The sequence below is a fragment of the Glycomyces algeriensis genome, assembly GCF_027622855.1.
GTDB classification, from domain to species: domain Bacteria; phylum Actinomycetota; class Actinomycetes; order Mycobacteriales; family Micromonosporaceae; genus Glycomyces; species Glycomyces algeriensis.
Window position 1 is genome coordinate 1 of record NZ_JAPZVR010000002.1, and the last position, 57,376, is coordinate 57,376.

The following is a 57,376-nucleotide window of genomic DNA, read 5'->3' on the forward strand; positions in this document are numbered from 1 at the left end:
CCCCCCCCCCCGCCCCGGCCCTTGCGCCGCTTACGAAGTCGTCACGGACTCCCGGTCGGCGTGCGGGTGGCGGCGTTCCAGCGCCGCGCCCTCCACGTCCACATCGGGCAGCAGGCGGTCGAGCCACTTCGGCAGCCACCAGACCTTGTCGCCGAAGAGGTGCATGAGCGCCGGGATGATGAGCATCCGCACCAGGAACGCGTCCACGAGCACGCCGAAGGCCAGCGCGAACCCGATGGGCCGGATCATCGCCGAGTGCGAGAACACGAACCCGCCGAAGACGGCGATCATGATGATCGCGGCGGCGGTCACGACCGAGCGCCCGGCGCGCAGGCCGTGCACGACGGCCAGGCGCGCGGGGACGCCGTGGGCGTAGGCCTCGCGCATCCCCGAACCCAGGAACAGCATGTAGTCCATGGCGAGCCCGAACAGGATGCCGACCAGGAGCGTGGGCAGGAAGTTCAGGATCGGCCCGGGGCTGTCGACGCCGAAGACGTCGGCGAGCCAGCCCCACTGGTAGATCGCGACCACGCCACCCAGGGCCGCGAAGTAGCTCAGGACGAACCCGAGGGTGGCGGCCACGGGCACGAAGATCGAGCGGAACACCAGGATGAGGATGAGCAGCGAGAGGCCGACGACGACACCGAGGTAGACCGGGAGCGCGTCCGAGAGCTTCTCGGAGATGTCGATGTTGCCGCTCGCGTTGCCCGCCACGCCGATGGAGTCGACGCCGTCGATCTCGAGGCCGCGCAGGGTGTGCACGAGCGCCTCGGTCGCCTCGCTGGTCGGGCCCGACTCGGGCAGGACCTGGAAGGCGGCGACGGTGCGGTCCTCGGAGGTGCCGATCGGCGCGACGGCGACGACGCCGTCCTGGTCGGCGACGGCCTGCGCGATCTGCAGCTGGGCGGCCTGCGCGGCGGCCTCGTCGGGGCTGCCGGGCAGGGTCGCGACGACGAGCAGCGGCCCGTTCTGGCCTTCGCCGAAGCGTTCGGCGACCGTGGCGTACGCCTGGTACTGGGTGGTGTCGTGCGCTTCGGAGGAGCCGTCGGGCAGGTTGAGGCGCATGTCCATCGCGGGGATCGCGACGACCAGGAGCGCGCCGATGCCCACGAGCACGCGCAGGAGCGCGCTCGGCGTGCGCATGGCCTTCACCTCGGGGCCGCCGGCGGTCCCGGGCGCCGGGTGCTCGGCGTCGAGGGCGGCGCGTTCGGAGCGGCGCAGGATCCTCATGCCCGCCAAGGAGAGCAGGGCCGGTATGAAGGTGACGGCGACGAGGACCGCGACGGCGACGCACAGCGCGCCGACCGAGCCCATGAGGCCGAGGAACGGGATGCCGGTGACGTTCAGGGCCGCCAGCGCGATGAGGACGGTGGCCCCGGCGAAGACGACGGCGTTGCCGGAGGTGCCGGTGGCGAGGGCGATCGACTCGTCGAGGTCGTAGCCCTCCTTGAGCTGGCGGCGGTGGCGGTTGACGATGAACAGCGCGTAGTCGATGCCGACGGCGAGGCCGAGCATGAGGCCGAGGACCGGGGTCACCGAGGCCATGTCGATCACGCCGGAGAGCGACATCGTGGTCATGGCGCCTACGCCGACGCCGACGAGAGCGGTGAGCAGCGGCAGCGCCGCGCCGATGAGCGTGCCCAGCATGACGATCAGGGCCACGGCCGCGACGACGAGGCCGACGACCTCGCCGGCGCCGAAGACGCTCGGCACTGATTCGAGCATGTCGGAGGAGTAGTCGGCCTCGACGCCGTCGATCGGGTCGTCGTCGAAGAGGTCGGTGACCGAGGCCTTGGTCTCGGGGGTGACCTCCATCTGCGGTTCGGTGAAGGCGATGGAGACGACGGCGGCGCTCCCGTCTGCGGAGACCAGGGTGATGCCCGAGGCGAGGTCGAGCAGGGTCGCGCCCTGCTCGAGCGCGGCGGACTGGGCGTCGAGTTCGGCGAGCCCGGCGTCGACCTGGGCCTGCTGGGCGTCGAGTTCCGCGGAGTCCCCGGCCTGCTCGCGGGCGAGGTCGAGCTGGTCCTGCGCGGCGTCGAGTTCGGCTCGGGCCGTCTCGATCTGGGTGCGCCCGTCCGCGATCGCCTGCGCCTGGGCGGCGCGTTCGGCCTCGGTCGCGAACGGGTCGACGGCGGTCTCGACGCCGTCGAGGTCGCCGGCGCGGGCGACGAGGTCGCTGATCTGCGCCTGCTGCTCCGCGCTGAACGGCTCACCGCTTGCGGTGCTGAGGACGATGGTGCCGGTGCCGCCCGCGGCGGCGGGGATGGCGTCCTTGAGCTGCTCCGTCACGGCCTCGGTGGGCGTGTCCGGGATGGAGAACGCGGTGGTGAGCGTGCCGCCGAAGAGGGCGAACGCGGCCGCGGCGGCGGCCAGGAGCAGTGCCCAGGCGGCGATGACCGTCTTGGCGCGGCGGGCGCACCAGCGGCCCACGCGGTACAGGAATTCAGCCATGTCGGCCTTTCGGGTTGCTGAGGATCGGTCAGGCTTCGGGTTCGCGCAGGACGGCGACGAGGTGATCGAGCAGGTCGTTCCAGACCCGGCGGGAGGCGGCGGTGTCGGTGCCGCCGGTGGCGGCGGTCCAGCGCTCGACGAGGCCGAGGAGGCCGCCGCAGAAGGCGGAGACGAGGAGGGCGACCTGGAGCGCGTCGGCGCGCGGGTGCCGCTTGGCGATCGAGGCCGACATCCGCTCGGTGAAGAGCGCGACGGCCCGCTGCATGAGCACGGCCCCGCGTTCGGACTGCTCCTCAACGGTGCCGCCGAGGACTTCGATGAGGTAGGCGACGGTGGGCACGAGGTGCTCGGCCGAGCCCGCCGCGGCGAGGTCGCCGAGGACCGTCGCGTCATCGCCGGAGGCGCTGGCGGCTTCGGCCTCCATGGCGTCGACGATGTCGACGAGCATGCGCCCGGCCGCGGCGGTGACCGCGGCTTCGAGAGAGTCGAAGTGGTTGAACACGGTGCGGCGCGAGACGTCGGCGGCGGCGGCCAGCTCGTCCACGGAGAAGTGGGTGGAGCGGCGCTCGCGCATCAGGGCCGCGGCGGCGTCGAGGATCGCCTTGCGGCTCCTGGCCTTCAAGGCGGCGCGGCGGTCGACGGGCGCGGGTGTCGCGGACATGGTGATTACACTAAGTGCAACGACGCACGCAGTGCAAATACTTGACGCGTGGTTCCGGCCACAGCGGCGAGTGGTGCCGGAGTGCGGCTGCCAGAACCGACGTCGAGGAGCCGGCGGGCGACATGCTCACACGACCTCGTCACCGAGCCGCCGCGCACGCGCACCCTCGTGCCCCCCGACCTGCTCGCACTCGAAGGCCCCTGAACCCGGATCGGACCTGACCGGCGACATGCCTGCACCGCGTCGTGGAGAATGCTGGCATGCTCATCGCCGTCCAGATCCTCGCCGGCCTCGCCGGCCTCCTGCACGCCTACATCTGGGTCATGGAGTCCCTGCGGTTCTCCGATCCGAAGGTGCACCGCGGCGTATTCCGGGTAGCCGCCGAAGACGTGGAGGCCGTCCGGCCCTGGGCGTTCAACCAGGGCTGGTACAACCTGTTCCTCGCGATCGGGGCCCTCGTCGGCGTCGCGGTCGTGAGGTCCGAAGCGGCCGTGGGCATGACGCTCATCGTGTCCGCGTGCGGCTCGATGCTCGCCGCGGCGCTCGTCCTGGTCCTGACGGACCGGTCGATGGCCCCGGCAGCGCTGAAGCAGGGCCTGCTCCCGGCGCTGGCCCTGCTGTTTTCCTTGGCGCTGCTGTAGGGCGGCGCGATAATCTGGCGTTCCCCTCGGCGAGAATGGAGAGCGAAGTGGACGATCGGCGATTGGTGAAGGTCTCGAAGTACCTCTCGCGGCACCTGCGCCACGAGCCCGAGCGGATCGGGATCGAGCTGGACGAGCACGGCTGGGTCGAGGTCGACGTGCTGCTCAAGGCCCTCGCCGACCGGAACTTCCAGGTCACCCGCCAGGAGCTGGAAGAGGTCGTGGCCCGCAACGACAAGCAGCGGTTCGCCATGCGGGACGGCAGGATCCGGGCCAACCAGGGCCACACCGTGGACGTGGACCTCGATCTCACCCCGGCCGTGCCGCCGCCCGTGCTCTACCACGGGACCGCCGGCGGCTTCGTCGCGACGATCCGCGAAGAGGGCATCAAGGCCATGGACCGGCACCACGTGCACCTCTCCCCCGACCGCGAGACGGCGGTCAAGGTGGGCTCGCGGCGCGGCAAGCCCGTGATCCTCGTGATCGACGCCAAGCGGATGGCCGGAGCGGGCCACACGTTCTACAAGTCCGAGAACGGCGTCTGGCTCACCGACCACGTCCCCGCCTGGGCCGTCATGTTCCCCGGCTGAACGGTGAGGCGCCCGGGGCCGCCTCCACGCGTGGAGGCGGCCCCGGGCGTTCGCGTTCCTAGCCGATGGCGACCGGGACCGGTTCGGCCGCGCCGGCCGTCTTGCGGGTCTTGATGACCGTGATGGCGATGACCAGGGCCGCCGCCGCGAGGCCGGCGGCGATGCCGTACCCGAGGCGGAAGCCGCCCGTGAGGGCCTCGGCCTGCGCCGAGCCGCCGTCGAGGAGCGTCCCGGTGCGGGCCGAGACCGCGGTGCTGATGACCGCGAGGCCGACCGCGCCGCCGACCTGCTGGGCGGTGTTGAACAGGCCGGAGGTGACCCCGGCGTCCTCGGGCTTCGAGTCGGCCATGCCGAGGGTCATCAGTGCGGGCATCGCCAGGCCGAAGCCGAGCGGCGCGGTGATCATGCCGGGCAGGACGTCGACGAGGTAGTTGCCGTCGGCCCGCATCTGGGCGAAGAGGATGAAGCCGACGACCATGAGCGAGAGGCCGGCGAGCACCATCGGGCGGGCCCCGAAGCGGGTCAGGAGCCGCGGGGCGAGCGCCATCGAGACCACCGCGATCACGATCGGGGCGGGCAGGAACGCCAGGCCCGCCGCCAGCGGCGCGAACTCGAGGACCTGCTGGAGGTAGAGGACTGTGAAGAACATGAACCCGAAGGCCGCGCCGACCATGAGCGACTGCGAGAGGTTCGCCCCGGCCACGTTGCGGGAGAACAGGATGCGCAGCGGGATCAGCGGCGAGGCGGCCTTCGCCTGGCGGACGAAGAACCCGGCGAGCAGCGCGATCGCGAGGGCGCCCATGCCCAGGGTGCGGGCCGAGGTGAGGCCGTACCGCTCGGTCTCGATCAGGGTGTAGACGGCCAGCATCAGGCCGGAGGTCACCAGGGCCGCGCCGATCACGTCCGCCCCGGCCTTCAGGCCGATGCCGCGGTCGGCGGGCAGGAGCTTCCAGGCCATCGCGGCCACGATGAGGCCGAGCGGGAGGTTCACGTAGAAGACCGATTCCCAGCCGAGGGTCTCGGTGAGCACGCCGCCCACCACGCTGCCAGCGGCGCCGCCGCCGGCGGAGGCGAAGCCGTAGACGCCGATGGCCTTCACCTGGTGCTGCGGTTCGGGGAAGATCGTGACGATCATGCCCAGGAGACCGGCGGCCGTGATGGCGCCGCCGACGCCCTGCACGAAGCGGGCGGCCAGCAGGAAGCCCTGCGAATCGGCCAGCGCCGCCGCGACGGAGGCGAGGGTGAAGAGGGCCAGTCCGGCGAGGAACACCTGCTTGCGGCTGACGAGGTCGCCGAGCCGGCCGGCGAGGAGCAGCAGGCCGCCGAAGGGGATCACGTAGGCGTTGACGGTCCACACGAGGTTCGCCTGGCTGAACGCGAGGTCCTCGCGGATGGCCGGGAGGGCGATGCTGACGATGTTCTGGTCCAGGACGATCATGACCTGGGCGGCCGCGAGTGCGATCACCGCGAGCCAACGGGTGCGAAGGCTCTGCGCTGCAATGGGTGACATCGGGTTCTCCTGTTGGGACGGCTCGGAAGCTCAGCTAGGGGAACGTTTTGTTCCTGGGGTAATCATGTGTTCCAATGGAGCGATCCGTAAGAAGGCACTTTCATGTGCCAGGGGGTACAGGGATGTTCCTGTCCAGGTCGACCGGCCTTTTCCCTGCATGTGACGTGCGACATAGGCGCCCCTGGTCTCGGCCCGAGGCGCCGCACCGCTGCTGAGGAGTGGACCGATGAACGACGACGACTGCGTCCTGCCGAAGTCCGACGTGCAGGCCGAGGCCTGCCCGATCGTCCAGATCATCGACCGGGTGGCGGGCAAGTGGTCGGTCTCGATCCTGGTCGCGGCCATCCGGAAGCCGGTGCGCTACACCGAGCTCGAGCGCTCGGTCCCCGGCATCAGCCGCCGGATGCTCACCCTGACCTTGCGGAACCTCGAACGGGACGGCCTGCTCGAGCGCACCGTCTACCCGACCGTGCCGCCGAAGGTCGAGTACAGCGCGACCCCGAGCGCGCGGGAGCTGTACGGGCACCTGACGGGCCTGCTCGATTGGGCCGAGCGCCACCAGCCCGAGATCATCGAGGCCCGGAAGGCGTACGACGAGCAGGCGCTCGCCGCGTGAAGCACAGGCGAGCAGGCGCTCGCGACTTGAGGCACAGGCGAGCGGGCGCTCGCCGCGTGAGCGCATGAAGCGAAGGAAGCACCGCCGCACTCGCACCCTTAAGCGCTTCATCGTCGTCGGGCGCACACCGCCCGGCGCGTGGCCCGTGGAAGTGGGGATCCACCCCGCCGGCCGCGACTCCGTCCTCTCGTTCTCGGAGGGGCCGCATCAGATCAACGCGGGGGGCCTGGTCCACGTCGCGAACGTCCTCGACGAATCGCGGACCGGCGTGCATCCGCTGTTCGCGAGGCAGTTCGACGCGACGGGACTGCACTGGCTCGTGCCGCTGCTCGTCCGCCTCCACGGCGGCGAGGACGTGGAGGGCGAGATCACGGCGGCCTACCGGGAACGGCACGGCGGGCCGCCCGAGCGGAGGGACTGACCCCGGTCAGGGCGTGCTCTCCTTGCGGCTCACGCGAGTTCGGCGAGGAGCGCCCGGTGGAGGTGCGGGGCGGCGGCGAGGACCGAGAGGGCCCCGTCGCCGTAGTCGACGCCGTCGAGGTCGGTGACGAGCAGGCCGGCCTCGCGGCAGATCACGGTCCCGGCCGCGACGTCCCACAGGTTGACGCGTTCGTGGAAGACCGCGTCGACCCGGCCGGCCGCGAGCCAGCACATGTCCAGGGCGGCGGTGCCGAGCATGCGGATGCGCTGCACCTTCGGCACGATCCGCTGGAGGGTGGCGAGGCGGCGGAGGTTGCGCTTGTCGGCGTCCGGGCCGACCGAGAAGTCCCCCATGGCGACCACGGCCTCGGCGAGCTCGGCCGGGCCGGTGGAGTGCAGCGCCTGCTTGTTCAGGGCCGCGCCGTGGCCGAGCGCGGCGCTGAAGCGCTCTTCGGACATCGGGGCGTGGACGACGCCGACCACCGGCATCCCGTTGCGCACCAAGGCGAGTGAGACGCCGAACATGGGCGAGCCGTGCGCGAAGTTGATGGTTCCGTCGATCGGGTCGAGCACCCATTCGTAGTGCGACTCCGTGTCGCCGGTGCGGCCCCGCTCCTCCCCCAGCAGCGGGATCGCCGGGGTCTCCCGCTCGAGGAAGGCGCGGACCGCGTCCTCGGCGGCGTAGTCGAGGTCCGTGGCGAAGTCCCGGTCGCCCTTGCCGCTGATGGAGCGCTCGCGCCCGATCCCCTCCCGGATCACCGCGACGGCCGTCTCGGCCGCCCGCTCCGCCGTGCCCAGGAATTCCAGCAGCTCGCTCATTATGCAGTTCCCGCCTTTGCTCGACCCACCCCGAAGGATTTCATCCTAAAGGTGCAAGACCATGCGGCACTTGGACTCCCAGTGCGACGTTCTGCCTGATTTCTCCGGCCCGCCCGGCACGAGGGGCCGGTGCGGCCCGGAGTGCGGGTCGCACCGGCCCGTTCCCGTCAGCCGGTCGGCAGCCACACGCGCATGGACGCCGGACCCCTGGTCGCCCTGCGGTGGAACGGGATCAGCGCGACCTCGGCGGCCTTCCCCTCTTCGTCCGGTGTGGCCGGTCCGTAGGGCCAGGCGCCGTCGCGGTCGTGCACCTGTGCGGCGACGTAGACGCGGCCGTCCCGTTCGACCGGCGCGACCGAGGCGTCGACCGTGAGTTCCGCCACGTCCGCGCCGCCGGGCAGGTCCCACGACTCCGCGCACAGCACGACCGGGCCGCGTTCGACCGCGGCGCAGCCGCGCACGGCGTCGATGCGCGGGTCCGGCACGGTCCATCGCGCGGCCACCGGTAGGTGCAGGCGGATCTCGTCGCCGGGCGCGAAGGCCGCGGTGACCGTGGCCGCGGCGCCGGCCTCGACCCCGCGGACCGCGCCGTCGGGACCCGTGACGCTCGCGCCCTCGGCCCACATCGGCACCCTGAGCGAGACGGTGCGTTCACTGCCCTGGTTGGCTTCCACCCGGACCACCACAGTGCCGTCGTCCGGGTAGGCGGTCGCCACGGTGAGCGCGAACCGCGAGCCGGCCACGACCGTGTCGATCGATGCCGGAGCGTACTGGTGGATCTGCACCCCGGACTCGTCGGCCGTCGCCAGGTACACCGCGAACTGCGCGAACGTGCGGGCCAGGTTGGTGGGGCAGCACGACACGTCGTACCACGGCGCGCGCTGCCCGCCCGCCGCCTGGTGCGGGAGGGCACCGTCCGAGGGCGGCGCTTGGTCGACGGTGCGCACGTGGAGCGGGTTGGCGTAGAAGAACGACCGCCCGTCCGGGGCGGCGGCCCCGGAGAGGACGTTCCACGCGACCCGCTCGATCAGGTCGCCGTAGCCCGTGTCGCCGGTGGCGAGCATGAGCCGCCACGCGGTCATGACGGCCGCGACCCCAGCGCAGGACTCCGAGTAGGCCCGGTCCGGCGGCAGCGCGAAGTCCGGCCCGAAGGCCTCGTCGATGTAGCGCGAGCCCATGCCGCCGGTGAGGTGGGTGCGGCGCCGCACGGTGGCGTCCCATTGGCGCCGAACGGCTTCCAGCAGCTCCTCGTCGCCGGTGTCGACGGCGACGTCCACCGCCCCGGCCGCGAGGTACAGCGCCCTGACGGCGTGGCCGCGCAGCACCTCGGCCTCGCGCACCGGCACGTCGTCCTGGTAGTAGGCGCGGCCGAAGCCGCCGTCGCCGAGCGTGTGCGTGCCGCGCCGCTCGATGAAGCGCCGTGCCTGCTCCAAGTATCGGGGTTCGCCGGTGGCGCGGGCGAACTCGGCCAGCGCCGCCTCGATCCCGGCGTGCCCGCAGACCTTCTCGACGCCGCCGCGGCCGAACACCTCGCACACGTGGTCGGCGGCGCGGCGGCACAGCCGGGTGAAGTCGTCCTCGCCGTGGCAGCGCAGGCGCGCGACCCCGGCCTGGAGGAGGTGGCCGTAGCAGTAGAGCTCGTGCCCCCATTCCAGTTCGGAGTAGCGCGGCGCCTGGCCGGGGTGGCCGAACATGGTGTTGAGGTAGCCGTCCTCCTCCTGGGCGGCGGCGACGGCGGCGGTGAGGCGGGTGAAGTCGGCTTCGAGCCCGGGGTCGCCGGTGCGGCCGATCTCCCAGGCCATGGCCTCGGCGAGCTTGTAGACCTCGGAGTCGGAGAACTCGCGTCCGGCCCGGTCGAAGGGCGCACCGGTGGCGGCCCGGGTGAAGTTGTCGATCCAGCCCAGTCGCTCCAGCCAGTTCAGGCAGTGCCCGATGGTGTTGGCGGCGTTGACGGCCTGGCGTTCACCCCAGTGCCCGCCGGTCAGGCGGACCTCGTGGAGGCCGAGCGGGCGCAGGGTTCCGCGCCCGGGTACGACGGGTGTCGTCATCCTTTGATCGCTCCTGACATGAATCCGCGGACGTAGTGGCGCTGGAGGAGTGCGAAGAGCACCAGGCAGGGCAGGGCCATGACGACCACGCCGGCCTGCGTGGCGCCGAAGTCGACGGCGCCCATCGACTGCTGGCGCAGGTTGGCGATGGCCACCGGCAGCACGGCCTTGTCGGCCTCGCTGACGAGGATGAGCGGGGCGATGAAGTCGTTCCAGGCGGCGAGGAACGAGAACAGCCCCACGGTGACGAGCCCGGGCCACACGGCGAACAGCATGATCCGGGTGAGGACGCCGAAGGTGCCGGCGCCGTCGCACATCGCGGACTCCTCGATCTCCTTGGGCACGGCCTCGAACGAGATGCGCATCATGAACACCGCGAACGGCAGCTGGTAGAGGGTGAGGACGAGCGCGAGCCCGGTGAGGCTGTTGCGCAGGCCGAGGTCGCCCAGCATGGAGTACAGCGGGATGAGCAGGGTCGAGTACGGGACCATGAGGATCGCGAGGGTCACGATGAACAGGGTGTCCTTGCCGCGGAACGTGAACCGCGCGAACGCGTACCCGCCGAGGACGGCGAGCGCGAGGGTGAACGCGACGGTGAGGACCGAGACGTACGTGCTGTTCCACAGGTAGCGGCCGAGTCCGGCGTCGTATTCGAGGAGGCCGGCGTAGTTGCCGAGGCCGTAGCCGTCCTGCTGCCTGGTGGCCCCGGCGGGGGCGACCGAGGCGTAGCCGGTCCAGACGAGCGGGAACAGGAACAGGACGGCGAAACCCCCGGCGAGCACGTAGTACGAGGTGCTCCAGAGCTTGGGACGCATCAGGTGTCCTTTCTGAGGGCGCGGAGCTGGCCGATGTTGACCACGACGAGCGCGGCGAGCACGACGACGGAGATCGCGGCGGCGGCCCCGAGGTCGAAGCGCTGGAAGGCCTCCCGGTAGATGAGCTGGACGACGGTGACCGTGGAGTTGTCGGGGCCGCCCTTGGTGAGGATGAAGAACTGGTCGAAGGCCAGGAGCGAGCCGGTGACGGACAGGATGAGGACGAGTCCGAGCGCGGGCCGCAGGAGCGGGACGGTGACGTGCCGGAAGGACTGCCAGCGGTTGGCGCCGTCGAGGCGGGCGGCCTCGTAGACGTCCGGCGGGATCGACTGGAGGCCCACGAGCAGGATGATCATGAAGAACCCGGCGAACTTCCACACGATGAGCACCACTGTGGACCAGAGGGCGGCCGTGGGGGTGCCGAGCCATGAGACCGGGCCGAGGCCGAGCGCCTCCAGGAGCGGGTCGAGCGGGCCGATGGCGGGGCTGTAGAACCCGAAGAACAGCAGCGACGCGGAGGCGAGCCCGAGCGTGGTGGGCAGGAAGTAGGCGGTGCGGAAGAAGCCGGTGCCCTTGCGGCGGTCGGCGACGATGAGCGCCAGGAGCAGCGAGAGTCCGATGAGGAGGACGACGACGATCCCGGTGTACTTGAGCGTGAAGCCCACGGCGGGCCAGAACAGCGGGTTGTCGGCGATCCCGGTGTAGTTGTCGGGCATGTTGAGGCCGAGGTCGCCGGCCAGCAGCGGCCAGTCGGACGCGGACATGCGTCCGACCAGCAGCAGCGGCGCGATGAAGAAGACCAGCACGAAGACCGCCACGGGGGCGGCGTAGAGGGCGCCGGCCAGCTTGCGCGAGTGTCGCATATGGAGTTGGTCCTGTCTTAGTTCGCCAGTGAGGCCGTGACGTCGCCGTTGAGGTCGGCGAGGTCGGCGCCCGCCTCGCCGTAGACCGCTTCGCGGACGAGCGGGAGCCAGGGGCCCTGCGGGTCGTTGAAGGTCTGGCCGAAGTTGAGCGAGTAGGGGGTGCGCCCGACCTGGACGAGGTCGTTCATGATGACGGCGTTCGGGTTGTCCGCGTAGTACTCGTTGTCGCCGAGGTCGGTGCGGGCCATGACGTCGCCGTTGGCGGCGAGGAGCTCGACCTGCTGCTCCTCCTCGAGGCTCCAGCGCAGGAAGTCCCACGCCTGGTTCGCGTGCTCGGAGTTGGCGCTGATGCCGATCGAGTCGCCGCCCACGAACGTGGACTGCCCGCCGGTGAGGCCCGGGATGGGGGCGACGCCGATGTCCAGGTCCTCGGGCATGAGGCCGAGCATCGTGGAGGGCATCGGCATGACGCCGATGTTCCCTTCGGGGAAGAGCGAGACCCAGGTCGCGCCGGTCTCCTCGTTGTGGCCGGGGGCGACCGCCCCGTCTTCGACGAGGCCGCGGTAGGTCGCGTACAGCTCCTGCGCCTCAGGGGAGTCCAGGAGTGAGGCGGTGCCCTCCTCGTTCATGACCTCGACGCCTTCGGCCCAGAGCGTGGGCCACCAGGTGAAGACGAAGCAGCCGCCGCAGTTGCCGCCGAAGAACGTGCCGTTCACGTCCCCGCCGAGCGCGTCCACGGCGCGGGCGTGCTCGGCGAACTCCGCCAGGGTGGTCGGCGGCTGCTCGGGGTCGAGCCCGGCCTGCGCGTAGAGGGCCTTGTTGTAGAACAGGACCGAGAGGTCGAGCGTGTGCGGCACCAGGTACTGGCGGTCGTCCACAGTGCCGACGTCGAGGTGCGAGGGCGCGAGGGCGTCCTTGAACTCGAGCGAGTCGATCCGGTCGGTGATGTCGAGGTAGGCGCCGGCGGTGGTGAAGTTCGGAGCGAACACGACGTCGAGCGCGAACAGGTCGGGGAGCTCCTGGTTGCCCGCGGCGGTGCCGACGCGGGTCTGGTAGTCGTCCGTGGGGATGACGGTGAGCTCGATCTGGTTCTCGTGGCTCGCGTTGTAGGCGTCCACCAGGGCCTGGGACTGGGCCTCGGTGGCGGCGCGCGTCCACATGGTCAGGGTGGTGCCGTCGTCGACGCCTTCGAGGACGACCTCGCCGCCGCCCTCGCCGTTCGGGCCTCCGTCGCCGCACCCGGCGGCCAGCAGGGCCGCGGCGGCCACCGCCGCCCCCGCGCGCACGGCCCGTGAGGGGCGCTTGTCCATTCGCATATCCGGTCTCCTCTGTGTAAGGGATCAAAGGGGTTCGGGCGAGGGCTGTCGCCGCCGCCGGTAGAGGTGGTACGGGTCGCGGTTCCCGAGGTGGAACGGCACGGAGCTCGACGTTCTCAGCAACGGTCTCCGGCTTGCGGGCCGCTGCTGTCCGGACCCGGAGGCCGCGGGGCGGCCCCCGCCGGGCTCGCGATGAGCCCGGCGGGAGCCGCGGACGCCGAGGCGCCCGCGCGGAGTGCATTGCGGCGGTTGCGATGCATCAAGCTCCCCTGGTCTGTACGACCTGCTGCATCGTCCCGTCGGCGTTGAAGTAGAGCGGGTCGATCGCGACCGAGCGGCGGAAGTTCCCGCCGCCCGGCGCGTCCGCGGTGTGGTAGACCATCCACCACTGGCCGTTGAACTGCTCGATCGCCGGGTGGTTGGTGGTCGCGGTGACCTGGCCGAGGACCACGCCCTGGTGCGTCCACGGCCCGGCCGGGCTCGCGGCGGTCGCGTAGCGGATGCAGGCGTAGGCCGAGCTGGTCACGCAGCCCGAGCCGCCGTTGGAGGCGTAGGCCATGTAGTAGGTGCCGTCGCGCTCGAACATCCAAGGGGCCTCCCAGAACTCGGTCAGGCCCTGGGGGGTCGTGACCGGGCCCGCGAGCGAGGTCATGTTCTGGTTGAGCCTCGCCATGCGCGGCTGCCAGTACGAGCCCCAGTACATGTAGATCTGGCCGTCGTCGTCGATGAACACCGTCGGGTCGATGTTGAGCGCCGAGGAGTTCGGCGTCGAGTCCGAGATCAGCGGGGCGCCGATCGCGTCGACGAACGGGCCGAGCGGGCTGTTCGACACCGCGACGCCGATGTTCATCCAGCCGTTGTCGGTCGCCCCGTCCACGGAGACGAACCAGTAGTAGCGCCCGTCCGGGCCCTGGACCACTTCGGACGCCCACGCGTTCGCCCCGGCCCACGCGAAGGTGGACAGGGAGAGCCGCGCGCCGTGCGAGGTCCACGCCGCCGGGTCGTTGTCGGGGGCCTTGGAGGAGAACACGTGCCACTCGTCCATCACGAAGGCCTGCTGGTTCGCGGCGGCCTCGTCGCGGCCCGAGTAGACGTACATGGTGTCGCCCACGACCAGGGTCGCCGGGTCGGCGGTGAAGACGTTCCTGACGATCGGGTTGCCCGCCTGCGCCGCCGAGCCCTGGCCCCAGACCTTCCATTCGAGGACGCCCACGGAAGCGGTGCCGCTCTGGAGGACCGCGCGGAGCGCGGTGGTGGTGACGGCGTTGAAGTTCGTGTGGTTGTACGCGTTCGCGGCCGTGCCGTAGGCGCTGGCGCCGCTCACGCCGGTCCAGGCCCCGTTGCTGAGGTACTCGATGCGCCAGCTCGCCGGGACGCGGACGCCGCCGGGGCCGGCGTTGAAGGAGTCGTCGAAGAAGTAGAGGTCCGAGGCGGACACGGTGACCGGGGACGCCCAGGTCAGCTGCACCCATTGCGAACCGGTCTGGGGCCAGGTGCCCCAGCGCGGGTTCTGGGCGTCGTTGGAGCCGGGCGGCTCGACCCCGTCGTTGACCACGGCGACGGACTCCCACGAGGAGGTGTAGGAGGCCGAGGCGGTCGCCGAGCGGGCGACGTTCACGGTCTGCTGGGCCTGCGCCGGGGTCGCGGTCTGGACGAGGGTCCAGGCCAGGGCCGCGGCGAGCGCGGCGGCGAACATGCGTCTGACTGCGTTGGGATGCATGGGAGGTCTCCTAGGTGCCGGTGGGAGATCAGCTGACGACGATGACGGTGGCTTCGGCGGCTATGGAAGTGCCGGCGATGGTGCCTTGGACGGTGAAGGTGCCGGGTTGGGCGTAGTCGGCCGGATCGACCGCCTCCCAGGTCACGGCGGTGCTGACGTTGTCCTTCGAGCCGTCGTTGTAGACGGCGGTGACGGTGGGCGGCAGCTGGGGCGCGGAACCGGCGACGGTGGTGACCGCCTCCGCTTCGAGCGCGGTGATCGCCACTTGGTCGTGGAGTCGCACATGGACGGTGGCCTGGGCGGGGAGGGCGAGGCCGGTGACGAGGCCGCCGACTTCGACATGGGTGGCGGGTTCGTCGACGTCGCCCGGGGTGAGCTGCTGCCAGACCACGGGCTGCTCGAGCCGGGTGCCGTCGGCGTACACGCAGGTCACCGTGGGCGGGAGGTCGGGCACGCTGCCGACGGTCGTGGGCTGGTGCACCGCGCGGACCTGTTGCGGCGCTTCGGCGAAGGCCTTCCATTCGAGGACGCCGACGCTGGCGCCGCCGCTCTGGAGGACCGCCCGGAGCGCGGTGGTGGTCACGGGCTCGAAAGCCACCTGGTTGTACTGGTCGGCGGCGGTGCCGTAGGCGTCGGTGGTGGTGACGTCCTTCCAGGTCTCGCCGTCGCGGTACTGGAGCCTCCAGGAGGCCGGGGTGCGGACGCCGCCGCCGTCGTCGAGGAAGTACATGTCGCTTGAGTCGACGCGGACGGGTGTGTCCCAGTCCAACTGGACCCACTGCTCGCCTTCCTCGGGCCAGGTGCCCCAGCGCGGGTTGCCGCCGTCGTTGGAGCGCGGCGGGTCGAGCCCGTCGTTGACCGCGGTGACGTTCTCCCACGGCGAGGTGTAGGAGGCGGTGGGCGCGGCGAAGAGGGCCGCGTTGGTGCGGTCGTCGGGTTCGGCGACCACGACATCCACTGTGGAGGTCGCTTCGGCGGTGCCGTCGCTCGCGGTCAGCTCAAGCGTGTAGGTGCCCGGCTCGGTGAAGGTGGCGATGGTGGCCGAGGCGGCGGGGTCCTCGAAGACGACCGCGCCGGGGCCCGCGGCCATGGACCACTCGGAGGTCAGGGCGCCGCTGAGCGGGAGGCCGTCGTCCTTCACGGTGCCGGTGAGGCGGGCCTGCATCGGCTGGCGGAACTGGAGGTCCTGCCTGGCGAGCGCGTACGGCGCGGTGTTCGCGGGCGGTTCGGCGCCGTGGCCGCTGTGCACCACTTGGACTTCCTTGAGCCCGGTGGCGTGGCCGTCCTGGTGGTCCATGAGGACGCGGATGCGGTCGGTGCTCACTTCGGGGAACTGCACGAGGTTGTAGTTGGCCTGCGGGACCGCGGGGGTCTTGGCCTGGTCCTCGATGGTCGCCCAGTCGGTGCCGTCGTGGTACTGGACCTGGTAGACGGCGGGTTCGGCGAGGCCGTCCACGGTTCTGTCGCGGTAGAAGTAGAGCCGGGCCTCATCGACTCGCACGGTGCCGCCGAGGTCCACTTCGTACCAGTCGGTGTCGTTGCCGGAACCGGCGCTGGACCAGTAGGGCGCGTTGACGGTGGTGCCGTCCACGGCGCCGGCGACGCTGCTGCCGTTCGCGGTGTGCGAGGCGGTGGCGGTGCGGCCTTCGGCGAGGTTCTCGGCGTCGCCTTCGAGGTCGGCGCCGGCCTTGTTGAACACATCGACCACGCGGCCGTCGAGCTCGACCTCCTCGGGGGCCGAGAGGTCCTTCATCTTCTTGCTCTTGAGGGTCTTGCCGCCTTCGGGGAGCGCCACCCTGCCGGTGTCGGGGTCCCAGACGGCGGGGACGAGGCTGTCGAGGGTGAAGGCGCGCTTGCCGTCGATGTAGACGGAGTACCCCTCGGGGATGCCCTGGTAGTGGACCTTGCCGTCACCGGGCCGGTCCCAGATGATGCTCAGGTCCGAGTCGCGGTAGCGGAGGTTGTTGACGGTGAAGTGGTCCCAGCCGATGTCGATCGGGGAGAGCTCCACTTTGTCGTCGGTGCGGGGGCGCAAGCCGGCCACGTCCTCCACATAGGTCCAGATGCTGGAGCCGAGGGTGGTGTGGTGGATCCAGGAGCGGTAGTCGATCGACTCGTTCGCGGGGTTCCAGTCGGCCCAGAACTCGTTCGCGTCCGGCCAGGCGGTGTCGCCGCCGATGTAGGTGGACCAGGCGTTCCAGTAGAGGAGCTGCTTGTAGTCCTCGGGCGTGATGGAGTCCTGGTCGTAGTCGCGGATCGCGGAGGAGAAGAGCCGGAACTGGACGGTCGAGTTGATCTGCGAGAAGTTGTTGGAGCCCGGATCGCCCTGCTCGGCGGCCTCGGCCTTGTCGGCCTGGTTGGCGGTGTAGAACGGGAAGACCGGGTACTGGTCCGGGTCCTCGAAGAGGCGGAGCGCGTCGGTGTACGGGGCCTCGTTCGGGATGGCGCCCACGGAGAACGGGTAGTAATTGTTGATCTCCTTCCACGGCACGTGGTCGCCGGATTCGACGTGGACGTGCTCGAAGAGCTGCGTGTCGGGGTTCCAGAGGACCTCGGTGAGGGCGGTCTGGATGCTCTCGGCGAGGGCGCGCATCTCGGCGGCCTTCGCGGTGTCGCCGACGAGCTCGTAGGCCTCGGCGGCGGCCATGGCGCCGGAGTACTGGTAGGCGGACTCGGCCCGGTCGAGGTCGCCGTCCCGCCAGTGGAAGGAGACGGCGTCGGCGTCGTTGCCGGTCATCGCGCCCCAGTCGTACTCGATGAGGTGGTTGCCGTTGGAGTCGAAGGCCTCGAGCTGGCCCTTCACGTCGCCTTCGGCGTAGCGGGCGAGGTGCCCCGCGACCTCCTCGGGGCCGCCGTGGACCTGGTAGGAGCGCCAGGCGGCCTCGGCGATGTACTGCGTGTAGGAGTTCGACCAGTTCTCGGGGTCGCCGGGGTTGTCCATGAAGCGGCCGCCCTCGGAGGACTCGCCGGTGGAGACCCAGGGGCCGTAGGAGTACGCGGGGTCGCGCAGGTACTTCAGGTCGTCGATGAACATCGGCACGGTGAGGGCGATGGCGTTGTTGTAGCCGGTGACGCCCTCGATCGAGGTGGGGAACTGGAAGTCGTTGCCCGGGATGTCCGCGTCGAGGTAGTTGTAGCGCATCAGCCACCAGCGGTAGTAGATGAACTTCTTGTGGGCCTCGTCGGGGACGTCGAAGTAGGGGAGGTTGTCGGCCCACCACTGGTTGTAGGTCTGCACGTGGGTGGCGAAGGCGTCGTCCGGGGCGGCCGCCTTGTAGGCCTCGTACTCGGTGGTCGAACCGGGCAGTTCGGTGGCGACCATGCCGAGCTGGACTTTGAAGGTGGCCGATTCGCCTTGGGCGAGTTCGAGTTCGCCCGTGAGCGCGCCTGCTTCGGGGGCGAGGCCGGTGCCGGAGAGGCGCGGGAAGACGGTGGTGAGGCGCTCGCCGCGGGAGTTCTGCACGTCGAGGACGCCGGTGAGCTCGTCTCCCGACGCCTGCCAGGCGAAGTCGGAGTCGACGCGGACCGGCACGGTGGCGGCGGCGCCGTCGTTGCGCACGGTCACGTTGGCGACGGCGACGTTCTCGTCCGTGATGAACTTCTGCACTTCGGCGGTGAGGTCGCCGCCCTCGTGGACGCTGGTCCAGTGACTGGGGGTCTGGCGGCGCTGGGCGGGGACCTCGGTGAAGTCGGCGTCCCCGATGTCGATCGTGAAGCCGTCGGTGTTCGAGGCGCGGTCGAAGAACGGGTCGTAGTAGGCGAGCTGGCCGCCGAAGCCGATCACGTCGGGGTCGTGGACGCGCATGAGGAGGGCCCGGCCGCGGGTCATGAGCCACTGGTCGCCGGCGGGGTCGGCGCCTTCGCGGGCGAGCAGGCGGTCCATCCAGAAGTCGGTGCCGTCGGCCTCGGCCTCGAACATGGCGGGCATCATGCCGTTCACGTCGTAGGGCACCGGCTCGGGCGGAACGGCGTCGCCGCCGGTGAACTCGGGGTAGCCGATGGTCTGCTGCGCCGAGGCGGGCCCGGCGGCGGCGACCGCGAGGCCGGAAGCGAGGACCAGGGATGCGGCGGTGGCGAGGAGTCGGGTGGACGTGGGGCGATGCACCATTGCGTGCCTCCGGGGAAGGATGCGGGGCGTGCCGAGGGGCCGAAAGGGTCCGAAAAGCTTTTCGGTCATTGCGTCGCCACCGATGCTATGGGTCACGCCGCAGCGATGTCAATGCATTGATCGCCATGAATTCACTCCGAGGAGCGGACCGAAAGCCGGTTCGGCAACGTTTCGGCCGGTCGGCTACAGTCGAGCCCAGCCCGGAGGAAATCCGGCCGCCGCCGCGGGCGGCGCCGGCCCGGGCTCCGGCAGAAGGAGGACGAGTGGCCCGAACCCCCGCGCCGCGCGGCACGCGCGCCGCCACACTGTCCGATGTGGCCCGACTGGCGGGCGTCTCGGTGGCGACGGCCTCCAAGGCGCTCAACGGACGCAACCACGTGCACCCCCAGACCCGCGAGCGGGTCATGCAGGCCGCCGCGCAGCTCTCCTTCTCCCCCAACTCCCTCGCCCGGGGGCTCCTCGCCGGCCGGACGGGCACCGTCGGGCTCCTCACCTCGGACCTCGTGGGCCGCTTCAGCCTCCCGATCCTCATGGGCGCTGAGGACGCGTTCGGCGCGGGCCAGGTGTCGGTGTTCCTGTGCGACGCGCGCGGCGACGCGATCCGCGAGCGCCACCATGTGCAGGCGCTCCTGAGCCGCCGCGTGGACGGCCTCATCGTGGTGGGCTCCTCCACGAACCCGCGGCCGCCCCTGGCCGATGCCGTTGACGTGCCGGTCGTGTACGCCTACGCCCCTTCCGAAGCGCCCGAGGACCTCTCGATCGTGCCCGACAACGTGAACGCCGGCCGCATGGCCGTCGAGCACCTCATCGCCTGCGGCCGCACCAGGATCGCGCACATCAGCGGCGACCGCGAGTACAGCGCCGCCCGCGACCGCGCGGCGGGAGCCCAGGCCGCCCTCGACGCCGCCGGCCTGGAGCTCGTGGGCGAAGTCGCCTACGGCGCCTGGGAAGAGGGCTGGGGCCGCGCGGCCGCCGGAATGCTCCTCGACCGCGAACCTGACGTCGACGCCGTGCTGTGCGGCTCCGACCAGGTCGCCCGCGGCGTGCTCGACACGCTGCGCGAGCGCGGCCGCCGGGTCCCCGAGGACGTGGCGGTCATGGGCTTCGACAACTGGGACGTGCTCGCCACCGGCGCCCGCCCGCAGCTCACCAGTGTGGACATGAACCTCGAGGAGCTCGGCCGCGCCGCCGCCCGGGCCCTGTTCGAGGCGATCGACGCCGAGCACGGCCGCGCCGTCCACACCGTCCAGTGCCGCGTCGTCGTCAGGGGCTCCACCGCGTCCGCAGGCTGACACGCCATCCGGGCCGGCGCTCACCGGTCCGGCTCTAGCGCGCGGGCACGTGGCAGTCGGCGAGGTGGTCGTCGACCATGCCGATCGCCTGCATCATCGCATAGGCGGTGGTGGGGCCGACGAACTTGAAGCCGCGCTTCTTGAGCGCCTTCGCGAGCGCGGTCGACTCGGGGGTCACGGCGGGCACGTCGGTGATCCGCGCCGGGCGCGCCCGCGGTTCGGGGGCGAAGGACCACACGAAGTCGCTCAGTCCGCCGTCCAGCTCGGCGGCGGCCTTGGCGTTCGCGATGGTCGCGTCGATCTTCATGCGGTTGCGCACGATGCCCGCGTCGCCGAGGAGCCTCGCCGCGTCGGCCTCGGTGAACGCGGCGACCTTCGCGATCGAGAAGTCCGCGAACGCCTTCCTGAACGCCTCGCGCTTGCGCAGGATCACCAGCCAGGACAGGCCGGACTGGAAGGCCTCGAGGCTGACCCGCTCGAACAAGGCGTCGTCGCCGCGGATCGGGCGGCCCCACTCCTGGTCGTGGTAGTCCCGGTAGACCTCGGGGGTCTCACCCCAGGGGCACCGTGTGAGGCCGTCGCCTGCATTGCTCACCTTGACTCCCGTCCCTCGTGCGAACCGCCCCGAGCGTACGCGCCGCCACCGACGATTCCCTCCGCCACACTCCTGGACCGTCGGACCCTTGTTGCAAGATACTTGCAATAGAGTCGTGCCAGTCCCCGACGCGAAGGAGCCCCCAATGACCACCACGCCCACCGGCCACGCCCTCCCCGACCTCGTCATGGCCTGGGGCCGCGGCCGCGCCCACTCGCGGACCACCGCCCGTCCCGAGCCGATCGACGGCGGGTTCCGGGTCGCGGTCGGGCCGCCCAGCACCGAGGTCCGCGAGGTCCTCCACACGTACACCCCGGAGTCGCTGGCCGCCACCGCGGCCCGGCTCGACGAGCCCGGTCATCAGGTGATGATCGCGGGGCCCTCCGCGCTGCTCGCGTCGGCGGTGCCCTCGACCTGGACTATGGACGAGGGCGGCCACCTCATGACCGTCGAGTTCGCCCAGGACCCATACGCGGTGCCCGAGGAGTACCGGCTCCTGCTGGAGACCGAGGGCCCGCTCACCGTCGCGCGCGTGTTCCACCGCAACGGCGACCTGGCCGGCTCCGCGCGCCTGGGCCGCGACGAAACGTTCGGCGTCTTCGACAAGGTCGTCACCGCCCCCGCCCACCAGCGCCGCGGCCTCGGCTCGCTCATGATGCGGGCGCTGTCGGGAAACGCTTACGCGCAGGGCATGCGGTTCGGGCTGCTCGTGGGCAGCGACGACGGCCGGGCGCTGTACGAGCACCTCGGCTGGTCCTTCGTCTCGGACTTCCCCGGGGCGCGCAGCAAGCGCGTTTAGCGATTCGCTTGCCGCCCGTCCGCGGCGCTGCGAAAGTGTGGCCATGACGAGCGGAAACGAGCACGCCGCGGCATGGATCGCGGCCAACCGCGCGATGTGGGACGAGCGCGTCCCGCTGCACGCCGCCAGCGCCCTTTACGACCAGGAGGGTTTCCGCGCGGGGCGCGACGAGATCCGCGACTTCGAGGCGGCCGAGGTCGGCGACGTCACGGGCAAGCGCCTCCTGCACCTGCAGTGCCACATGGGGCAGGACACGCTCTCGTGGGCGCGCCGGGGTGCGGCGAGCGTGGTGGGGCTGGACTTCTCCGCGCCCGCGATCGTGGTCGCGCGGGGCCTGGCGGCGGACATCGGGTTCGCCGACCGCGCGGTGTTCGTGGTCTCGGACGTGTACGAGGCACCCGCGGCCGTACCGGACGAGGACTACGACATCGTCTATACGGGCATCGGGGCGCTGTACTGGCTGCCGGACATCGAGCGGTGGGCGGCGACGGCCGCGTCGCTGGTCGCGCCGGGCGGCTTCCTGTACCTGGCCGAGTTCCACCCGTTCCTGAACGTGTTCGGCTGGGAGAGCGTGACCGAGGCCAAGGAGGACTACTTCCGCTCCGATGCGCTGGTCACGGACGAGCCGGGCTCGTACGTCGAGATCGAGGCGGAGACCATCGACAACCTGAGCTATGCGCGGATCCACACGCTCGGCGACATCGTCTCGGCGATCTGCGCCGCCGGACTGCGGCTCGAGTTCCTGCACGAGCACGAGGTGACGGTGTTCCAGCAGTTCCCCGAGCTCGTGCGGGGCGAGGACGGGTACTTCAGGCTGCCGGAGGGGCGGCCGCGGCTGCCGCTGATGTACTCGCTGAAGGCGTCCCGGCCCGCGTAGGCCCCGTTTCTCCGAGGTTCCTTTGACACGGCTCCGAGTGCGGGCGATGGTTTCGCCCGCATCATTCGGTGGACGAACTGCCGGAAGGGGCACACGGTGAGGAAGAAGCAGCTGGAGACGCCGACGTACGAGGGCCGTCAGTACGCGAAGCGGGACGAGGAGCTGGTCGACCAGGGCCTGCAATTCGACATCGGGACGCTCCTGAGCCGCCGCGGGGTGCTCTTCGCCGGGGCGGGCGCCGCGGTGGCGGGGCTCGCGGCCTGCGGTGCCGCGGACACGGAGTCCGGATCGGAGGCGTCGGCCTCCACCGGGGGCCTGGCCGAGATCCCGGAGGAGACCGCGGGGCCGTACCCGGGTGACGGCTCGAACGGGCCGGACGTGCTCGAGGAGAGCGGCATCGTGCGCAGCGACATCCGGTCGAGCTTCGGCACGGGCAGCGCGACCGCCGAGGGGGTGCGGTTGACCCTGCAGTTCACGGTGTACGACATGGCGAACGGGAACGTGCCGTTCGAGGGCGTCGCCGTCTACGCCTGGCACTGCACCCGCGAAGGCGAGTACTCGATGTACGGCGAAGGGCTGGAGAGCGAGAACTTCCTGCGGGGCGTGCAGATCGCCGACGCGGACGGCGTCGTGTCCTTCACCTCGGTCTACCCGGGCTGCTATTCGGGCCGCTGGCCGCACGTCCACTTCGAGGTGTACCCGGACGAGGCGTCGATCACCGACAGCGCCAATGCGATCGCGACGTCGCAGCTGGCGTTCCCCGAGGACGTCTGCGAGACCGTGTACGCGGAGGAGGGGTACGAGAGCTCCGTCGAGAACCTGGCGCAGATCACGCTGGAGTCGGACAACATCTTCAGCGACGACGGCGGCGAGTCCCAGATGGGGACCGTGTCCGGCGACGTCGCGAACGGCTACACCGTCACCTTGGCGGTGGGCGTGGACACCTCGACCGAGGCGGGCGGCGGCGGTGCCGCGCCTTCAGGCGGCGGGGGCGAGCCGCCTTCGGGCGAGATGCCCTCCGGTGAGCCGCCTTCGGGCGAAGCGCCCGCGAACAACGGCTAGGACGACAGGCCGCTCCCGCGACGGGAGCGGCCTTCGGCCCGCGTCAGTGCAGGACCACGAGTCCGGTCTCGCCGAAGACCGTAGCCACCAGTGAGGGCCGGTTCCCGGCCTTGACGGGGAGCTTCGCGCCGACGGCCGTGAGGTGCGGTTCGACCCGCTCGGGGTGCGGGTGCACGGCTTCGAGGCTCACCAGCGGCACGACCGGCAGGTTCGCCGCCGGGTGCGCGGCCCGGCCCCAGTCGATGAGGAAGGGGACGAGCCCGGTCTGGCCGCGTTCGACGTCGAGCGTGAGCTTCCAGGAGAGCTGCTCGCCCCCCGGGGTCTGCCGCGACATCGCGTGCGGTTCGCCCGGGTCGAATCCGGCCTCGCGGGAGGCCGCGACGGCCGCGTCGATGTCGTCCACGCGCACGGCCCACGTCGCCAGGCGGGCCTCGCTGAGGTTGTCGATCCCGAAAGGCCGCGGCGCCTCCGGCGTCCCCTGCTCGGGGTCGGGGCCGATGATCTCGAGGTAGCCGCCCTCGCCGAGGCCGAGCAGGAAGTTCCTGGTACCGAGGCCGGTATGGGCGCCGCCGGGGACCGGCCGGGTCCCGGTCAGGCGCGCGACTTCGGCGACCGTGGCCGCGAGGTCGGGCGTGGCGAGCACGAGGTGGTCGAGTGAGGACATAGGCCGCAGTTTAGTCACCGTACGGCACTGGCGTAACGGGAGTCGCATACGTGCCGCCTCAGCGGCGCCCCGGGTCGGTGAGGGTCTGCAGCATGTCGTCCACGGGCTCGGCGAGGACCTGCTCCGCGGCCGCACCGACCTCGGACTCGACATGGTGCAGGTAGTCGACGCGGCAGCCGTCCGGGCCGTAGGAGGCGTCGGGCGGAGGCGGCGGCGTCTCGCGGCGCATGAGGTCGCCGATGCCGTGCTCGAGCAGCCCGAAGGCGTGCTCCGCGGCCTCGACGGCCGCCGCGTGGATCTCCTCGACCGGGTCGCCGGCCAGGATCCGCCTGACGTTGCCCTCGACGAGGATGTGCTGGGTGTGCAGCAGCTGCGAGGCGACCAGCCGGGAGGTGAGCGGGGTGTGCCCCTCCTCCATGAGCGCCTCGGCCAGGAGCACCGCCGACTGGCGGCGGTAGTCCATGGCCTTGATGAGCAGGGACGGGGTGGCGATGAGCAGGCGCTGCACCCGCAGGAACACCGGGCTGTCCGACAGTCCCACCTGGGGCGCGCGGCGCTCCAGCAGGTGGAGGTAGTGGCCGCACAGGACCTCGTGCGGGGTCTGCCCGGTGGGGCGCTCGCGCACGATCCGGGCGGCGTCGCCGGTGTGGTGCTTCATGCCGCCGATGACGAGGTCTTCCTTCGACGGGAAGTAGTTGAACACCGTGGCCTTCGAGACCTCGGCCGCCGCGGCGATCTCGGCCACGGACACGTCTTCGAAGCCGCTCTCCTCGAACAGTTCGAGCGCGGTCTTCCTCAACAGCTCCCAGGTCGCGTTCTTCTTGCGCTCACGCAGTCCCGCCTTGTGCTCCACTCTTCAACTGTACCAGACCAATATTTACTGAGCCAAAAAATACACTGGGAAAAAACTTGTACCCGGTCAAATTCTACTGCTATCCTCGACCACATGACAGGAAAACCACCCGCACCCCCCGCCCCGAAGGCGGCGGACTCCGACGAGGAGGCCTCGCCCGAAGGCTCGATCGTCCGGCTCCTCGCCGAATACCTGCGGCCCCACCGGCGCACCCTCGCCCTCACCGTCGTGCTCCAGATCATCGGCACCATCGCGTCCCTCTACGTGCCGACCCTCAACGCCGACCTCGTCAACCACGGCGTCGCCACCGGCGACACCGCATACGTCCTGCGCCACGGCGCGTTCATGCTCGCCGTCACCGTCGTCCAGATCGCCGCGTCCGGCTTCGCCGTCTACTTCGGCGCCCGCACCGCCATGGGCCTCGGCCGCGACCTCCGCGCCGACCTCTTCACCCAGGTCCAGCGCTTCTCCGCGACCGAGATGGACCGCTTCGGCGCGCCCTCCCTCATCACCCGCGCCACCAACGACATCACGCAGATCGTCACCATGCTCGTCATGGCCCTCACCATGCTCCTGACCGCGCCCATCGCCGCCATCGGCGGCCTCGCGCTGGCCCTGAGCCTCGACGTCCCCATGACCGGCGTGCTCCTCGCCGCCATCCCCGTGGTCGCCGTCGCCATCGCCTTCATCGTCATCGCGATGGTCCCGGCCAGCCGCGTCATGCAGCGGTGCATCGACGGCATCAACCGCGTCATGCGCGAGCACATCACCGGCATCCGCGTCATCCGCGCCTTCGTGCGCGACGGCCACGAGCAGCAGCGCTTCAGCGAGGCCAACGCCGAACTCACCGCGGCCTCCCTCCGGGTCGGCCGCGTCCAGGCCTTCTTCGGCGCCACCGCGATGATGTTCGGCAACCTCACCTCGATCGCCATCGTCTGGATCGGCGCCGGCCGCATCGCTGACGGCACCATGCAGATCGGCGACCTCATCGCCTTCCTCACCTACGCCGGCATGATCCTCGGCGCCGTCATGATGTCCATGGGCGTCTTCATGATGGCCCCGCGCGCCAAGGTCGCCGCCGGGCGCATCCGCGAAGTCCTCGACACCGACCCGAGCATCGCGAACCCCGCCGAACCGGTCACCGAGCTCGCCGGCCTCGGCGAACTCGAAGTCGAGGGCGTCACCTTCCGGTACGCCGGCGCCGAAGAGGCCGTCCTCCGCGGCGTCGACCTCGTCGCCCGGCCCGGCCAGACCACCGCCGTCATCGGCTCCACCGGCGCGGGCAAGACCACCCTGCTCCACCTCATCCCCCGTCTCTTCGACGTCGACGCCGGGCACATCCGGGTCGACGGCGTCGACGTCCGCGAGATGGACCGGGCCCTCATCGCCCGCACCATCGGGCTCGTCCCCCAGCGCGCCTACCTGTTCTCCGGCACCGTCGGCTCCAACCTGCGCTACGGCGACCCGGACGCGAGCGACGACGACCTCTGGCGCGCCCTCGAGACCGCCCAGGCGGCCGGCTTCGTGCGCGCCATGCCCGACGGGCTCGACACGGTCATCGGCCAGGGCGGCACCACCGTCTCCGGCGGCCAGCGCCAGCGCCTCGCCATCGCCCGGACCCTGGTGGCCCGCCCCAAGGTCTACCTCTTCGACGACTCGTTCTCCGCGCTCGACACCGCCACCGACGCCGCCCTGCGGGCCGCACTCGCCCGCGACATCGCCGACGCCGCGCAGGTGATCGTGGCCCAGCGGGTCTCGACCATCCGCGACGCCGACCGCATCGTCGTGCTCGACGCCGGCCGCGTGGCCGGCACCGGCACCCACGAGGAACTGCTCGCGGGCAACGCGGTGTACGCCGAGATCGTCAACTCCCAACTCACCCTTCAGGAGGCGCTGTGACCATGATGGGAGTCAGGCCGGGCGCACCCAGCTCGACCAGAGCGCAGGACTTCCGCGGCACCGTCCGCCGGATCCTCGACCTGCTGCGGCGCAACCCGCTGCGCCTCGCCTCGGTCGTCGGTTTCGGCGTCCTCATGGTGGCCGGCATGCTGTCGATCCCCACCGTGCTCGGGCGCGCCACCGACCTCGTGATCCAAGACGCGACAACGGAGAGCGGCCTCGACTTCGGGGGCCTGGCCCGGCTGCTCGGGCTCGCGGTGGCGCTGGCCCTGGCGACCTTCGCCATCACCGTGCTCAACGGCCGCACCATCGCGAAGCTCGCCCAGGAGATGGCGTTCGAGCTGCGCGCGGATGCGGACCGGAAGATCTCGGCGCTCCCGCTGCGGTACTTCGACTCCCGCTCGCGCGGCGAGGTGCTCTCGCGGGTCACCAACGACATCGACAACCTGACGCAGACCGTGGGGCAGGTGACCCAGCGGATCGTGCAGGGCCTGCTGTTCCTCGTCGGCGTGCCGATCATGATGCTCACGATCTCGCCGCTGCTCACCCTCGTGGTGCTCCTGACGATGCCGCTCACCGTGATCGCGGCGCGGCTCATCGGCAAGCGCAGCCAGCCGCGGTTCGCCAAGCAGTGGGCGACGACCGGGAAGCTCAACGGCCACGTGGAGGAGATGATCACCGGGCACCAGCTCGTGACCCTCTTCGGCCGCCAGGCCCAGGGCGCGGCGCGGTTCAAGGAGCACAACGAGGAGCTGTACGACAACACCGTTCGCGCCCAGTGGGTCGCGGGCCTGCTCGGCCCGGCGATGGCCTTCCTCGGCTCGGTCACGTACGTGCTCGTGGCCGTGGTCGGCGGGCTCCAGGTGGCCGCGGCGGTGCTCACCTTCGGGCAGATCCAGGCGTTCATCCAGTACACCGGGCAGTTCTCGAACCCGCTCAACATGCTCGCGGGCATGTTCGGGCAGATCCAGTCCGCGGTCGCCTCGGGCGAGCGGGTCTTCGAGTTCCTCGACGCCGAGGAGCAGCAGCCCGACCCGGTGTCCGCGGGCACCGAGCTCGACACGGTGCACGGACGGGTCGCATTCGAGGACGTCTCGTTCCGCTACCTGGAGGACGAGCCGCTGATCGAGCACCTGTGGCTCTCGGCCGAACCGGGCCAGACCGTGGCGATCGTCGGCCCCACGGGCGCGGGGAAGACCACGCTCGTCAACCTCCTCATGCGCTTCTACGACCTCGACGCGGGCCGGATCACCGTCGACGGCGTCGACGTCTCCACGGTCGAGCGCGAGCGGATGCGGCGGCGGATCGGCATGGTCCTGCAGGACACCTGGCTGTTCGACGGCACCATCGCCGAGAACATCGCCTACGGCAAGCCTGAGGCCACGCGCGAGGAAGTGGTGGCGGCCGCCTCGGCGGCGCACGCTGACCACTTCATCCGGACCCTCCCTGACGGCTACGACACGGTGGTCGGCGCCGAGGAGGGCAGCCTGAGCGCGGGCGAGCGCCAGCTGGTGACGATCGCGCGGGCGTTCCTGATCGACCCGTCGATCCTGATCCTCGACGAGGCCACGAGCTCGGTGGACACCCGCACCGAGATGCTCGTCCAGCAGGGCATGGTCGCGCTGCGGCAGGGACGCACGAGTTTCGTGATCGCCCACCGGCTCTCGACCATCCGCGACGCCGACGTGATCGTGGTGATGGAGCACGGCCACGTCGTCGAGCAGGGCGACCACGACGAGCTCCTCGCATCGGGCGGCGCCTACGCCCGCCTCTACGAGGCGCAGTTCGCGCAGCCCGCGATCGAGGAAGAGGACCCGGCCGGCAAGTAGCCGCTGCGGCAAACGGCGAGGAAACCAGGCCGCGGGGGCGGGGGGGGGGGGGGGGGGCCGGCCCCCCCCCCCCCCCGCCCACGGCTCACTGTTCGTCGGTCAGGACACTCGGCTGACGTGGCACGGCACTACAGATCTTCGCATCGCGCGGCCGTGCCCCTGCTGCGTTCTCCGATAGGCCCGGTCCTTCGCCCCGCGGCGTTTTTCGGAGAGGCCCGGTCCTTCGCCCTGCGGCATTTTTCGGTGAGGGCCGGTCCGCCGCTCTGCGGCGTTTTACGGTGAAGGCATGCGACTCACCAAGTTCGGCCATTCCTGCGTCCGGTTCGACACCGACGGCGGCGCCTTCGTGATCGATCCGGGCGTCTTCTCCGACCCCGCGGCCCTCCACGGCGTTGAGGCCGTGTTCATCACCCACCAGCACGCGGACCACTGCAACGACCCGGAACTGCGGCGGCTCCTCGAAGACCAGCCGGAGACCCGGATCTACGGCCCCGAATCACTCACCGAGACACTCGGGAGCCTCCCCTTCACGACGGTCAGCGACGGCGACGCGATCCCCGTGGCGGGCACCGAGGTCAAGGTCATCGGAAGGCACCACGCGGTGATCCACCCGGACCTCCCGGTGGTCCCGAACGTCGGCTACCTCGCCGACGGGGTCTTCCATCCGGGCGACGCCCTCACCGTCCCCGACGAGCCCGTCCGGGTCCTGCTCGCACCGGTCGCGGCACCCTGGATGAAGCTCTCCGAGGCAGTCGACTTCATCCGGGCGGTCGGCGCACCGGTCGTGCACCCCATCCACGACGCGATCCTCAGCGAGGACGGCATCGTCATCGTCGACCGCATGCTCACCGAGCTCATCGGCGACCCGTTCCAGCGCATCGCGAACGGCGACACCGTCACCGCCTGATCAATCCATAATGGATGCAATGTTCGGGACGTAACCCGTCCGGAGCGGTTCGCGATGTCGTACCCCCGGCCCACCCTTGATATCGGGGGCGCGAAACACCGCCTCAGGTCGACTTCCGGCGTGCCCTGCGCCGCAGTCGAACCCCTGAGCCGTGACCGGTTCACGCCGAGGCGGCGGCTCAGTTGAAGGCCGTGAACACGCCGTAGGCGGCGCTGATCCCGATCGCCGCGCCGCACACCAGCAGCGCCGCTGCGAGCACGATCCAGTCCGCAAGGCGCATCCGCTGCTCGCGCGCATGGGTTCGGGGGATCGCCGAGTCGAAGCCGCGCGCGTCCATCGCGGCCGCGAGGCGGCCGGCGCGGCGGATCGCGCCGACCAGCAGTGCGAACATCGTCGAGGCGAACAGCCGCGCGCGCCGCACCAGGTTCCAGCCGCCTTCGAGGCCGCGGGCGCGGCGGGCATTGGTGATCTGCTGCCACTCCGCGCCGAGGAGCGGCAGGAGCCGCAGGGCGGCGAGTGCGCCGAGCGTGAACCGGGCGGGGGTGCGCAGCTGCTGCGTCAGGGCGTCCGCGAGATCGGTCGGGTCGGTGGTCGCGAAGCCGAGGACTCCTGCGGTGGCGGCGACGAGGACACGCAGGCCGATGGCCGTGCCGTCGAGGAGCGCGCCGGTGCCGATCTCCAAGGGGCCGAGGGCGATCAAGATGCGGCCGGTCTGCTCGGCGGCGAAGACCGCGTTCACGACGACCACGGTGGCGGCGGCGAACCAGAGCCAGCGCAGCCGACGGGCGAGCGCGCCGATGCTGATACCGCTGAACGGCACTACCGCTAGGAGTGCGGCGAGCAGGACTAGCGGTGTGAGCCAGTCTGAGGCGATGAGCGCGGTAGTCGAGACGGCCGTGACCGCGGCGAGCTTCGCCACCGGGTTGACGCGGGCGATGGGCGCCTGGGCGTCGCAGACGGGCGCGAGGGTCATGGTCATCGGCGGCGCTCCTGGGCGATGCGGCCGTGGTCGAGCACGAGTTCGCGTCCGGCGAGGGCGGCGGCGAAGTCGCGGTCGTGGGTGACGGCGAGGAGCGCGGTGCCTTCGTCGCGGATGTCGGCGGTGAGGTCGACGAGTTCGCCCCAGGTGCGCCGGTCCTGCCCGAAGGTGGGCTCGTCGAGCAGGAGCACGCCGGGTGCGGCGGCGAGTGCGCCGGCGACGGAGAGGCGGCGGGCCTCACCGCCGGAGAGCGTGTGGGGATTGGCGTTGGCCAAGGGCGCCAGGCGGAGCCGCTCGAGGAGTTCGGCGACGCGGGCTTCGATGCGGTCCTTCGGCCAGCCGGCCTGGCGGGGTCCGAAGGCGAGCTCGTCCCGGACGCTCGCGGTCACGAACTGGTGCTCGGGGTCCTGGAAGACCGAGCCGACGCGGGTCGCCAGGCGGCGGGCGGGCAGCTTGTGGAGCGGCCGGGGTTCGCCGGGCACGGTGGCGGCGCCGCGGGTGGGTCTGGCGAGGCCGCCGGCGAGGAGCGCCAGTGTGGACTTGCCGGAGCCGTTCGGTCCGGTGACTGCGAGCAGTTCGCCTTGGCGCAGTTCGAAGGAGACGTCGTCGAGGGCGGGCCGGTCGGCGCCGGGGCGGACGAGGGCGAGTGCGTCGCCGCGCAGCGCGATGTCGCCCGGGCTCGCGGGGGGCCGGGTGGGGAGCGGGACGCCGGGGACCCAGACGCCTTGGGCGGCAAGGTGGTCGCCGTGCTCGGCGAGGACGGCCGCGGCGGGGCCGTCGGCGAGCAGGGTGCCGCCGGGGCCGAGGGCGATGACGCGGTCGACCAGGTCGAGGATCTCGGCGACGCGGTGCTCGACGACGATCAGGGTGGCCCGGGTGTCGGCCAGCGCGGCCCGGAGAGCTTCGCGGACGTCTTGGGCCCCTTCGGGGTCGAGGTTCGCGGTGGGCTCGTCGAGGAGGATGAGGTCGGGGCGGCGGGCGAGGACGCCGGCGAGGGCGAGTCGCTGCTGCTCGCCGCCGGAGAGGGCGTGGGTGGGGCGGTCGAGGCCGTAGGGGAATCCGACGGCTTCGAGGGCTTCGTGGACGCGGGGCCAGATCCGGTCGCGGGGGGCGGCCTGGTTCTCGAGGCCGAAGGCGACGTCGTCGCCGCTGCGGGCCATGACGAGTTGCGTCTCGGGGTCCTGGAAGAGGATGCCGACGCGGTCGCGCTGCTCGGCGGCGGGCTTGCCGTCGATGAGGACGTCGCCGTCCTGCTCGCCGGAGTCCTCGGTGAGGAGTCCGGCGAGCGCGGCGAGCAGGGTGGACTTGCCGGACCCGGAGGGGCCGAGCAGGAGGACCCGCTCGCCGGGTTCGACGCGGAGGTCGACTCCCGCGACCGCCTGGGCGCGGCGGCCGGCGTGGCGCCAGGCGAAGCCGCGGAATTCGACCGGGATCATGGCGGGGTCAGATCCGGGCCCGTTCGCGGCCGGCGGGGAAGCGGTCGAGGACGCCGGTGGGGAGCATGGCCTTGACCAGGGCCTTGGAGCCGAGGCCGGCGATGATCGCACCGGAGAGCATCGCGAAGGCGATGTAGGGGACCTTGTAGGCCCAGAGGTCGGCGGTCGGGTAGTAGGCGATGACGTCGTAGAGGGTCGCGGCGAATCCGGCGAGGGCGCCGCCGGCGGCGGCGGTCGCGGTGCCGAAGCGGCGGTAGCGTCCCGCGGCGAAGGGCAGTTCGCCGCCGAGGCCCTGGAGGAGGCCCTGGTAGACGACGAAGATGCCCCAGACGGAGCCGAGGAGCAGGGAGATCGAGGCGGCGATCGCCTCGGTGAAGACGCCGGCGCCGACGCGGCGGACGATGAGCGGGGCGAGGACGGCCGGGATCAGCCAGACGCCGTAGAGGATGCCTTTGAGCGGGGGCAGGAACGCGAGGGCGGGCTCGAGGCCGACCCAGACGAAGTTCCAGGCCCAGAAGACGACGCCGAAGGCGACGGCCAGGACGGCGCAGGTGAGGATGTCGACGGTGCGCCAGCGGCCGGGGGCGGCGAGGGCGGGGCTGTCGGGCATGGGCATGCCTTTCACGAAATTCATGGACACGACGCGACAGCGGTCGACGAACGACTTCCTCCGCCGGTATTACCCGGATCAGGTGTGAGGGTCTGCGGTCGGTTCCGCACTCTCAGCCAATCGGCTCCCCTGTCGCTTCCGACGTTAACACCAGGCGGCGGGTCGTGACCCGAGGCGATCCCGTCAGGTGGCGCCGGACGCCCGCCGCGAGGGGACGCGGGGGCGCCGCCGGGGCTCGGTAGATTGCGGTGGTGACGACTGAACGGGATTGGGAGCGGGTGCGGCGGGTCGTGGCGGCGCTGCCGGAGGGCACCTGGACCTCGTACGGGGACCTCGCGGAGCTGATCGGCACGGGCCCGCGGCAGGTCGGGGCGTACATGCGGGACGGCGATGTCCCACGGGCGTACCGGGTCCTCACCGCGGGCGGCACGGTCTCGGAGGGCTTCCGCTGGGCGGACGGCCGCACCGGCCGCGATGTGCCCGACCTCCTGCGCGCCGACGGCGTGACGGTGAGCGCGAAGGGCCGCGCCGACCGCGCCCAGCGCATGTCGGTCTACGACCTCAAGCTCCTCGCGGCCGAACTCGACGAGGACGAGCCAGCACCAGACGGTGAAGAAGACTGGAAATAATCAGCTATATCGTGATATTTCCGGCCTTAAGGACCCGGTCTTGGCGAAGCTTGCGAGCCATAAATTCGCAGAGCGCAAAAGTACCTGGCAGGTATGACATCGCTCTTTCGAACAAGATCCGAAAGACCTTCAAGCTAGTGCAGCGCCGCGTCCGGTTCCGTGAGACGCCAGGAAGTGAAGGCCACGGTGAGGCCGGCGCGGCTCGGCGCGCAGCAGTACGGCCCGGCCTGGGCCGAGGCGGCGGGGTCGAGCGGGGCGAGGCGCACGAGCCGCCAGGGCTCCTCCTCCACACGGGCGCGCACGATGACCGCGTCCTCGAGGCGGCTGGCCCGGATGGTGACCTCGCGGCCGGCCCATTCGGGCACCGGCGCGACCGACCAGTCGGACTTCCCGGCGGTGACCACGGCGCCGACCTGCGGCGCGCCGTCCGCGAACTCGACCCCGGCCTTGATCCAGTGCTCCGCGTCGACGCGGATCATCAGACCGGCCTGGTCGAACTGCGCCTCGAACGCGGCGACGAACCGCACCTCGACCGCGCTGCCGCGGTCCCAGTCGTCCAGGAGCGCGTGCTCGTCCTCGTGGACGAACCCGTACCCGGTGTGCCGCCACGCGTCGCTGCCCTCGGCCGCGGTGACCAGCAGCCCGCCGTCGTCGGACTCCTTCGCCGCGACCGGCAGCGTCGTCCACGCGCCGCACTTCCATGCCAGTTCACGTCCCGCGAGCGTCGCCACGGCCGGATTGTCGATCGGTGCTGCATCGTCCATCGCTCCGAGCCTACTGTCGTCACGGGCCGTCACACCAGTGCGGTACAACCGTCCCTATGGCAGGAACAGCGACGCTCAGAGACGAAGCCGAGACACTGCTGCGCGCCCTCGCGGGCGAGCACGCGCGGCTCCGCGAAGACCAATGGCGGGCGATCGAGGCGCTCTGCGACAAGGAACCGGAGGACAGCGGCAGCCGCGTGCTCCTGGTGCAGCGCACCGGGTTCGGCAAGTCCGCGGTCTACTTCACGGCCACCTCGCTCCTGCGCCGCCGCGGCGCGGGCCCGACGGTGATCGTCTCGCCCCTGCTCGCGCTCATGCGCAACCAGATCGAGGCCGCCGAGCGCGCCGGGGTGCGCGCCCGCACCATCAACTCGGCCAACCCCGAGGACTGGGACGCGATCGCCGAGGCCATCGCCGAAGACAGCGTGGACGTGCTGCTCATCAGCCCCGAGCGGCTCAACAACCCGGCGTTTCGCGACTACCAGCTGCCCAAGCTCGCCGCCGGGTGCGGCATGCTCGTCGTCGACGAGGCCCACTGCATCTCCGACTGGGGCCACGACTTCCGGCCCGACTACCGGCGCATCGCCACCTTCATCGAGGACCTGCCCGACAGCGTCCCGGTCCTGGCGACCACCGCCACCGCGAACGCCCGCGTCTCCGACGACATCGCCGAGCAGCTGGACAAGAAGGACGCCGCCACGCTCGTCCTCCGCGGCAGCCTCGACCGCGAGTCCCTGCGACTGTCCGTAGTGGACATGCCCGACAACGCCCACCGCCTCGCCTGGCTCGACGAGCAGCTCCCCCGCATGGACGGCTCCGGGATCATCTACACCCTCACCGTGGCCGCCGCCGAGGAGGTCAGCGACTACCTCGCCTCGCGCGGCCACGCCGTCGGCTCCTACACCGGCCGCACCGACAACGCCGAACGCCTCGAGCGCGAAGAGGAGCTGCTCGGCAACCGCATCAAGGCGCTCGTCGCCACCAGCGCCCTCGGCATGGGCTTCGACAAGCCCGACCTCGGGTTCGTCGTCCACTTGGGAGCGCCCTCCTCCCCCGTCGCCTACTACCAGCAGATCGGCCGCGCCGGCCGCGCCCGCGACCGCGCCGAGGTGGTACTCCTGCCCGGCAGCGAGGACCAGGCCATCTGGGACTACTTCGGCTCGCTCTCCTTCCCGGCCGAAGACGCGGTGCGCCGCACCCTCGAGGTGCTCGCCGCCGAGGGCCGCGCGCTGTCGACGGCCGCACTTGAGACGCGGGTCGACCTGCGCCGCACCAGGCTCGAGATGATGCTCAAAGTGCTCGATGTGGACGGCGCGGTGCACCGGGTGAAAGGCGGCTGGGAGGCCACCGGCCGGCCGTGGGTCTACGACGCCGAGCGGTACGCGAAGGTCGCCGCGGCCCGCACCCACGAGCAGCGGCGGATGCTCGCCTACGAGGCCACGACCGAATGCCGGCTCGAGTTCCTGCGCAAGGAGCTCGACGACGCCGAGGCCGCGCCGTGCGGGCGCTGCGACAACTGCACCGGCACCCGCACCGAAGCGGGCGTCTCGGCCGAGGCGGCCGCCGGCGCGGCGGCGGCACTGTCGAAGCCGGGCGTCCCGGTCGACCCGAAGCGCATGTGGCCCACCGGCCTGCAGGCCATCGGCATCGACCTCAAGGGGAAGATCCCGGTCGAGTCGAGCGCCGAACCGGGCCGGGCGCTGGCGCGCCTGTCGGACATCGGCTGGGGCGGCCCGCTGCGCGAGCTGCTCTCGGACGGCGCCGACCGAGAGGTGCCGGAAGACGTGTTCAAGGCAGTTGTGCAGGTCCTGGCCTCGTGGGACTGGGCGCAGCGGCCCGCCGCGGTCGTCTCGATGGGGTCGCTCTCGCGCCCGCGGCTGGTCGACGGGCTGGCCCAGCGCCTCGCGCAGCTCGGCCGCATGGAGTACCTCGGCGCCCTCGGCCGCGCGAGCGGCACCGGCGGCGGTGCCCACCGCGCCAACAGCGCCCAGCGCCTCCAGCAGGTGCTGCACGCGTTCACTGTGGACTTCCCGGTGCCCGCGTCGAGCGTGCTGCTCGTGGACGATGTGCGCGACAGCGGCTGGTCGATGACCGTGGCCGCCATGCGGCTGCGCGAGGCCGGGGCCACAGCCGTGTACCCGCTCACGCTCGCCCTGCAGGCCTGAGAGTGCCGCGGCGGCGGGACCTCGGCCCCGCCGCCGCGGATGTCCAAGCGCTGCAAGGCTTCTCCCGGTGAGCCGTCCATCGGTCAGGATTGCACGTCGGTCCGGTGGACGGGCCGCGCTAGGGTCGCCCGATGGTCATCTCCTTCAACACCAGTGGTCTCCAGCAACAGGACGCGACGACCTGGACCGACCCGCGCACCGGCGACCTCGTCAAAGTCGTGGTCGCGCAGGGGACGCCGTTCCCGGGCGAATGGCTGCGTGACCAGTACACGCTGCAGCGCGGCTTCGCCGGCATGTACGCGGAGCAGGGCTGCGCGATCGAGATCGAGCTCGTCAACCTCGGCGGCGTGACCGCGGTGCGGCAGCTCGTCAAACTGCCGCTCCCGAACGCGCCCAGCGGGCAGTACTTCATGGCGATGTTCACCCTGGCCAAGGCACCCCAGTACGCCCAGGTCATGTACGTCGCCAAGGAGCAGGGCATGACGGGCCTGCGCGAGGCGACCCTCATGGCGCAGCTCGGCTTCGACAACTGGACGATGCCCCACCCGTTCGACCCGCAGCTCCAGACCCGCCTGCCGTTCCACCGCGGCGACGACCCCGCCTACGACGCCCAGTTTCCCGACCACCCGCTCTCGCGCGCCCGGGCCTGGACGTGGAACGTCGGCCGCTACGCGACCGTCGACCCCGGCTTCGCCGCCGTCCCTGACAACTGGAACGCCTGACCCCCGCGCACGCAACGGGCCCGGCGGCGGTCCACCGGGCCCGTCCTCAGATCACATCACCACGTCAGCCGCCGGATCGAATCGCCGCAGGCGGCCGTCAGGCGACCGCCCGGCCCAGCGCCGGGTAGTAGCCGTTGAGGTGTCCCATCTCGTTCGGATGGTAGGACTCGGACGGCGGGTAGGCCAGGCCGTTCAGGTAGGGGACGTCGTCGCAGATCGCGTGCCCGGCGAACGCGTCGCGCACGTCCACATAGGTGAACCCGTGCTCCTCGGCCTTGTTCTGCACCACCGCGGCGAGGCGGTCGGCCGCGTCGTTCATCCGCATCTGCTCGGCGACGTTGGGCTGCTTCAGCGGGCCGCAGGTGGTCGCGCCGTTGAACAGGCGCGGGTAGCCGAGCACGTAGACGGCGGCGTTCGGCGCGCGGTTCGCGATTGCGGCGTACGCGCCGTCCAGGAGGCCGGGGAGCCGGTCCTGGACGAGGGCCTCGGAGGCCTCGATCTCGTCCATGCAGTTGGCGAGGGGCGTGATGCAGGCCGTGACGGCCTCCGCCCAGCCGATGTCGTTGCCACCGATGGTGACCGTGACGATGTCGGTCTCGGCGTCGAGCGAGCCGAGCTGCTCGGCGAGGAGGTCGCTGGTCGTCGCTCCGGAGCAGGCCTCGAAGGCGAGTTCGGCGCCGAGGCCGTCGGCGAGAAGCCGCGGGTAGGCCTCGTTCGAGCGCATGCACGCCTCGTCGAAGTAGTCGCCGGTGCCGGTCCCTGAGGAGTACGAGTCCCCGAGCGCCACATACCGTTTCGGTTCGACATCGGCCTGGGCCGCCGTGTCGGGCAGGACGGCGAGTGCGGCGGCGGCGAGGGCCGCGGCCGCGAGGCGCGCAGGGATCATGCGGACTCCGTTCCGATCGGGTTCGTGGAGGACGTTAATGCCCGAACTGCCGTAATCACGGCCGAAACCACCGCAAACGGCGAAAACTGTAGGCGAGCTGACACCCCGGCGCCGCCGCGCGGGGGAATTCGCCGCGGGGCCTTCTGGCCGATGGGGCGCCCGCGTCACGCTCTCCTCCCCTACGCTGGAGCCATGGGTGCATCGACGTCGCCGCGCCGCCTGACCATGTCCGACCAGGCCCTGATCGAGGGCACTGGAGCGGACTGGAAGACCTGGCTGGCGCTTCTCGACGAACGCAAGGCGGCGGCGCTCGACCATGCCGCGATCGCGCGGATGCTGGTGCAGGAGTTCGAGGTCGACGGGTGGTGGGCCCAGTCCATCACCGTCGGCTACGAGCAGGAGCGGGGCCTGCGCGAGCCGGGGCAGCGGGCCGACGGCACGTTCAGCGCCAACGCCTCCAAGACCGTGGCCGCCTCCGTCACCGAGGCCTTCGAGCAGCTCGCCGACCCGGACGCGCAGGCCGGATGGCTCGGCGGCATCGAGCTGACCCAGCGCAGCGCGTCCCCGCCGAAGTCGGTGCGGTTCGACGCCTCGGACGGCACGCGCGTCCTCGCGAACCTCACCGCCAAAGGCGAGGGCAAGACCGCCGTGCAGGTGGAGATCGCCAAGCTCGGGTCGGCCGAGGAGGTCGCCGCCGCGAAGGCGGACTGGAAGACCCGCCTCGACCGTCTCGCGGAACGCTTGGCCGGCTTAGGACTTCACCGCCGGGGCGGCGGCGTCGGTCGCCTCGACCGGCGGCTTCGGTGCGTCGTTCGACTGCTTGCGGCCCCTGGAGCGCGAGATCGCGACACCGACCAGTGCGAGCGCGCCGCCCGCGAGGGTCAGCCAGGTCGGGATCTCGTCGAGGAGGATCCAGGAGAGGCCGACCACGATCGCCGGGACCACGTAGGTCGTCGCGCCCAGCTTGCCCGCGGTGGTGAAGCGGAGGGCGTATCCCCAGGTGAGGAATGCCAGCGCGGTCGGGAACAGGCCGAGGTAGAGGACGTGGAGCGTCGCCGAGGACGGGGCGGCCTCCAGCTCGCTGAACAGGAGCGGCGCGAACGGCAGGCAGAGGACCGCGGCGATGGCGTTGCCGAAGGCGGTGAACTGGAGCGACGTGCAGTGCTTCAGGGTCGGCTTCTGGACGACGACGCTGATGGCGTAGGTGATGGCCGAGACCAGGCAGAGCAGGACCCCGAGGACCGAGGCGGCGCCGTCGCGGGACATCGAGAGGCTCACGACCGCGACGCCGGCGAAGGAGACGGCCATGCCGAGGAACAGGCGGGGCGGGAAGCCCTCCTTGAGGAGCCAGCCGCCGAGGAGCGCGATGAGGATGGGTCCGATGTTGACGATGAGGGCGGCGGTGCCGGCGTCCACGAGCTGCTCGCCCCAGTTGAGGGCGACCATGTACAGGCCGAACCAGAGGATGCCGGCGGTGAGGATGCCGGGCCAGGCGGCGCGTTTCGGCAGGCCTTCGCGGCGGATCGCCCAGACGGCGAGGAGGACGACGGCGGCGACGCCGGCCCGGCCGAGGGTCAGCGGGCCGGGGTCGAGGTGGCGGCCGGCGTCGCGGATGGACACGAACGCCGAGGCCCAGCACAGAACGGTGATGCCGATGGCGATGGCGGCGCGGGCATTGAACTTGTCGCTCACGGGCAGTGGCTCCTCACGGTGGGGCGGGCGGAGCGCCTTGGGTGGGCGGGCGGCTCCGGCCTGGGGGCGCTGGTGGCACCGGGGCCAAACCTAGCATCGGGGGTATGGATCCGGTTATCCGTTATTCGACTGTGTTTCATGGCGACCGGAAGACCGGTCGACTGTGTCTCGCGGAGACCGTATCGCGGTCGGATTTTCAGATGGTCCGCGCGGGGAACCCGATATCGGTGGGCGGCGTCGAAGGGACATGATGGGACACAAGACTATGCAACGGTTGATCCCGCTCGCGGCGCTGCTGATGCTGGCGGCGTGTGGACAGGGCGCGGAGGACGCGGGTTCGGACGGGACCGGTTCGGCCGCGGACAGCTCGCAGTCCGGGGACGCGTCGGACGGGCCGACGGTGCCGTCCGACCAGGTCGTCTACCAAGGGATGCTCACGGTGCTCCAGGGCGTCGAGCGCGACGCGGCGGAGCTGTGCGGCGCGGTGGCGGAGTCGTATCCGCCGCAGTGCGGGGGCCTGCCGGTGACGGGCTGGAGCTGGGACGCGGTCGAGCACGATGAAGCGCAAGGCGTGCGCTGGGGCTCGTACCTCGTGACGGGGACGTTCGACGGGAAGTCGTTCCTGCTCACCGAGGACCCGGTGCCGACGTCGGAGATCGACATGGCCGACTACCCGGAACTCCAGTACCAGGAGCCGGAGATCGGCGACCCGGCCGAGGACTTGAGCGCGGTCGAGCTGCAGGCGATCGCCGACGAGATCACCGCCGAGTTCCCGCGATACGTCTACGGCGGCTGGGCCGACGACCAGAACGGCGTCGCGCTGATCGACGCGCTTCTCGTGACCCCGGAGCTGGAGGCCTACGCGGCGGAGCATTTCCCGGCGGACACGGTGGCGTTCTCGTCGATGCTCAAGCCCGTGGAATAGAGCGACGTATCGCGTTGTATAGCGATATTTCCGCCCTTAGGGACCCGGCCTCGGCGAAGCTTGCGAGCCGTAAATCTGCAGAGCACAAAAATACTCCTGGGGTCCGACATCTATGTTCACTCTTAGAACATGAACGTCTCCCGGGTATTGACACCTCAGCGACCGCCCCTAAGATAGAAACCGGTATCTACCTGGTCGGCCTGCCGTGTACTTCGACAGGCCGGGCGCTGTAGACGCGTCCGCATCATGGCGGACAATGATCCGGCCCGCGCCGCCGAACCGAGACGAGGCGGCCGCGCGAACGCGCGGCAGCTCGGCGGTCGCGGGCCGGAAGTCCGGCCGGCCCCGTGCCGACCGGACCGATCGCACACCGGAAAGGGAACCTGGCGATGAGCCGAACCGATTTCACCTACGTGGAAAGCGTTAGCCCTGGCAGCGGGCGGCGCGCTCCGCGGGCGGCGCTGGCCTCCGACGCCGCCGCGCTCAGCCTCGACGGCGAGTGGCGCTTCAACCTGGCCGCCGGCCTCCACGACACCACCGAGGGCTTCGAAGCCCCCGCGTTCGACGCGGGCGCCTGGGACACCCTGGCCGTCCCGTCGATGTGGCAGATGCACGACCTCGACGGCGCGGCGCCGTACGGCAAGCCCGCCTACACGAACACGTACTACCCGTTCCCGGTCGACCCGCCCCGGGTCCCCGACGCGAACCCCACCGGCGAGTACCGCCGCACCTTCAGCCTCCCCGCCGAATGGCCCGCGACCGGACGCACCCTGCTGCGCTTCGAAGGCGTCGACTCCGCGTTCGCCGTGTGGGTCAACGGCATCCTCCTCGGCGACGGCAAGGGCAGCCGCCTCCCCACCGAGTTCGACGCCACCGAGCACCTCGCCCCCGGCGAGAACACCGTCGCCGTCCGCGTCCACCAGTGGTCCGCCGCGTCCTATCTGGAGGACCAGGACATGTGGTGGCTCTCGGGCATCTTCCGCCCCGTCGCCCTCGTCCACCGCCCCGACGACGGCATCGAGGACGTCTTCGCGCACGCCGACTACGACCACGCCACCGGCCTCGGCACCCTCCTTGTGGAGACCGCCGCGGACGCCCGCGTCACCGTGCCCGAGCTCGGCATCGACATCGCCGCCGGCGAGAGCGCCAGCGTCGCGGTCGAACCCTGGACCGCCGAATCCCCGCGCCTGTACGACGCGGTCGTCGCCACCGAGACCGAGCGCGTGAGCCTGCGCATCGGCTTCCGCACCGTCGCGATCGAGGGCGGCGTCCTCAAGGTCAACGGCACGCCGATCCTGCTCCGCGGCGTCAACCGCCACGAATGGGACCCCGACACCGGCCGCACCCTCTCCGTCGAGACCATGCGCCGCGACCTCGAGATCATGAAGCGGCACAACGTGAACGCCGTCCGCACCAGCCACTACCCGCCGGACCGCCGCTTCCTCGACCTCTGCGACGAACTCGGCGTCTGGGTCATCGACGAGTGCGACCTCGAGACCCACGGCTTCTACCACCACGGGTGGCGCGACAACCCCAGCGACGTTCCCATGTGGAAGGACGCCTACCTCGACCGCATGGCCCGCATGGTCGAGCGCGACAAGAACCACGCCTCGGTCATCATCTGGTCCCTGGGGAACGAGAGCCACACCGGCGAGAACCTCGCCGCGATGTCCCAGTGGGCCAAGCAGCGCGACCCCGGCCGCCCCATCCACTACGAAGGCGACTTCGACTCCCCCTACGTCGACATGTACTCCCGCATGTACGCCGACACCGCCGAGACCGACCGCATCGGCCAGAAGGCCGAAGATCGCACCAAGGACCCCGCGCTCGACGCGCACCGCCGCGACATCCCGTTCGTCCTCTGCGAGTACGCCCACGCCATGGGCAACGGCCCCGGCGGCCTCAGCGAGTACCAGCGCCTCTTCGAGCAGTACGAGCGCATCGCGGGCGGGTTCATCTGGGAGTGGATCGACCACGGCGTGCGGATGCACACCGAGGACGGCCGCGAGTGGTTCGCCTACGGCGGCGACTTCGGCGAGCCCCTCCACGACGGCAACTTCGTCATCGACGGGCTGGTCTTCCCCGACCGCACCCCCTCCCCCGGCCTCGTCGAGTACAAGAAGGTCATCGAGCCCGTCCGCATCACCGTCCAGCCCGGCTCGCGCGCCGTCACCGTCGCGAACCGCCGCGACTTCGCCGACACCGGCGACCTCGCGTTCACCTGGACCGTCGAGGACGAAGGCGAGCAGGTCGCCCAAGGCGAGCTCGAAGTCCGCGCCGTCGCCGCAGGCGAGTCCGCGATCGTCGCCTTCCCGGCGTCCGTCGCCGCCCTCGCGCCGGCGAAGGGCGAACGCTGGCTGACCGTCCGCGCCGTCCTCGCCAAGGACGAGGCCTGGGCTGAGGCCGGCCACGAGATCGCCTGGGGCCAAGGGCAACTCGCCGCAGGCGTCCCCGTGTCCGCCGGCGGGCGCACCGCGCCCGTATCCGAAGACCGCGGCTACCGGCTCGGCGGCGCCGTCTTCGACGCGCTCGGGCGCCTCACCGCCATCGGCGGGCTCGAGTTCGAAGGCCCCCGCCTCGACCTGTGGCGGGCCCCCGTGGACAACGACCTGCTCGGCTGGACCACCCAGCTGGCGCCCCTGTGGAAGCACCGCGACGCGGGCCTCGACCGCCTGGAGCACAAGGTCCTCGACATCGAGTCCACTGCGGACGGACTCACCGTGGCGACCCGCGTCGGCGCCGGCGGCGCCGAGATCGCGATGGGGGCCGTCTACCGGTGGCGCCTCGACGGCGCCCGCCTGTGGCTCACCGTCGAGGTGAACCCCGAGGGCGAGTGGGACTTCCCGCTGCCGCGCCTGGGCGTGCGCGCCTCAGTGCCGAAGGCGCTGAACGAGGTCGAGTGGTTCGGCGGCGGGCCCGGCGAGGCCTACGCCGACACCCGCGCGGCCGCCCGCGTCGGCCGCTTCCGGTCCACGGTCGCAGGGATGCAGACCCCGTACGTGTTCCCGCAGGAGAACGGCTCCCGCGTCGACGTGCGCTGGGCCAGCCTCTCCGGCGAGGGGAAGACGCTCAAGATGATCGGCGCACCCGAGTTCGCGTTCACCGTGCGGCCGTGGACGAGCGAGCAGCTCGAAGCGGCCGGCCACACGTACGACCTGGTCGAGGGCGACCGCCTCTACGTCAACCTCGACGTCGGCCTCCACGGCATGGGCTCGGCCGCGTGCGGCCCGGGCGTCCTGCCCCAGCACCGGCTGCTGCCCGAGGCGACGGCGTTCACGCTGGGCTTCGAAGCGGCCGAGTAAGACCCATGCGACGGGTCCGCGCGCAATGACGTGCTCACAAAGGAGTATGCGAGCGTGCACTACCCTGGGTGCGGACCCGTCGCATCCCCCGAGAACGGTGAGAGAAGGCCCAGTGCCCAAGAAGTCGAATGCGGATACCGGCAAGCGCCCCACGATCAGGGACGTGGCCGCCCGGGCCGGAGTCTCGGTGCCGACGGTCTCCCGCGTGCTCGCCGGGAACTACCCGGTGGCCCCCGCGACCCGCGCCAAGGTGCTGCGCGCCATGCGCGAACTCGACTACGTGGTCAACGCGCACGCCCGCGCGCTGGCCGGGGCGACGACCAAGACCGTGGCGTTCGTCGTCGACGACGTCACCGGGCCGTTCTACGCGTACATCGCGCGCGGCGTCGAGCAGCAGGCCGCCTCCGAAGGGCGGCTGTGCCTCCTGTGCACCACGCACGGCGACCCCGAGCGCGAGCTGGCGGTCGTGGAGCTCATGCGCGAGCAGCACGCCGAGGCCGTGATCGTCGTGGGCGGCGCCTGGGACGACGGGAAGTACAACGAGCGGATGCGCTACTTCGCGTCGGCACTGGACCGCTCGGGCTCGCGGCTGGTGCTGTGCGGGCGGCCCTCGCTCGGCGAGGACGTCCCGGCCACGGTCGTCCACTACGACAACGAGGGCGGGGCGTACGCCATGACCTCGCACCTGCTCTCGGCCGGGCACCGGACCATCGCGTACCTGGGCACGGGAGTCGGGCACTCCACTACGGACGAACGCATTCGGGGCTTCCGGCGCGCGCACGCCGACTACGGCGTGGAAGTCGACGAGTCGCTGCTGATCCCGGGCGAGTTCTCGAAGCAGAGCGGCTTCGAGATGACCCGGGAGCTCATCGCGAAGCGCGACGACGTGACGGCCGTGTTCAGCGCGACCGACATGGTCGCCGCGGGCGTCCTGAAAGCCCTCCGCGAGGCCGGGATCGACGTCCCCAAGGACATGTCCGTGGTCGGCTTCGACGACATCCCGCTGGCCTCGGACCTCACCCCGGCGCTCACCACCGTGCACGTCCCGCACGAGGAGCTGGGCCGCGAAGCGGTGCGGCTCGGGCTGCGCCGCGAGGCTTCCGCGCCCGACCAGGTCGTCCTCGGCACCCACATCGTGGTGCGCGAGACCGTGGCCCCGCCGCCCCGCCGGGGCTGAAACCGGGACAGGACGCACGTATTTCGGGGCCGAGCCGCTGCTGCGGCCCGGCCCCGTTGGTTCAGAGTGCCGAGCGGGTTCCGGTCAGTGCCGGCCCTCGTCGTCGGTGAGGCCCTTCTTGGCGTCGTGGAGCTTGTCGTCCCCCTTTTCCTTGAGGTCGTGCCACTCCTCCTTGCCCTTGCCCTTCAGCTCCTGACCGCGCCCCTCGTTCGCGAGGCTCTCGTTGTCGGTCGCATCGCCGACTTTCTCCTTGGCGCTGCCGATGAGCTGCTCGGCCTTGTCCTTGGCCTTGTCAAAACCACCCATGACTATCCGTCCCTTCTCGAACGGTGATTGGCTCCAAGGGTGTACCCACTCGCGGATCGGCCACACATTCCCCAGGTCAGACGGGCTATTCCACCGGCGTGACATACGTGGCCTCGGCGGGCGGCTCCTGCGGGTACGGCAGCGACACCACCGGCACCCACTTGCCGCCCGGATTGCCCCCGCGGTTGCTCGCGAAGCTCAGCGCCCCGGTCGCGCCCCGCACCACCTGCTCGCTGTTGAGCAGCAGCAGGTGCTCGCGCACGTCCTCGGGCTGCGGCGCCTCCACCTCCCAGGGGTTGGTGATCCGCACCGCGCCGATCGCCGTCGCCAGCGCGTCGTGGTAGGTCACGGCGTACCCGTCGGACAGGCCCGCGGGGCCGGGGTCGACGAGCCGGGAGTAGTGGCCGAGGAAGGCCGCGAAGTCGGCGGGGGCCTCGGTCGCACCGGTGGCCCAGCCCGGGTCGGAGCCGGCGGCGTAGCGGACGTCGAGGCCCGCCTCGCTGATGCGCTCGCCCAGCTCCTGGTCCTGCTGCATGTCGGTGCCGGTGACGCCGAACAGGACCGTGAGGGGCCGGTCGACGCAGGCGCGCACGGCAAGCGCCTCCAGGAAGACCCTGAGGTCGGGCTCGCGTCCGGCGAAGAGGACCGCCTCGGACTCGGCCGCGCAGATGTTGCGGGTGATGGGGTCGAAGACCTCGGGTCCGCCGGTGGCGATGGACCGGCCGGGGAACGGCTGGTGGGAGCCGGCGATGTACTCCCCCAGCTCGGCTTCGTAGGCGGTGCGGAGGGTCGTCGTGTAGCGGTCCTCGGCGGTGCTGTCGTAGACGAGGATCGCCGAGTCGATGTCGCCGCGGGCGTCGAGGTGGCGGCGCAGGGCGACGGCGAAGTCGGTGTTGCTGGGGGCGGCGCGGATGAGGCCGTCGATGTGGTCGTGGTCGATGCCGTCGGCGGTGGTCACGCCGGTGACCATCGGGATGCCGGCGGCGGAGAGCCGTTCGGCGGCGGCCACGGTGCGGTCGCTGCTGACGCCCTGGCCCATGACGGCGACGAGCGGCACGTCGTCGTCGACCATGTCCTCGAGCCGGTCGACGGCGAACTCCCAGTGGGCCTGGCGTGCGCCTTCGTTGGCGAGGTAGAGCTGGACGAGGCGGGTGCGGTCGCCGAGCTCTGCGGTGCGGTTGGCGCGGTGGAGGGCGACGTAGGCGCCTTCGAGGGCGCTCTGGATCTTGTCGGCGCTCATGGCGCTGTCTGCGGTGGTGGTCATGGTGGTGAGCATGGCGATCCGCACGAGCGGCAGGCCTTCGGCTTCGGCCTGCTGTGCGGCCCAGTCGTTCTCGGCCTTGATGTTTTCCTGGACCGCGGCGAACTGGTCCTGGAAGACGAACGAGCCGTCGGTGACGCCGACGCATTCGTCGTCGATCTCGCGCACGCCGTCGCCGATGCCGCCGCACCGGACGTCCCCGACGATGCCCGGTCCGAACACGACGGCGGCGGCGATCACAACGGCAGTGGCGGCGAGGAGCGACAGCCGGCGTATGCGGCGCCGGAGCCGGGCCCAGCGCAGCGCGCCGTCACTGGGCGGGAGGTAGAGGGCCGCACTGCGGTCGGCCCGGTCCGTTGCGGAGGTGGAGGTCATTCGTCGTCTCCTCTGTCGGTGCCCGGGGTGCGTCCGTCCGCGACGACCAGCAGCGGGGGCGGCGCGACGCCGAGGCGCTCGAGTTCGGCGAGCTCGGATCGCAGGCGCTCGCGGAACACCGCGCCGGCCCGGGTGCGGGAGTGCTTGAGGAGGATGACGCAGCGGTACCAGTCGTGCTTGGCGAGGCGCCCGCGGCTGTAGGCGTGGCGGATGTCGGCGAGCATGGCCTCGATCAGCTGGCGGTCGCGGTTGCGGCGCTTGGGGATGCCGTGCTCCCCCGCGGGGTGGGCCCAGTTGTTGAGCTCCCCGAGGCGGGATTCGGGCACGTGGCGGGGACCGGGCCGGTCGCGGTGCCCGTACCACTTGTAGAACTCGTACAGCGACGGGAAGCGGCGTTCGAAGAGCCAGACGCCGATCGCGCCCATCAGGGCGATCCTCGGGCCGACCTGGGACAGGAGCGCCACGAGGCCCTGCGTGCTGCGCTTGGAGGCCGCGGGCCGCGCGATGATCTTGCGGGCCGCCTCCTTGAACGCCTTGGTGTAGGCGATCTGGGAGGTCTCGTCGATGCGCCGCTCGATGACCACGAGGCCCACTTCGAGGCGGCGGAACCACAGGCGCGGGTAGTTCGGGCAGGGCATCGCGAGGCGGGCCTTCGCGGCGGCGAGCAGCTTGGGGAGGTTCTCGTGGTTGAAGTCCCGGCAGTCGATGACCACGTGCGGTGCGCGGCCGTCCAGGGCCTCGGCGATGCGGTCGAGGAGGTCGGCGGGGGCCGATGCCGACAGCTCCACGTCGTGCTCGGCGGGGGCCGCGGGGCGGCCGAGGAGCGCTTTGACGGTCTCGAACTCGTCCTCGAGGGTCGCTGAAGGCAAGGTGGTTCCCTTCGGGGTGGCCTGGGGGTGAGGCAGGGAGGTCACGTCGTCGTGAGGTGTGGCATCGATCCTAGACGATATCGGTTGCCCGCCGGGACCTGTCCCGGTCCGGAGACGGTCGGTGACGACCCCTGGTTCTGCCTGCGGGGGAAGCGGATTCGGCGGCTCCTGTGTCGACTGGGGCGTCACCCGGAAGGCTGGGAGCGGCCTGGTCCGGCGGGGACGGCGCGAGGCAGAATTCTCTGGTGACTTCCAGCGACTTCCAGATCCGTCCCGTCCTCCCGGCCGAGCACGATGCGCTCGGCGAGTTGTCGGTCCGCTCCTACCTCCACGGCGACCTGCTGATCGGCGGGCTCGACGACCCGTACGCCCCGAACCTGCGCGATGTGGCCGTCCGGGCCGCGGCCGCGACGGTGCTCGTCGCTGTAGATGAGAGCGCTGTCGAGGAGGGCACTGTCAAGAAGGGCACCGTCGAGGAGCGCGCTGTCGAAGGGGACTCCGGTACGAACGGGAGCGGCCCGGCGCTGCTCGGCGGGGTCACGCTCGCGTTCCACGGCAGCCCCATGGCGCAGCTGGCCGGGCCGGGCGAGGCCGAGGTCCGGATGCTCGCCGTCGACCCCGCCGCGCAGGGCCGCGGCGTCGGTTCGGCGCTCGCGGCCGCGTGCGTTGAGCGGGCCCGCGCCGAACCCGGCACCAAGCGCGTCGTCCTCTGCTCCCAGCAGGCCATGACGACCGCGCACCGCGTGTACGCGCGCCTCGGGTTCGAGCGCGCGCCCGACCTCGACTGGTACCCGCTGCCGGAGATCCGCCTCTGGGGCTTCCGGCTCGAACTCTAGATCAGCGCCCCGAACGCCCGCTTGTACTCGCCGAGCGCCCGGTCGACCTCGCCCTCGCTGAGGCCGTACCGGGCCAGGTCGTACTTGTGCTCGCTCGGCCGGCCCGCCAGCGCGGCGTCGAGCGCGTCCGCTTCGGGGCGGCCCCACGGGGCGTCGAGCTGCTCGAAGAGCTGCGGGAGGCGTTCGCGGGCGTCGTCGGTGAGGTCGCGGTAGGGCACGTCGACGACGGCGTAGGCGGGCAGGCGCTCGCGGGCGGCGCGGGCGCGGTCGATGCCGGTCGCGAAGAGCCCCAGCCAGGTCCGGCCGATCGCGAGCGGGTCGGTCTCGCCGGTGTTCATGGCGCTGGCGCTCTCGGTCATCGAGCAGAGCGAGGCGAGGGCGGCGGCCGGGTCGCGGTGGGTCCACAGGATCTGGGCGTCCGGGAAGGCCTTGACGAGCGCTCCGAGGTTCCAGAGGTGGGCGGCTGCGCGCAGGACCCAGCGGCGGCGCGGGCGGCCGTGCTGGAGCACCTGGAGGGTCTGCTTGAGGTAGCGGTAGTCCGGGGTGTAGTCGCGTTCGAGCATCCACTGGACGTAGCCGGGCGGCTGGGCGCGCACGAGGTGGCCGATGCCGTGCGGGAGGACCCAGACGTCGGCGTCGGGCTTGTGCGGGTGCATGTCGTAGACGGTGCTGAACGTGGGGACGGCCTTGCCGAGGAAGTCGGTGGCGCGTTCGGCGCGGCGCAGGTGGTCGGCGTGGTCGAGGTCGGGGTGCATGAGCTCGTGCATGAGCGGGGAGCGGTGGGCCGCGGGGACGGCGAGGAGCCGCTGGAGCATGGTCGTGCCGGTGCGGGGGACGCCGGTGATGACGATGGGGCGGTCGATGGGCTCGTCGGCGATCTCGGGGCTGAGGGCGTGGAGCTTGCGGACGCGCAGGCGGTTCTCGAGGCGGTCGGTGACCTCCTGCTGGACGGCGACCCAGCCGGTGAGGGTGAGGCCGTCGATGTCGGCGTAGCCGGCGAGGAGGACGCGCATGTCCTCGACGAATGCCTCTTCGCCGTGGGCGGTGGAGCCGGTGCGGTGCTCGGCTTCGCGCACGGCGCGGTCGAGGAGGCGGTCGATCTTCTTGCGGCGCCCGGCGATCGCGGGCGTGAGGACGTTGTTCACGGCCTTGAGCCAGGGTGAGACGCGTTCCATCCGTACCGCTCCTTGTGTGCCGCTTGCGCTGTGCCTCTTGCACTGTGCTTCGAACGAAGCGAGGTGAGCCTACATTCAGGTTCGAATGCGGGCCCACCTCAGTGCTCGAAGTGTGTTCCGGGCTATCGGGTGTCGACCCGCTGGGCCTCAAGCGGAATCGCGGCCGCCACTTGTGGAGTGAGCTCGGCGACGAAGCGCGGCGACAGGTGGTTGCCGTCGCGGTAGACCAGGAAGTTGCCGACGACGACGGGGCAGGTGTCGTTCTGCACGTCGCACATCCACGGGATCGGGTCGACCACGGTGGCATCGGTTTCCGCCTCGATCGTCTCGATGGCCGCGGCCCGGCGCTCGGGCCTGGTGGTGGCCGCTTCGACGTCGACGACGCATTCGGTCACGTTGTCGGAGTGCTCGGCGAGGCACGCGGGGGTGTCGCCGGGCGGGTTGGCCGAGTCGGCCAGGTAGTAGACCTCGCCGGCCGCTTCGTCGAGGCGGTTGAGGCTCTCGGCCCAGCCGTCGGCCCAGGCCTGGTCCGGGTCGTCGGCGAGGATCTCCTTCTCGTCGTAGGCGGAAGTGACGACGACGTCGGGTTCGAGGCTCTCGATCTCGGCGAACGCCTTCTCTTTCCACTCCTCGCATTCGGTGTAGCGGCGGTCGAGGTGGCTGTCGTGCTCGCTCACGGCGGCGACGCTGCAGCCGGCCTTGGCGAGCGGCAGGAGCTTCCAGCCGGAGGCCTCGGCGAGCTGGTTGAACGCCGGGAACCACTGGGCGGCATGGGAGTCGCCGAACAGCACGATGGTCTTCTCGCCGTCGGGGTCGCCGAACCGGCAGTCCTTCAGGTCGGTGCCCTCCCACGCGGTGACGCAGTCCTCGGCGTAGAGCGCGGGCTCGTCGGTGCCGGCCTCGTCGAGCGACGGGGTGAGGTTGGCGGGGACCGACTCCACATCGGAGGACTCGCCGATCATCTCCCAGACGGTGCTGTCGTCACCGGTGATCTCGGCGGCCTCGCCGTTCTCCTCGGCGGGCATCGGCTGCTGCACCATGAAGATCGACACGGCGAGCATCCCGGCGATGAGGCCGCCGCCCAGCGCCAGCGCCCGGGACGGCACCTGCACGAGCGTCCGCCTGGTGCGGATCGGGTTCTCCACCAGGTAGAACGTGGCGATGGTGAGCAGGAACGCCACGGCCATGAGCAGCAGGTAGTGGCGCACCCGCACCTCCTCCAGGCCCATGACGGCGGGGCCGATCATGATGAGCGGCCAGTGCCATAGGTAGAGCCCGTACGAGATCTTGCCGACGAACTGGGCCGGCCTGATGCCGAGCAGCGCTTGGGCGCCGAAGCGGTGCGGGACGCACCCGGCGGCGATGACGAGCGCGCACCCCGCGACGGGCAGCATCGCCGCGGTGCCGGGGAAGACGGTGTGCTCGTCGAGCCAGAACACCGCGGCCACGATGAGCGCGAGCCCGGCCCAGGAGGCGAGCGCGGCGGCCCACGTCGGCGTCCAGGCGCGGATGCGGCCCGCGGCCACGGCGATGAGGGCGCCGACGGCGAGTTCCCATGCGCGCGTGTGGATGCCGAAGTAGGACCAGACGGGGTCGCCGGCGGTCCAAGTGGCGCTGGCCCAAAGGGACGCGCCGCCGGCGACGACGAGGAAAGCGGTGATCGCTGCAGTGCGGCCGGGGCCGCGGTTGCGGTGGCGCGCCAGGGTGAACTTGCCCGGCCTGCCGAATCTGGCGCCCAGGAGGGCGATCGCCAGGAGCACGAGCGGCCAGACGATGTAGAACTGCTCCTCGACCGCGAGCGACCAGAAGTGCTGCAGCGGCGAGGGCGGGACCTCGGCGTTGAGGTAGTCGGTGCCCTCTTGCGCGAGGCGGATGTTGATGACGTTCAGCGCGGCGGCCGCCGCGTCGGCGGCGATCTCGCCGAGCCTGGTGCGCGGCAGCCAGAGCCAGGCGGCGACGAGCGTCGCGACCAGGACCGTGGCGGCGGCCGGGAGGAGCCGCACGGCGCGGCGGGCGTAGAACCCCGCGATGGAGACGGTGCCCGTCTTGTCGATCTCGCGCAGGAGCAGCGAGGTGATCAGGAAGCCCGAGATGACGAAGAAGACGTCGACGCCGACGAATCCTCCAGCCATGTACGGGAAGCCGATGTGGGCGGCGATGACGACGCCCACGGCCACGGCCCGGAGGCCTTCGATGTCGGGTCGCCAGTGGCTGGGGCGCGCACTGGACGACTGGTCGGTCCTCGTTTCCTCCCGAGTGCTCCGCTTGTTCGCGGCGGTCTCGGGGTCTCGCTTCGGTGCGGTGCCGGCGGCGTCAATGGACGTCTTCGCCGGTTCGTGTGCGTTGGTCAGACGCATGCTTGTCGGTCTCCGAACGGTTCACCGGGCATCGGACTCCCCAGCCGGGCAAGGCTGGGCGGACTGGGGTCGGGGGTCTTACCGGGGATGAGTGCAGACCATAACATTGCCCGGTTAATGGGATCTACCCCCTCTAAAGCGGTGATATATCACTCAATCACCATGTTTACCGAGGGTGGTCGCCGCAGCGAGAACGGCGAGGGCGCACCCGTTGTGCCGGGTGCGCCCTCGCCGTTTCGTCCGCCCCAGGGGTGCGTCAACACCCCTAAGGAACGCCGGGCGGCTCCGGGGTCTCCCGGAGCAGTCCCTCCTGCGTGGCCGAGGCGAGGTGCACCCCGTCCGCGTCGAAGAACCGGCCCTGGGCCAGCCCGCGCCCGTCGGCGGCGGTCGGCGACATCGAGTCGTAGAGGATCCAGTCGTCGAAGCGGAACGGCCGGTGGAACCACAGGGCGTGGTCGAGGCTCGTCCCGAGGTAGCCCCCGGGGCCCCAGACCGCGCCGTGGCGGGACAGGACCGAGTCGAGCAGCGTCAGGTCGGAGGCGTACGTGAGCACGCACACGTGGATGAGCGGGTCGTCCGGGAGCCGGCCGTCCGCCTTCATCCACACCCGCTGGTGCTCCTGCGCCGGGCGCTCGCCCGAGGCCGAGAAGCCCGAGCCGCCCCCGGCGTAGCGCATGTCGATCGGGCGCGGCACGCGCGCCCACATGCCGAGCCGGTCCGGGTGGGACTTGAGCTGCTCGCTGAGCGGCGGGATCTCCTCGGGCCGGGCCAGGCCGTTCGGGGCCGGGTCCGAGTGCCCGAGGCCGCGCTCGCCGGTGTGGAACGAGGCGGACATGAAGAAGATCGTCTGCCCGTTCTGCAGCGCCACCGTACGTCGTACGGAGAAGGAGCGGCCGTCGCGGATGTCCTCGACCTGGTAGACGATCGGCTTCGTCGAGTCGCCGGGGCGCACGAAGTAGCCGTGCAGCGAGTGCACCCGGCGGTCGGCCGGGACGGTCCGCCCGGCCGCGACGAGCGCCTGGCCGGCGACCTGGCCGCCGAAGACCCGCTGGAGGCCCACTCCCGCGCGCGGTCCCCGGAAGAGGCCCTTGTCGATCTCCTCCAGGTCGAGGACGCCGAGGAGCGAGTCCACGGCGTCCTGGCCCACGAGGACTTCCCGCCCTGAGCTGTTCAAGGGATCAGGAGCCGATTCGGTGGACCCGGACGGTGTTCGTCGAACCGGGGGTCCCGGCCGGCGTGCCCGCCACGATGACCACGAGGTCGCCGGGCTCCGCCAGGTGGTGCTCCTGCACGGTCTTGTCGACCAGTTGGAACATCTGGTCGGTGTGGTCCACGTGCTCGACCAGGTAGGAGTCGGTGCCCCAGGACAGCGCCATCTGGTTGCGGACGCTCTCGATCGGGGTGAGGCCGTAGATCGGGCGGTCCGGCTTGAGGCGGGCCAGGCGCTTCACGGTGTCACCGGTCTGGGTGAACGCCACGAGGGCCTTCGCGCCGATCGCCTCGGCGATGTCGGCGGCCGCGTGGGTCACCGCGCCGGACTTCGTCTTCGGGTCGTGGAGCAGCTCGCGCAGGCCGATGGGGCCGCCCTCGGTGGTCTCCACGATCTTGGCCATGGTGCGGACGGTGCCGATCGGGTACTTGCCGACCGAGGTCTCACCGGAGAGCATCACCGCGTCGGTGCCGTCGAGGACGGCGTTGGCGACGTCGGAGACCTCGGCGCGGGTGGGCCGGGCGTTCTCGATCATCGAGTCGAGCATCTGCGTCGCCACGATGACGGGCTTCGCGTTCTCGCGGCAGAGGCGCACGATCTCCTTCTGCACGATCGGGACCTCGTCGAGGGGCATCTCGACGCCCAGGTCGCCGCGGGCGACCATGACGCCGTCGAAGGCCCGGACGATCTCCTCGAGGCGCGCGACGGCCTCGGGCTTCTCGACCTTGGCGATGATCGGGCGGCGCACGCCGACCTCGTCCATCACCTTGTGGCCCAAGCGGACGTCGTCGGGGCTGCGCACGAACGACATCGCGATGAGGTCGACGCCGAGGTTCAGCGCGAACTTCATGTCGGAGATGTCCTTCTCCGACAGCGCCGGGACCGAGATGTTCACGTTCGGCAGCGACAGGCCCTTGTTGTTGGAGACCGGGCCGCCCTCGACGACGAGGCACTCGACATCGGTGTCGTCGGCGCTGAGCACTTCGAGCGCCAGCTTGCCGTCGTCGACCAGGAGGCGGTCGCCCTTGGTGACCTCGGCCGGCAGCTTCTTGTAGGTGCAGGACACGCGGTCGTGGGTGCCGTCGATGTCGTCGGAGGTGATCTTGATGCGGTCGCCCGCATCCCACTGCTCCTTCCCGTTCAGGAAGGTGCCGAGGCGGATCTTGGGGCCCTGCATGTCGGCGAGGATCGCGACCGGCTTCCCGGCGGCGTCCGCGGCCTCGCGGACCATCTGGTAGACGGCCTCGTGGTCGGCCTGGGCGCCATGGGAGAAGTTCATGCGGGCGACGTTCATGCCGGCGTCGATCAGGCCGGCCATACGCTCGGGCGTGGCCGTGGCAGGCCCGATGGTGCAGACGATTTTTGCTCTACGAGTCACCCTGCGAGCTTATATCGGACGCCTACTCGCACTCGCAGGGTCTCCGCAGTTGAGAGGTGGAATTCACCGCTGCCGGAATGCAAATCGGAGATAGGCGGAATTGAGCGCAAGTAAATATTTACTCCGCTCAATTCCGCCTATTGCACTTACGCCGCGAGTGCCTGTGCGTTCGATTCGACCGGCGCCGGAAGCGCGGTCTGGCCACCCAGGAACTTGTGCGCGGCCGCGGCCGCGGCGCGGCCTTCGGCGATCGCCCATACGATGAGCGAGGCTCCACGATGGGCGTCGCCCGCGACGAACACGCCGGGCGCGTCCGTCTGCCAGTCGTCGCCGCAGTCGATCACGTTGCGGCGCGAGCGCTCGATCCCGAACTGCCGCAGCAGCGGCTGGTCCTCGGTGCCCGCGAAGCCGATGGCCAGCAGGACGAGGTCGGCCGGGACGATCTGCTCAGTGCCCTCCACGGGGAGGATGTCGCGGCGGCCCTGGGACTTGTCGACCCGGACCTCGCTGAAGCGCATCTGGCGCACGTGCCCGTGCTCGTCGCCGATGAACTCGGCGGCCGCGGACGCGTAGTTGCGCTCCCCGCCCTCCTCGTGCGCCGGGTAGTTGCGCACGATGACCGGCCAGGTCGGCCACGGGTCGCGGCCGGCGTCGCGCAGGTCCGGCGGCGTCGGGTACAGGTCGAGCTGGCGCACCGAGGCCGCGCCCTGCCGGTGGGCCACACCCAGGCAGTCCGCGCCGGTGTCGCCGCCGCCGATGATGACGACGTGCTTGCCCTTGGCGTCGATCGGCGCGAACGGGGCCTTGCCCGCGACCACCTGGTTGGCGCCCACGAGGTGCTCCATCGCCTGGTGGATGCCCGCGAGCTCGCGGCCCGGCTGCTCCGTCTCGCGCCCTTCGAGCGCGCCCACGGCCAGGATCACCGCGTCGTGGCGTTCACGCAGGTCCTCGGCGGTGATGTCCACACCGACGTTCACGTTGCACGCGAACTCGACACCTTCGGCCCGCATCTGCTCGACCCGGCGGTCGATCTGGTGCTTCTCCAGCTTGAAGTCCGGGATGCCGTAGCGCAGCAGGCCGCCGGGGGCGTCGTCGCGCTCGTACACCGTGACCGCGTGGCCCGCGCGGGCCAGCTGCTGGGCCGCCGCCAGGCCCGCCGGGCCCGAGCCGACGACCGCGACGGACTTGCCGCTGGAGGCCTCGGCCGGCTCCGGCCGGACGTTCGCGTCGTCGAACGCGCGGTCGATGATCTCGACCTCGATGTTCTTGATGGTCACCGGGTCGTCCCCGATGCCCAGCACGCACGCCGCCTCGCACGGGGCGGGGCAGAGCCGCCCGGTGAACTCCGGGAAGTTGTTCGTCGCGTGCAGCTGCTCGATGGCCGCGCCCCACCGGCCGGTGCGGGCCAGGTCGTTCCACTCGGGGATCCGGTTCCCCAGCGGGCAGCCGTTGTGGCAGAAGGGGATGCCGCAGTCCATGCAGCGCGACGCCTGGGCCGTCACCAGCTCCTTGGAGGTGCGGGTGTAGACCTCGCGGTTGTCGAGGATGCGCACCGGGACGGGGCGCTTCTTCGGCACGGCCCGGCCGTGCTCGAGGAATCCGCTCGGATCAGGCATTGGCGGCCTCCTTCTCGGTCAGGACGAGCGTGCGGGTCGTGATCGTGTCAATGGCTTGACGGGCGAGGACGGCCTTGTACTCGCGGGGGATGACCTTCGTGAAGCCGCTCGCGGCCCGCGGCCATTCGGCCAGCAGGTCCGCCGCGACCGCCGAGCCGGTGGCCCGGCCGTGGCGCAGCAGCAGCGAGTGGACCAGGTCGATGTCGGAGGCCGACAGCGGGTCCAGGTCCGCCAGCGCGGTGTTGGTGCGGGACTCGTCCAGGCGCCACACGTACGCCACGCCGCCGGACATGCCCGCGGCGAAGTTGCGGCCGGTGGGGCCGAGGACGAGGACGGTGCCGCCGGTCATGTACTCGCAGCCGTGGTCGCCCACGCCTTCGACGACGGCGACGGCGCCGGAGTTGCGGACGGCGAAGCGCTCGCCGACCTTGCCGCGGATGAAGACCTCGCCGGAGGTCGCCCCGTAGAGGAGCGTGTTGCCGGCGATGACGTTCTCTTCGGCCTTGAACGGGGCTCCGGCGTCGGGGGTGAGCACGAGGCGCCCGCCCGAGAGGCCCTTGCCGACGTAGTCGTTGGCGTCGCCCACGAGCTTGAAGCTCGCGCCTCGGGTGAGGAACGCGCCGAAGGACTGCCCTGCGGTGCCGCGGAACACGAGGTTCACGGTGTCGTCGGCGAGGCCTTCGCGGTGCGCGCGGGAGACCGCGGCGCCCAGGAGCGCGCCGACCGAGCGGTCGGTGTTGCGGATCTCGAGTTCGGCGGTGACCCGCTCGCCCTGCTCGATGGCGGGGCGGGCAATCTCGACGATGCGGGCGCCCAGGGTGCCCTCGACGCCGTGGTCCTGGACGGTGGCCTGCGTGCGCGGGCCTGGGACGGGGGCGGCGATGACGTTCGACAGGTCCACGCGGGAGGCCTTGCGGCCGGGTCCGGGGATCTGCTTGAGGCGCTCGACCGCGCCGATCGCCTCGTCGAGGGACCGGTAGCCGAGTTCGGCGAGGAGCTCGCGGACCTCTTCGGCGATGTAGCGGAAGAAGTTCTCGACGAACTCCGGTTCGCCGGTGTAGCGCTCGCGCAGGCGCGGGTCCTGGGTGGCGACGCCCACGGGGCACGTGTCGAGGTGGCAGACGCGCATCATGACGCAGCCGGTGACGACGAGCGGGGCGGTGGCGAAGCCGAAGCCCTCGGCGCCGAGGAGGGCGGCGACGATGACGTCGCGGCCTGTCTTCATGGCGCCGTCCACTTCGAGCTTGACGCGGTCGCGCAGGCCGTTGCGGATGAGGGTCTGCTGGGCCTCGGCGAGCCCGATCTCCCACGGGGTGCCCGCGTGCTTGATCGAGTTCGACGGGGAGGCGCC

At 71.2% G+C, this 57,376-nt stretch carries 47 protein-coding genes and 1 riboswitch (1 of these 48 cut by a window edge); of the genes, 18 read left to right on the forward strand and 29 right to left on the reverse strand.

Going from position 1 to position 57,376, the window contains the following annotated elements:
* Positions 1 to 30: 30 nt before the first annotated feature.
* Together O2L52_RS03220 and O2L52_RS03225 are read right to left on the reverse strand one after the other, a co-directional pair.
* A complete protein-coding gene (locus tag O2L52_RS03220; protein ID WP_270113877.1) occupies positions 31 to 2,451 on the reverse strand; it encodes an MMPL family transporter in 2,421 nt (806 codons plus the stop codon).
* 28 nt (positions 2,452 to 2,479) lie between these two features.
* Positions 2,480 to 3,112, reverse strand: coding sequence for a TetR/AcrR family transcriptional regulator (locus O2L52_RS03225; RefSeq protein ID WP_270113878.1), 633 nt, complete (start codon positions 3,110 to 3,112; stop codon positions 2,480 to 2,482).
* A gap of 260 nt (positions 3,113 to 3,372) precedes the next feature.
* Between O2L52_RS03225 and O2L52_RS03230 the strand changes: the two genes are divergently transcribed.
* The gene (locus tag O2L52_RS03230; RefSeq protein WP_270113879.1) at positions 3,373 to 3,753 is read left to right on the forward strand and encodes a DUF1304 domain-containing protein; all 381 of its coding nucleotides are present in this window, start codon (positions 3,373 to 3,375) and stop codon (positions 3,751 to 3,753) included.
* Positions 3,754 to 3,800: 47 nt separating this feature from the next.
* Positions 3,801 to 4,343: an RNA 2'-phosphotransferase gene (locus O2L52_RS03235; protein WP_270113880.1), complete on the forward strand. Its 543-nt coding sequence runs from the start codon at positions 3,801 to 3,803 to the stop codon at positions 4,341 to 4,343.
* Positions 4,344 to 4,401: 58 nt separating this feature from the next.
* Here the strand turns inward: O2L52_RS03235 and O2L52_RS03240 are convergent, their stop codons facing one another.
* Complete coding sequence (locus tag O2L52_RS03240; protein ID WP_270113881.1) at positions 4,402 to 5,853, reverse strand: MFS transporter; 1,452 nt, start codon at positions 5,851 to 5,853, stop codon at positions 4,402 to 4,404.
* 226 nt (positions 5,854 to 6,079) lie between these two features.
* Between O2L52_RS03240 and O2L52_RS03245 the strand changes: the two genes are divergently transcribed.
* Together O2L52_RS03245 and O2L52_RS03250 are read left to right on the forward strand one after the other, a co-directional pair.
* Positions 6,080 to 6,469, forward strand: a complete 390-nt coding sequence (locus O2L52_RS03245; RefSeq protein WP_270113882.1) for a winged helix-turn-helix transcriptional regulator — start codon at positions 6,080 to 6,082, stop codon at positions 6,467 to 6,469.
* Positions 6,470 to 6,533: 64 nt separating this feature from the next.
* Entirely contained in the window at positions 6,534 to 6,890 is a 357-nt protein-coding gene (locus tag O2L52_RS03250) for a hypothetical protein (protein WP_270113883.1), read from the forward strand.
* A gap of 29 nt (positions 6,891 to 6,919) precedes the next feature.
* Here O2L52_RS03250 and O2L52_RS03255 read toward each other — a convergent pair whose 3' ends face one another.
* From O2L52_RS03255 to O2L52_RS03285, 7 genes are all read right to left on the reverse strand, one after another.
* On the reverse strand, positions 6,920 to 7,708 hold the full coding sequence (locus O2L52_RS03255; RefSeq protein ID WP_270113884.1) for an inositol monophosphatase family protein: 789 nt from the start codon (positions 7,706 to 7,708) through the stop codon (positions 6,920 to 6,922).
* Positions 7,709 to 7,875: 167 nt separating this feature from the next.
* Positions 7,876 to 9,756, reverse strand: coding sequence for a glycoside hydrolase family 127 protein (locus O2L52_RS03260; protein ID WP_270113885.1), 1,881 nt, complete (start codon positions 9,754 to 9,756; stop codon positions 7,876 to 7,878).
* Positions 9,753 to 10,571: a carbohydrate ABC transporter permease gene (locus tag O2L52_RS03265; RefSeq protein WP_270113886.1), complete on the reverse strand. Its 819-nt coding sequence runs from the start codon at positions 10,569 to 10,571 to the stop codon at positions 9,753 to 9,755. Before O2L52_RS03265 ends, O2L52_RS03260 begins: the two co-directional genes overlap by 4 nt.
* Positions 10,571 to 11,434 (reverse strand): carbohydrate ABC transporter permease, encoded by an 864-nt coding sequence (locus tag O2L52_RS03270; RefSeq protein ID WP_270113887.1) that lies wholly within the window; start codon positions 11,432 to 11,434, stop codon positions 10,571 to 10,573. Before O2L52_RS03270 ends, O2L52_RS03265 begins: the two co-directional genes overlap by 1 nt.
* 17 nt (positions 11,435 to 11,451) lie before the next feature.
* Positions 11,452 to 12,744, reverse strand: a complete 1,293-nt coding sequence (locus O2L52_RS03275; RefSeq protein ID WP_344472532.1) for an ABC transporter substrate-binding protein — start codon at positions 12,742 to 12,744, stop codon at positions 11,452 to 11,454.
* A gap of 265 nt (positions 12,745 to 13,009) precedes the next feature.
* A complete protein-coding gene (locus O2L52_RS03280) occupies positions 13,010 to 14,470 on the reverse strand; it encodes a family 43 glycosylhydrolase (RefSeq protein WP_270113889.1) in 1,461 nt (486 codons plus the stop codon).
* 28 nt (positions 14,471 to 14,498) lie between these two features.
* Positions 14,499 to 18,578: a galactose-binding domain-containing protein gene (locus O2L52_RS03285; RefSeq protein WP_270113890.1), complete on the reverse strand. Its 4,080-nt coding sequence runs from the start codon at positions 18,576 to 18,578 to the stop codon at positions 14,499 to 14,501.
* A gap of 263 nt (positions 18,579 to 18,841) precedes the next feature.
* Here O2L52_RS03285 and O2L52_RS03290 point away from each other — a divergent pair, with 263 nt between their 5' ends.
* On the forward strand, positions 18,842 to 19,870 hold the full coding sequence (locus tag O2L52_RS03290; RefSeq protein WP_270113891.1) for a LacI family DNA-binding transcriptional regulator: 1,029 nt from the start codon (positions 18,842 to 18,844) through the stop codon (positions 19,868 to 19,870).
* Positions 19,871 to 19,904: 34 nt separating this feature from the next.
* On the opposite strand, the gene O2L52_RS03295 is transcribed toward O2L52_RS03290, so the two are convergent.
* On the reverse strand, positions 19,905 to 20,465 hold the full coding sequence (locus O2L52_RS03295) for a DNA-3-methyladenine glycosylase I (RefSeq protein WP_270113892.1): 561 nt from the start codon (positions 20,463 to 20,465) through the stop codon (positions 19,905 to 19,907).
* Positions 20,466 to 20,610: 145 nt separating this feature from the next.
* On the opposite strand from O2L52_RS03295, the gene O2L52_RS03300 reads away from it, so the two are divergent.
* The 3 genes from O2L52_RS03300 to O2L52_RS03310 all read left to right on the forward strand — a co-directional run bounded on the left by O2L52_RS03300 (position 20,611) and on the right by O2L52_RS03310 (position 23,203).
* Positions 20,611 to 21,264, forward strand: a complete 654-nt coding sequence (locus tag O2L52_RS03300; RefSeq protein ID WP_270113893.1) for a GNAT family N-acetyltransferase — start codon at positions 20,611 to 20,613, stop codon at positions 21,262 to 21,264.
* A gap of 43 nt (positions 21,265 to 21,307) precedes the next feature.
* Positions 21,308 to 22,141 (forward strand): class I SAM-dependent methyltransferase, encoded by an 834-nt coding sequence (locus O2L52_RS03305; protein WP_270113894.1) that lies wholly within the window; start codon positions 21,308 to 21,310, stop codon positions 22,139 to 22,141.
* 96 nt (positions 22,142 to 22,237) lie between these two features.
* Complete coding sequence (locus O2L52_RS03310; protein WP_270113895.1) at positions 22,238 to 23,203, forward strand: intradiol ring-cleavage dioxygenase; 966 nt, start codon at positions 22,238 to 22,240, stop codon at positions 23,201 to 23,203.
* A gap of 43 nt (positions 23,204 to 23,246) precedes the next feature.
* Here O2L52_RS03310 and O2L52_RS03315 read toward each other — a convergent pair whose 3' ends face one another.
* The gene (locus tag O2L52_RS03315) at positions 23,247 to 23,867 is read right to left on the reverse strand and encodes a VOC family protein (RefSeq protein WP_270113896.1); all 621 of its coding nucleotides are present in this window, start codon (positions 23,865 to 23,867) and stop codon (positions 23,247 to 23,249) included.
* Positions 23,868 to 23,925: 58 nt separating this feature from the next.
* On the reverse strand, positions 23,926 to 24,720 hold the full coding sequence (locus O2L52_RS03320; protein ID WP_270113897.1) for a TetR/AcrR family transcriptional regulator: 795 nt from the start codon (positions 24,718 to 24,720) through the stop codon (positions 23,926 to 23,928).
* Positions 24,721 to 24,813: 93 nt separating this feature from the next.
* On the opposite strand from O2L52_RS03320, the gene O2L52_RS03325 reads away from it, so the two are divergent.
* The 3 genes from O2L52_RS03325 to O2L52_RS03335 all read left to right on the forward strand — a co-directional run bounded on the left by O2L52_RS03325 (position 24,814) and on the right by O2L52_RS03335 (position 29,355).
* On the forward strand, positions 24,814 to 26,619 hold the full coding sequence (locus tag O2L52_RS03325) for an ABC transporter ATP-binding protein (protein ID WP_270113898.1): 1,806 nt from the start codon (positions 24,814 to 24,816) through the stop codon (positions 26,617 to 26,619).
* A 2-nt stretch (positions 26,620 to 26,621) separates the two neighbouring features.
* On the forward strand, positions 26,622 to 28,448 hold the full coding sequence (locus O2L52_RS03330; protein WP_270114473.1) for an ABC transporter ATP-binding protein: 1,827 nt from the start codon (positions 26,622 to 26,624) through the stop codon (positions 28,446 to 28,448).
* A gap of 286 nt (positions 28,449 to 28,734) precedes the next feature.
* On the forward strand, positions 28,735 to 29,355 hold the full coding sequence (locus tag O2L52_RS03335; protein WP_270113899.1) for an MBL fold metallo-hydrolase: 621 nt from the start codon (positions 28,735 to 28,737) through the stop codon (positions 29,353 to 29,355).
* Positions 29,356 to 29,533: 178 nt separating this feature from the next.
* Here the strand turns inward: O2L52_RS03335 and O2L52_RS03340 are convergent, their stop codons facing one another.
* The 3 genes from O2L52_RS03340 to O2L52_RS03350 are packed head-to-tail and all read right to left on the reverse strand — an operon-like array spanning position 29,534 to position 32,380.
* Positions 29,534 to 30,334 (reverse strand): energy-coupling factor transporter transmembrane component T family protein, encoded by an 801-nt coding sequence (locus tag O2L52_RS03340; protein ID WP_270113900.1) that lies wholly within the window; start codon positions 30,332 to 30,334, stop codon positions 29,534 to 29,536.
* A complete protein-coding gene (locus O2L52_RS03345; protein WP_270113901.1) occupies positions 30,331 to 31,770 on the reverse strand; it encodes an ABC transporter ATP-binding protein in 1,440 nt (479 codons plus the stop codon). The genes O2L52_RS03340 and O2L52_RS03345 overlap by 4 nt, the downstream gene beginning before the upstream one ends.
* Positions 31,771 to 31,777: 7 nt before the next feature.
* Complete coding sequence (locus O2L52_RS03350; protein ID WP_270113902.1) at positions 31,778 to 32,380, reverse strand: ECF transporter S component; 603 nt, start codon at positions 32,378 to 32,380, stop codon at positions 31,778 to 31,780.
* 38 nt (positions 32,381 to 32,418) lie between these two features.
* Positions 32,419 to 32,521, reverse strand: a riboswitch (TPP riboswitch).
* 110 nt (positions 32,522 to 32,631) lie between these two features.
* Between O2L52_RS03350 and O2L52_RS03355 the strand changes: the two genes are divergently transcribed.
* Positions 32,632 to 33,009 (forward strand): MGMT family protein, encoded by a 378-nt coding sequence (locus tag O2L52_RS03355; RefSeq protein WP_270113903.1) that lies wholly within the window; start codon positions 32,632 to 32,634, stop codon positions 33,007 to 33,009.
* A 134-nt stretch (positions 33,010 to 33,143) separates the two neighbouring features.
* Here the strand turns inward: O2L52_RS03355 and O2L52_RS03360 are convergent, their stop codons facing one another.
* Complete coding sequence (locus O2L52_RS03360) at positions 33,144 to 33,773, reverse strand: DUF1349 domain-containing protein (RefSeq protein ID WP_270113904.1); 630 nt, start codon at positions 33,771 to 33,773, stop codon at positions 33,144 to 33,146.
* Positions 33,774 to 33,829: 56 nt separating this feature from the next.
* Here O2L52_RS03360 and O2L52_RS03365 point away from each other — a divergent pair, with 56 nt between their 5' ends.
* Positions 33,830 to 35,938 (forward strand): RecQ family ATP-dependent DNA helicase, encoded by a 2,109-nt coding sequence (locus O2L52_RS03365; RefSeq protein WP_270113905.1) that lies wholly within the window; start codon positions 33,830 to 33,832, stop codon positions 35,936 to 35,938.
* A gap of 131 nt (positions 35,939 to 36,069) precedes the next feature.
* Entirely contained in the window at positions 36,070 to 36,660 is a 591-nt protein-coding gene (locus O2L52_RS03370; RefSeq protein WP_270113906.1) for a hypothetical protein, read from the forward strand.
* A 97-nt stretch (positions 36,661 to 36,757) separates the two neighbouring features.
* On the opposite strand, the gene O2L52_RS03375 is transcribed toward O2L52_RS03370, so the two are convergent.
* From O2L52_RS03375 to O2L52_RS03385, 3 genes are all read right to left on the reverse strand, one after another.
* The gene (locus tag O2L52_RS03375) at positions 36,758 to 37,546 is read right to left on the reverse strand and encodes an SGNH/GDSL hydrolase family protein (protein WP_270113907.1); all 789 of its coding nucleotides are present in this window, start codon (positions 37,544 to 37,546) and stop codon (positions 36,758 to 36,760) included.
* 389 nt (positions 37,547 to 37,935) lie between these two features.
* Positions 37,936 to 38,148 (reverse strand): hypothetical protein, encoded by a 213-nt coding sequence (locus O2L52_RS03380; RefSeq protein WP_270113908.1) that lies wholly within the window; start codon positions 38,146 to 38,148, stop codon positions 37,936 to 37,938.
* 148 nt (positions 38,149 to 38,296) lie between these two features.
* A complete protein-coding gene (locus O2L52_RS03385; protein ID WP_373897059.1) occupies positions 38,297 to 39,244 on the reverse strand; it encodes a DMT family transporter in 948 nt (315 codons plus the stop codon).
* A gap of 259 nt (positions 39,245 to 39,503) precedes the next feature.
* Here O2L52_RS03385 and O2L52_RS03390 point away from each other — a divergent pair, with 259 nt between their 5' ends.
* The 3 genes from O2L52_RS03390 (at position 39,504) to O2L52_RS03400 (ending at position 44,642) form a co-directional block, all read left to right on the forward strand.
* The gene (locus O2L52_RS03390; RefSeq protein WP_270113910.1) at positions 39,504 to 40,163 is read left to right on the forward strand and encodes a hypothetical protein; all 660 of its coding nucleotides are present in this window, start codon (positions 39,504 to 39,506) and stop codon (positions 40,161 to 40,163) included.
* Positions 40,164 to 40,552: 389 nt separating this feature from the next.
* Positions 40,553 to 43,465: a glycoside hydrolase family 2 TIM barrel-domain containing protein gene (locus tag O2L52_RS03395; protein WP_270113911.1), complete on the forward strand. Its 2,913-nt coding sequence runs from the start codon at positions 40,553 to 40,555 to the stop codon at positions 43,463 to 43,465.
* Positions 43,466 to 43,577: 112 nt separating this feature from the next.
* A complete protein-coding gene (locus O2L52_RS03400) occupies positions 43,578 to 44,642 on the forward strand; it encodes a LacI family DNA-binding transcriptional regulator (protein WP_270113912.1) in 1,065 nt (354 codons plus the stop codon).
* Positions 44,643 to 44,726: 84 nt separating this feature from the next.
* Here O2L52_RS03400 and O2L52_RS03405 read toward each other — a convergent pair whose 3' ends face one another.
* From O2L52_RS03405 to O2L52_RS03415, 3 genes are all read right to left on the reverse strand, one after another.
* A complete protein-coding gene (locus tag O2L52_RS03405) occupies positions 44,727 to 44,948 on the reverse strand; it encodes a CsbD family protein (RefSeq protein ID WP_270113913.1) in 222 nt (73 codons plus the stop codon).
* An 85-nt stretch (positions 44,949 to 45,033) separates the two neighbouring features.
* Positions 45,034 to 46,584 carry an ABC transporter substrate-binding protein gene (locus O2L52_RS03410; protein ID WP_270113914.1) on the reverse strand — a complete coding sequence of 517 codons (1,551 nt, stop codon included), beginning with the start codon at positions 46,582 to 46,584 and terminating at the stop codon, positions 45,034 to 45,036.
* Positions 46,581 to 47,453 carry a hypothetical protein gene (locus O2L52_RS03415; RefSeq protein WP_270113915.1) on the reverse strand — a complete coding sequence of 291 codons (873 nt, stop codon included), beginning with the start codon at positions 47,451 to 47,453 and terminating at the stop codon, positions 46,581 to 46,583. The genes O2L52_RS03410 and O2L52_RS03415 overlap by 4 nt, the downstream gene beginning before the upstream one ends.
* 245 nt (positions 47,454 to 47,698) lie before the next feature.
* On the opposite strand from O2L52_RS03415, the gene O2L52_RS03420 reads away from it, so the two are divergent.
* Positions 47,699 to 48,289, forward strand: coding sequence for a GNAT family N-acetyltransferase (locus tag O2L52_RS03420; protein ID WP_270113916.1), 591 nt, complete (start codon positions 47,699 to 47,701; stop codon positions 48,287 to 48,289).
* Here O2L52_RS03420 and O2L52_RS03425 read toward each other — a convergent pair.
* The 6 genes from O2L52_RS03425 to gltB form a co-directional block, all read right to left on the reverse strand.
* Entirely contained in the window at positions 48,286 to 49,464 is a 1,179-nt protein-coding gene (locus O2L52_RS03425) for a sulfotransferase family protein (protein ID WP_270113917.1), read from the reverse strand. The two genes, O2L52_RS03420 and O2L52_RS03425, sit on opposite strands and share 4 nt — an antisense overlap.
* 122 nt (positions 49,465 to 49,586) lie before the next feature.
* Positions 49,587 to 51,821, reverse strand: a complete 2,235-nt coding sequence (locus O2L52_RS03430) for an acyltransferase family protein (protein ID WP_270113918.1) — start codon at positions 51,819 to 51,821, stop codon at positions 49,587 to 49,589.
* Positions 51,822 to 52,086: 265 nt separating this feature from the next.
* A complete protein-coding gene (locus O2L52_RS03435) occupies positions 52,087 to 52,995 on the reverse strand; it encodes an acyl-CoA thioesterase (protein WP_270113919.1) in 909 nt (302 codons plus the stop codon).
* A gap of 4 nt (positions 52,996 to 52,999) precedes the next feature.
* Entirely contained in the window at positions 53,000 to 54,409 is a 1,410-nt protein-coding gene (gene pyk / locus O2L52_RS03440) for a pyruvate kinase (RefSeq protein WP_270113920.1), read from the reverse strand.
* Positions 54,410 to 54,555: 146 nt separating this feature from the next.
* The gene (locus tag O2L52_RS03445; RefSeq protein WP_270113921.1) at positions 54,556 to 56,025 is read right to left on the reverse strand and encodes a glutamate synthase subunit beta; all 1,470 of its coding nucleotides are present in this window, start codon (positions 56,023 to 56,025) and stop codon (positions 54,556 to 54,558) included.
* Positions 56,018 to 57,376, reverse strand: the 3' end of a protein-coding gene (gene gltB / locus O2L52_RS03450; RefSeq protein WP_270113922.1) for a glutamate synthase large subunit. Its footprint extends 3,153 nt past the window's final position; only the last 1,359 of its 4,512 coding nucleotides appear in the window; its start codon lies off the right edge, out of view; the stop codon is at positions 56,018 to 56,020. The genes O2L52_RS03445 and gltB overlap by 8 nt, the downstream gene beginning before the upstream one ends.

Coding starts and splice junctions, on each gene's coding strand:
- O2L52_RS03390 (WP_270113910.1), top strand. CDS start 39,504: ATGCAACGGTTGATCCCGCTCGCGGCGCTGCTGATGCTGGCGGCGTGT.
- O2L52_RS03220 (WP_270113877.1), bottom strand. CDS start 2,451: ATGGCTGAATTCCTGTACCGCGTGGGCCGCTGGTGCGCCCGCCGCGCC.
- O2L52_RS03305 (WP_270113894.1), top strand. CDS start 21,308: ATGACGAGCGGAAACGAGCACGCCGCGGCATGGATCGCGGCCAACCGC.
- O2L52_RS03370 (WP_270113906.1), top strand. CDS start 36,070: ATGGTCATCTCCTTCAACACCAGTGGTCTCCAGCAACAGGACGCGACG.
- O2L52_RS03265 (WP_270113886.1), bottom strand. CDS start 10,571: ATGCGTCCCAAGCTCTGGAGCACCTCGTACTACGTGCTCGCCGGGGGT.
- O2L52_RS03335 (WP_270113899.1), top strand. CDS start 28,735: ATGCGACTCACCAAGTTCGGCCATTCCTGCGTCCGGTTCGACACCGAC.
- O2L52_RS03425 (WP_270113917.1), bottom strand. CDS start 49,464: ATGGAACGCGTCTCACCCTGGCTCAAGGCCGTGAACAACGTCCTCACG.
- O2L52_RS03430 (WP_270113918.1), bottom strand. CDS start 51,821: ATGCGTCTGACCAACGCACACGAACCGGCGAAGACGTCCATTGACGCC.
- O2L52_RS03315 (WP_270113896.1), bottom strand. CDS start 23,867: ATGTCCTCACTCGACCACCTCGTGCTCGCCACGCCCGACCTCGCGGCC.
- O2L52_RS03375 (WP_270113907.1), bottom strand. CDS start 37,546: ATGATCCCTGCGCGCCTCGCGGCCGCGGCCCTCGCCGCCGCCGCACTC.
- O2L52_RS03230 (WP_270113879.1), top strand. CDS start 3,373: ATGCTCATCGCCGTCCAGATCCTCGCCGGCCTCGCCGGCCTCCTGCAC.
- O2L52_RS03365 (WP_270113905.1), top strand. CDS start 33,830: ATGGCAGGAACAGCGACGCTCAGAGACGAAGCCGAGACACTGCTGCGC.
- O2L52_RS03270 (WP_270113887.1), bottom strand. CDS start 11,434: ATGCGACACTCGCGCAAGCTGGCCGGCGCCCTCTACGCCGCCCCCGTG.
- O2L52_RS03240 (WP_270113881.1), bottom strand. CDS start 5,853: ATGTCACCCATTGCAGCGCAGAGCCTTCGCACCCGTTGGCTCGCGGTG.
- O2L52_RS03405 (WP_270113913.1), bottom strand. CDS start 44,948: ATGGGTGGTTTTGACAAGGCCAAGGACAAGGCCGAGCAGCTCATCGGC.
- O2L52_RS03360 (WP_270113904.1), bottom strand. CDS start 33,773: ATGGACGATGCAGCACCGATCGACAATCCGGCCGTGGCGACGCTCGCG.
- O2L52_RS03275 (WP_344472532.1), bottom strand. CDS start 12,744: ATGGACAAGCGCCCCTCACGGGCCGTGCGCGCGGGGGCGGCGGTGGCC.
- O2L52_RS03395 (WP_270113911.1), top strand. CDS start 40,553: ATGAGCCGAACCGATTTCACCTACGTGGAAAGCGTTAGCCCTGGCAGC.
- O2L52_RS03245 (WP_270113882.1), top strand. CDS start 6,080: ATGAACGACGACGACTGCGTCCTGCCGAAGTCCGACGTGCAGGCCGAG.
- O2L52_RS03330 (WP_270114473.1), top strand. CDS start 26,622: ATGATGGGAGTCAGGCCGGGCGCACCCAGCTCGACCAGAGCGCAGGAC.
- O2L52_RS03285 (WP_270113890.1), bottom strand. CDS start 18,578: ATGGTGCATCGCCCCACGTCCACCCGACTCCTCGCCACCGCCGCATCC.
- O2L52_RS03280 (WP_270113889.1), bottom strand. CDS start 14,470: ATGCATCCCAACGCAGTCAGACGCATGTTCGCCGCCGCGCTCGCCGCG.
- O2L52_RS03250 (WP_270113883.1), top strand. CDS start 6,534: ATGAAGCGAAGGAAGCACCGCCGCACTCGCACCCTTAAGCGCTTCATC.
- O2L52_RS03345 (WP_270113901.1), bottom strand. CDS start 31,770: ATGATCCCGGTCGAATTCCGCGGCTTCGCCTGGCGCCACGCCGGCCGC.
- O2L52_RS03260 (WP_270113885.1), bottom strand. CDS start 9,756: ATGACGACACCCGTCGTACCCGGGCGCGGAACCCTGCGCCCGCTCGGC.
- O2L52_RS03445 (WP_270113921.1), bottom strand. CDS start 56,025: ATGCCTGATCCGAGCGGATTCCTCGAGCACGGCCGGGCCGTGCCGAAG.
- O2L52_RS03300 (WP_270113893.1), top strand. CDS start 20,611: ATGACCACCACGCCCACCGGCCACGCCCTCCCCGACCTCGTCATGGCC.
- O2L52_RS03350 (WP_270113902.1), bottom strand. CDS start 32,380: ATGCCCGACAGCCCCGCCCTCGCCGCCCCCGGCCGCTGGCGCACCGTC.
- O2L52_RS03410 (WP_270113914.1), bottom strand. CDS start 46,584: ATGACCTCCACCTCCGCAACGGACCGGGCCGACCGCAGTGCGGCCCTC.
- O2L52_RS03255 (WP_270113884.1), bottom strand. CDS start 7,708: ATGAGCGAGCTGCTGGAATTCCTGGGCACGGCGGAGCGGGCGGCCGAG.
- O2L52_RS03340 (WP_270113900.1), bottom strand. CDS start 30,334: ATGACCATGACCCTCGCGCCCGTCTGCGACGCCCAGGCGCCCATCGCC.
- O2L52_RS03325 (WP_270113898.1), top strand. CDS start 24,814: ATGACAGGAAAACCACCCGCACCCCCCGCCCCGAAGGCGGCGGACTCC.
- O2L52_RS03225 (WP_270113878.1), bottom strand. CDS start 3,112: ATGTCCGCGACACCCGCGCCCGTCGACCGCCGCGCCGCCTTGAAGGCC.